This is a genomic window from Micromonospora sp. NPDC003197 (assembly GCF_053590565.1).
In genome coordinates this window covers 1-55,107 of the sequence record NZ_JBSFTE010000022.1, presented here as the reverse complement: position 1 = coordinate 55,107, position 55,107 = coordinate 1, and the positions used below count along the sequence as shown (strand labels likewise).

General features: G+C 67.5%; 57 protein-coding genes (1 of these 57 only partly in view). 29 read left to right on the top strand and 28 right to left on the bottom strand.

Annotation, left to right across the window (positions count from 1 at the left end; all coding sequences use genetic code 11):
- From ACWDV4_RS22365 to ACWDV4_RS22345, 5 genes are all read right to left on the bottom strand, one after another.
- Window positions 1-104, bottom strand: partial view of a DivIVA domain-containing protein gene (locus ACWDV4_RS22365; protein WP_449981833.1) — the beginning only. The gene continues 247 nt to the left of window position 1, outside the view; 104 of the gene's 351 nt are visible here — the first part of the coding sequence; the start codon lies at window positions 102-104; the stop codon falls past the left edge of the window.
- Window positions 105-135: 31 nt separating this feature from the next.
- Window positions 136-2,130 (bottom strand): hypothetical protein, encoded by a 1,995-nt coding sequence (locus ACWDV4_RS22360; protein WP_449981831.1) that lies wholly within the window; start codon window positions 2,128-2,130, stop codon window positions 136-138.
- Between the two features lie 101 nt (window positions 2,131-2,231).
- Window positions 2,232-2,519, bottom strand: coding sequence for a hypothetical protein (locus ACWDV4_RS22355; protein ID WP_449981829.1), 288 nt, complete (start codon window positions 2,517-2,519; stop codon window positions 2,232-2,234).
- Between the two features lie 254 nt (window positions 2,520-2,773).
- Window positions 2,774-2,971 (bottom strand): DUF397 domain-containing protein, encoded by a 198-nt coding sequence (locus tag ACWDV4_RS22350; RefSeq protein ID WP_449981827.1) that lies wholly within the window; start codon window positions 2,969-2,971, stop codon window positions 2,774-2,776.
- A gap of 16 nt (window positions 2,972-2,987) precedes the next feature.
- Window positions 2,988-3,896 (bottom strand): helix-turn-helix domain-containing protein, encoded by a 909-nt coding sequence (locus tag ACWDV4_RS22345; protein ID WP_449981825.1) that lies wholly within the window; start codon window positions 3,894-3,896, stop codon window positions 2,988-2,990.
- Between the two features lie 199 nt (window positions 3,897-4,095).
- Here ACWDV4_RS22345 and ACWDV4_RS22340 point away from each other — a divergent pair, with 199 nt between their 5' ends.
- The 7 genes from ACWDV4_RS22340 to ACWDV4_RS22310 all read left to right on the top strand — a co-directional run bounded on the left by ACWDV4_RS22340 (window position 4,096) and on the right by ACWDV4_RS22310 (window position 6,897).
- Complete coding sequence (locus ACWDV4_RS22340; protein ID WP_449981823.1) at window positions 4,096-4,320, top strand: winged helix-turn-helix domain-containing protein; 225 nt, start codon at window positions 4,096-4,098, stop codon at window positions 4,318-4,320.
- Between the two features lie 346 nt (window positions 4,321-4,666).
- Window positions 4,667-4,885 carry a winged helix-turn-helix domain-containing protein gene (locus ACWDV4_RS22335; RefSeq protein ID WP_449981821.1) on the top strand — a complete coding sequence of 73 codons (219 nt, stop codon included), beginning with the start codon at window positions 4,667-4,669 and terminating at the stop codon, window positions 4,883-4,885.
- 34 nt (window positions 4,886-4,919) lie between these two features.
- A complete protein-coding gene (locus tag ACWDV4_RS22330) occupies window positions 4,920-5,141 on the top strand; it encodes a winged helix-turn-helix domain-containing protein (protein WP_449981819.1) in 222 nt (73 codons plus the stop codon).
- Between the two features lie 155 nt (window positions 5,142-5,296).
- Window positions 5,297-5,560 (top strand): hypothetical protein, encoded by a 264-nt coding sequence (locus ACWDV4_RS22325; RefSeq protein ID WP_449981817.1) that lies wholly within the window; start codon window positions 5,297-5,299, stop codon window positions 5,558-5,560.
- An 8-nt stretch (window positions 5,561-5,568) separates the two neighbouring features.
- A complete protein-coding gene (locus ACWDV4_RS22320) occupies window positions 5,569-5,829 on the top strand; it encodes a hypothetical protein (protein ID WP_449981815.1) in 261 nt (86 codons plus the stop codon).
- The gene (locus ACWDV4_RS22315) at window positions 5,826-6,494 is read left to right on the top strand and encodes a hypothetical protein (protein WP_449981813.1); all 669 of its coding nucleotides are present in this window, start codon (window positions 5,826-5,828) and stop codon (window positions 6,492-6,494) included. Before ACWDV4_RS22320 ends, ACWDV4_RS22315 begins: the two co-directional genes overlap by 4 nt.
- Window positions 6,466-6,897 (top strand): hypothetical protein, encoded by a 432-nt coding sequence (locus ACWDV4_RS22310; protein WP_449981811.1) that lies wholly within the window; start codon window positions 6,466-6,468, stop codon window positions 6,895-6,897. The genes ACWDV4_RS22315 and ACWDV4_RS22310 overlap by 29 nt, the downstream gene beginning before the upstream one ends.
- Before the next feature lie 21 nt (window positions 6,898-6,918).
- On the opposite strand, the gene ACWDV4_RS22305 is transcribed toward ACWDV4_RS22310, so the two are convergent.
- Complete coding sequence (locus ACWDV4_RS22305) at window positions 6,919-7,344, bottom strand: MerR family transcriptional regulator (protein WP_449981809.1); 426 nt, start codon at window positions 7,342-7,344, stop codon at window positions 6,919-6,921.
- Between the two features lie 68 nt (window positions 7,345-7,412).
- Between ACWDV4_RS22305 and ACWDV4_RS22300 the strand changes: the two genes are divergently transcribed.
- A complete protein-coding gene (locus ACWDV4_RS22300; RefSeq protein ID WP_449981807.1) occupies window positions 7,413-8,507 on the top strand; it encodes an alkene reductase in 1,095 nt (364 codons plus the stop codon).
- A gap of 259 nt (window positions 8,508-8,766) precedes the next feature.
- Here ACWDV4_RS22300 and ACWDV4_RS22295 read toward each other — a convergent pair whose 3' ends face one another.
- Window positions 8,767-9,867 (bottom strand): ricin-type beta-trefoil lectin domain protein, encoded by a 1,101-nt coding sequence (locus ACWDV4_RS22295; RefSeq protein WP_449981805.1) that lies wholly within the window; start codon window positions 9,865-9,867, stop codon window positions 8,767-8,769.
- 373 nt (window positions 9,868-10,240) lie between these two features.
- Here ACWDV4_RS22295 and ACWDV4_RS22290 point away from each other — a divergent pair, with 373 nt between their 5' ends.
- Both ACWDV4_RS22290 and ACWDV4_RS22285 read left to right on the top strand, forming a co-directional pair.
- Window positions 10,241-13,456: a UvrD-helicase domain-containing protein gene (locus tag ACWDV4_RS22290; RefSeq protein ID WP_449981803.1), complete on the top strand. Its 3,216-nt coding sequence runs from the start codon at window positions 10,241-10,243 to the stop codon at window positions 13,454-13,456.
- 734 nt (window positions 13,457-14,190) lie between these two features.
- Window positions 14,191-14,604: an LppU/SCO3897 family protein gene (locus tag ACWDV4_RS22285; protein WP_449981945.1), complete on the top strand. Its 414-nt coding sequence runs from the start codon at window positions 14,191-14,193 to the stop codon at window positions 14,602-14,604.
- A 29-nt stretch (window positions 14,605-14,633) separates the two neighbouring features.
- On the opposite strand, the gene ACWDV4_RS22280 is transcribed toward ACWDV4_RS22285, so the two are convergent.
- On the bottom strand, window positions 14,634-15,155 hold the full coding sequence (locus ACWDV4_RS22280) for a hypothetical protein (protein ID WP_449981801.1): 522 nt from the start codon (window positions 15,153-15,155) through the stop codon (window positions 14,634-14,636).
- Between the two features lie 63 nt (window positions 15,156-15,218).
- On the opposite strand from ACWDV4_RS22280, the gene ACWDV4_RS22275 reads away from it, so the two are divergent.
- On the top strand, window positions 15,219-15,629 hold the full coding sequence (locus ACWDV4_RS22275) for an LppU/SCO3897 family protein (protein ID WP_449981799.1): 411 nt from the start codon (window positions 15,219-15,221) through the stop codon (window positions 15,627-15,629).
- 147 nt (window positions 15,630-15,776) lie between these two features.
- On the top strand, window positions 15,777-17,024 hold the full coding sequence (locus ACWDV4_RS22270) for an AAA family ATPase (protein ID WP_449981797.1): 1,248 nt from the start codon (window positions 15,777-15,779) through the stop codon (window positions 17,022-17,024).
- A gap of 12 nt (window positions 17,025-17,036) precedes the next feature.
- Here the strand turns inward: ACWDV4_RS22270 and ACWDV4_RS22265 are convergent, their stop codons facing one another.
- Complete coding sequence (locus tag ACWDV4_RS22265; protein WP_449981795.1) at window positions 17,037-17,576, bottom strand: GNAT family N-acetyltransferase; 540 nt, start codon at window positions 17,574-17,576, stop codon at window positions 17,037-17,039.
- Between the two features lie 125 nt (window positions 17,577-17,701).
- On the opposite strand from ACWDV4_RS22265, the gene ACWDV4_RS22260 reads away from it, so the two are divergent.
- Together ACWDV4_RS22260 and ACWDV4_RS22255 are read left to right on the top strand one after the other, a co-directional pair.
- Window positions 17,702-18,247, top strand: coding sequence for a DoxX family membrane protein (locus ACWDV4_RS22260; RefSeq protein ID WP_449981793.1), 546 nt, complete (start codon window positions 17,702-17,704; stop codon window positions 18,245-18,247).
- A gap of 356 nt (window positions 18,248-18,603) precedes the next feature.
- Window positions 18,604-20,043, top strand: coding sequence for a glycosyltransferase 87 family protein (locus ACWDV4_RS22255; RefSeq protein WP_449981791.1), 1,440 nt, complete (start codon window positions 18,604-18,606; stop codon window positions 20,041-20,043).
- 24 nt (window positions 20,044-20,067) lie between these two features.
- Here ACWDV4_RS22255 and ACWDV4_RS22250 read toward each other — a convergent pair whose 3' ends face one another.
- Genes ACWDV4_RS22250 through moaC form a run of 4 tightly spaced genes read right to left on the bottom strand, consistent with a single transcriptional unit; the run spans window position 20,068 to window position 22,776 of the window.
- Window positions 20,068-20,505 carry a molybdenum cofactor biosynthesis protein MoaE gene (locus ACWDV4_RS22250; RefSeq protein ID WP_449981789.1) on the bottom strand — a complete coding sequence of 146 codons (438 nt, stop codon included), beginning with the start codon at window positions 20,503-20,505 and terminating at the stop codon, window positions 20,068-20,070.
- The gene (locus ACWDV4_RS22245) at window positions 20,502-21,746 is read right to left on the bottom strand and encodes a molybdopterin molybdotransferase MoeA (protein WP_449981787.1); all 1,245 of its coding nucleotides are present in this window, start codon (window positions 21,744-21,746) and stop codon (window positions 20,502-20,504) included. Before ACWDV4_RS22245 ends, ACWDV4_RS22250 begins: the two co-directional genes overlap by 4 nt.
- The gene (locus ACWDV4_RS22240) at window positions 21,743-22,288 is read right to left on the bottom strand and encodes a MogA/MoaB family molybdenum cofactor biosynthesis protein (protein ID WP_449981785.1); all 546 of its coding nucleotides are present in this window, start codon (window positions 22,286-22,288) and stop codon (window positions 21,743-21,745) included. Before ACWDV4_RS22240 ends, ACWDV4_RS22245 begins: the two co-directional genes overlap by 4 nt.
- The gene (gene moaC, locus ACWDV4_RS22235; protein ID WP_449981783.1) at window positions 22,285-22,776 is read right to left on the bottom strand and encodes a cyclic pyranopterin monophosphate synthase MoaC; all 492 of its coding nucleotides are present in this window, start codon (window positions 22,774-22,776) and stop codon (window positions 22,285-22,287) included. Before moaC ends, ACWDV4_RS22240 begins: the two co-directional genes overlap by 4 nt.
- A 535-nt stretch (window positions 22,777-23,311) precedes the next feature.
- Between moaC and ACWDV4_RS22230 the strand changes: the two genes are divergently transcribed.
- The 6 genes from ACWDV4_RS22230 (at window position 23,312) to ACWDV4_RS22205 (ending at window position 29,341) form a co-directional block, all read left to right on the top strand.
- Window positions 23,312-25,849 (top strand): putative bifunctional diguanylate cyclase/phosphodiesterase, encoded by a 2,538-nt coding sequence (locus ACWDV4_RS22230; RefSeq protein ID WP_449981781.1) that lies wholly within the window; start codon window positions 23,312-23,314, stop codon window positions 25,847-25,849.
- A complete protein-coding gene (locus ACWDV4_RS22225; RefSeq protein WP_449981779.1) occupies window positions 25,846-27,267 on the top strand; it encodes a glycosyltransferase 87 family protein in 1,422 nt (473 codons plus the stop codon). The genes ACWDV4_RS22230 and ACWDV4_RS22225 overlap by 4 nt, the downstream gene beginning before the upstream one ends.
- A gap of 65 nt (window positions 27,268-27,332) precedes the next feature.
- Entirely contained in the window at window positions 27,333-27,812 is a 480-nt protein-coding gene (gene crcB / locus ACWDV4_RS22220) for a fluoride efflux transporter CrcB (protein WP_449981778.1), read from the top strand.
- Between the two features lie 25 nt (window positions 27,813-27,837).
- Window positions 27,838-28,206 carry a fluoride efflux transporter CrcB gene (crcB, locus tag ACWDV4_RS22215; RefSeq protein ID WP_449981776.1) on the top strand — a complete coding sequence of 123 codons (369 nt, stop codon included), beginning with the start codon at window positions 27,838-27,840 and terminating at the stop codon, window positions 28,204-28,206.
- An 81-nt stretch (window positions 28,207-28,287) separates the two neighbouring features.
- Window positions 28,288-28,923: a phosphoribosyltransferase gene (locus tag ACWDV4_RS22210; RefSeq protein WP_449981774.1), complete on the top strand. Its 636-nt coding sequence runs from the start codon at window positions 28,288-28,290 to the stop codon at window positions 28,921-28,923.
- 22 nt (window positions 28,924-28,945) lie between these two features.
- Window positions 28,946-29,341, top strand: a complete 396-nt coding sequence (locus ACWDV4_RS22205) for a TFIIB-type zinc ribbon-containing protein (protein WP_449981772.1) — start codon at window positions 28,946-28,948, stop codon at window positions 29,339-29,341.
- 373 nt (window positions 29,342-29,714) lie between these two features.
- Here the strand turns inward: ACWDV4_RS22205 and dnaB are convergent, their stop codons facing one another.
- The 5 genes from dnaB to rpsF all read right to left on the bottom strand — a co-directional run bounded on the left by dnaB (window position 29,715) and on the right by rpsF (window position 33,406).
- On the bottom strand, window positions 29,715-31,151 hold the full coding sequence (dnaB, locus tag ACWDV4_RS22200) for a replicative DNA helicase (RefSeq protein ID WP_449981770.1): 1,437 nt from the start codon (window positions 31,149-31,151) through the stop codon (window positions 29,715-29,717).
- Between the two features lie 580 nt (window positions 31,152-31,731).
- The gene (gene rplI / locus ACWDV4_RS22195) at window positions 31,732-32,181 is read right to left on the bottom strand and encodes a 50S ribosomal protein L9 (protein ID WP_449981768.1); all 450 of its coding nucleotides are present in this window, start codon (window positions 32,179-32,181) and stop codon (window positions 31,732-31,734) included.
- A 14-nt stretch (window positions 32,182-32,195) separates the two neighbouring features.
- Window positions 32,196-32,435 carry a 30S ribosomal protein S18 gene (rpsR, locus tag ACWDV4_RS22190; RefSeq protein WP_091551811.1) on the bottom strand — a complete coding sequence of 80 codons (240 nt, stop codon included), beginning with the start codon at window positions 32,433-32,435 and terminating at the stop codon, window positions 32,196-32,198.
- 41 nt (window positions 32,436-32,476) lie between these two features.
- A complete protein-coding gene (locus tag ACWDV4_RS22185; protein WP_449981765.1) occupies window positions 32,477-32,998 on the bottom strand; it encodes a single-stranded DNA-binding protein in 522 nt (173 codons plus the stop codon).
- Between the two features lie 114 nt (window positions 32,999-33,112).
- On the bottom strand, window positions 33,113-33,406 hold the full coding sequence (gene rpsF / locus ACWDV4_RS22180) for a 30S ribosomal protein S6 (protein ID WP_184535084.1): 294 nt from the start codon (window positions 33,404-33,406) through the stop codon (window positions 33,113-33,115).
- Window positions 33,407-34,285: 879 nt separating this feature from the next.
- Between rpsF and ACWDV4_RS22175 the strand changes: the two genes are divergently transcribed.
- Together ACWDV4_RS22175 and ACWDV4_RS22170 are read left to right on the top strand one after the other, a co-directional pair.
- On the top strand, window positions 34,286-35,062 hold the full coding sequence (locus ACWDV4_RS22175) for a deoxyribonuclease IV (protein WP_449981763.1): 777 nt from the start codon (window positions 34,286-34,288) through the stop codon (window positions 35,060-35,062).
- A gap of 11 nt (window positions 35,063-35,073) precedes the next feature.
- Window positions 35,074-37,185 carry a hypothetical protein gene (locus ACWDV4_RS22170; protein WP_449981761.1) on the top strand — a complete coding sequence of 704 codons (2,112 nt, stop codon included), beginning with the start codon at window positions 35,074-35,076 and terminating at the stop codon, window positions 37,183-37,185.
- Between the two features lie 117 nt (window positions 37,186-37,302).
- On the opposite strand, the gene ACWDV4_RS22165 is transcribed toward ACWDV4_RS22170, so the two are convergent.
- From ACWDV4_RS22165 to ACWDV4_RS22150, 4 genes are all read right to left on the bottom strand, one after another.
- Window positions 37,303-38,823, bottom strand: coding sequence for a glycosyltransferase family 87 protein (locus ACWDV4_RS22165; protein ID WP_449981759.1), 1,521 nt, complete (start codon window positions 38,821-38,823; stop codon window positions 37,303-37,305).
- Between the two features lie 44 nt (window positions 38,824-38,867).
- Window positions 38,868-39,014 carry a hypothetical protein gene (locus ACWDV4_RS22160; protein WP_449981757.1) on the bottom strand — a complete coding sequence of 49 codons (147 nt, stop codon included), beginning with the start codon at window positions 39,012-39,014 and terminating at the stop codon, window positions 38,868-38,870.
- A 4-nt stretch (window positions 39,015-39,018) separates the two neighbouring features.
- Entirely contained in the window at window positions 39,019-41,904 is a 2,886-nt protein-coding gene (locus ACWDV4_RS22155; RefSeq protein WP_449981755.1) for a transglycosylase domain-containing protein, read from the bottom strand.
- Window positions 41,905-42,095: 191 nt separating this feature from the next.
- Complete coding sequence (locus tag ACWDV4_RS22150; protein WP_449981753.1) at window positions 42,096-42,563, bottom strand: DUF5318 domain-containing protein; 468 nt, start codon at window positions 42,561-42,563, stop codon at window positions 42,096-42,098.
- 176 nt (window positions 42,564-42,739) lie between these two features.
- On the opposite strand from ACWDV4_RS22150, the gene ACWDV4_RS22145 reads away from it, so the two are divergent.
- The gene (locus tag ACWDV4_RS22145) at window positions 42,740-43,417 is read left to right on the top strand and encodes a PadR family transcriptional regulator (RefSeq protein WP_449981751.1); all 678 of its coding nucleotides are present in this window, start codon (window positions 42,740-42,742) and stop codon (window positions 43,415-43,417) included.
- A 101-nt stretch (window positions 43,418-43,518) separates the two neighbouring features.
- Window positions 43,519-44,598 carry an inositol-3-phosphate synthase gene (locus ACWDV4_RS22140; protein ID WP_449981943.1) on the top strand — a complete coding sequence of 360 codons (1,080 nt, stop codon included), beginning with the start codon at window positions 43,519-43,521 and terminating at the stop codon, window positions 44,596-44,598.
- Window positions 44,599-44,696: 98 nt separating this feature from the next.
- On the opposite strand, the gene ACWDV4_RS22135 is transcribed toward ACWDV4_RS22140, so the two are convergent.
- Both ACWDV4_RS22135 and ACWDV4_RS22130 read right to left on the bottom strand, forming a co-directional pair.
- Window positions 44,697-45,176: a methylated-DNA--[protein]-cysteine S-methyltransferase gene (locus tag ACWDV4_RS22135; RefSeq protein WP_449981750.1), complete on the bottom strand. Its 480-nt coding sequence runs from the start codon at window positions 45,174-45,176 to the stop codon at window positions 44,697-44,699.
- On the bottom strand, window positions 45,142-46,116 hold the full coding sequence (locus ACWDV4_RS22130) for an AraC family transcriptional regulator (RefSeq protein WP_449981748.1): 975 nt from the start codon (window positions 46,114-46,116) through the stop codon (window positions 45,142-45,144). Before ACWDV4_RS22130 ends, ACWDV4_RS22135 begins: the two co-directional genes overlap by 35 nt.
- 88 nt (window positions 46,117-46,204) lie before the next feature.
- Here ACWDV4_RS22130 and ACWDV4_RS22125 point away from each other — a divergent pair, with 88 nt between their 5' ends.
- The gene (locus ACWDV4_RS22125; RefSeq protein ID WP_449981746.1) at window positions 46,205-47,035 is read left to right on the top strand and encodes an NAD(P)H-binding protein; all 831 of its coding nucleotides are present in this window, start codon (window positions 46,205-46,207) and stop codon (window positions 47,033-47,035) included.
- A gap of 14 nt (window positions 47,036-47,049) precedes the next feature.
- Here ACWDV4_RS22125 and ACWDV4_RS22120 read toward each other — a convergent pair whose 3' ends face one another.
- Both ACWDV4_RS22120 and ACWDV4_RS22115 read right to left on the bottom strand, forming a co-directional pair.
- A complete protein-coding gene (locus ACWDV4_RS22120) occupies window positions 47,050-47,301 on the bottom strand; it encodes a hypothetical protein (RefSeq protein WP_449981744.1) in 252 nt (83 codons plus the stop codon).
- Complete coding sequence (locus ACWDV4_RS22115; protein ID WP_449981742.1) at window positions 47,301-47,606, bottom strand: hypothetical protein; 306 nt, start codon at window positions 47,604-47,606, stop codon at window positions 47,301-47,303. The genes ACWDV4_RS22120 and ACWDV4_RS22115 overlap by 1 nt, the downstream gene beginning before the upstream one ends.
- A 297-nt stretch (window positions 47,607-47,903) precedes the next feature.
- On the opposite strand from ACWDV4_RS22115, the gene ACWDV4_RS22110 reads away from it, so the two are divergent.
- Together ACWDV4_RS22110 and ACWDV4_RS22105 are read left to right on the top strand one after the other, a co-directional pair.
- Window positions 47,904-48,758: a helix-turn-helix domain-containing protein gene (locus tag ACWDV4_RS22110; protein WP_449981740.1), complete on the top strand. Its 855-nt coding sequence runs from the start codon at window positions 47,904-47,906 to the stop codon at window positions 48,756-48,758.
- Between the two features lie 5 nt (window positions 48,759-48,763).
- Window positions 48,764-49,003 carry a DUF397 domain-containing protein gene (locus ACWDV4_RS22105; RefSeq protein WP_449981738.1) on the top strand — a complete coding sequence of 80 codons (240 nt, stop codon included), beginning with the start codon at window positions 48,764-48,766 and terminating at the stop codon, window positions 49,001-49,003.
- 97 nt (window positions 49,004-49,100) lie between these two features.
- On the opposite strand, the gene ACWDV4_RS22100 is transcribed toward ACWDV4_RS22105, so the two are convergent.
- Complete coding sequence (locus ACWDV4_RS22100) at window positions 49,101-49,643, bottom strand: hypothetical protein (protein WP_449981736.1); 543 nt, start codon at window positions 49,641-49,643, stop codon at window positions 49,101-49,103.
- A 148-nt stretch (window positions 49,644-49,791) separates the two neighbouring features.
- Here ACWDV4_RS22100 and ACWDV4_RS22095 point away from each other — a divergent pair, with 148 nt between their 5' ends.
- Window positions 49,792-52,584: a BTAD domain-containing putative transcriptional regulator gene (locus ACWDV4_RS22095; protein WP_449981735.1), complete on the top strand. Its 2,793-nt coding sequence runs from the start codon at window positions 49,792-49,794 to the stop codon at window positions 52,582-52,584.
- 6 nt (window positions 52,585-52,590) lie between these two features.
- Here the strand turns inward: ACWDV4_RS22095 and ACWDV4_RS22090 are convergent, their stop codons facing one another.
- Complete coding sequence (locus ACWDV4_RS22090; protein WP_449981733.1) at window positions 52,591-53,907, bottom strand: hypothetical protein; 1,317 nt, start codon at window positions 53,905-53,907, stop codon at window positions 52,591-52,593.
- 74 nt (window positions 53,908-53,981) lie between these two features.
- Here ACWDV4_RS22090 and ACWDV4_RS22085 point away from each other — a divergent pair, with 74 nt between their 5' ends.
- A complete protein-coding gene (locus ACWDV4_RS22085) occupies window positions 53,982-54,968 on the top strand; it encodes a DUF6528 family protein (protein ID WP_449981731.1) in 987 nt (328 codons plus the stop codon).
- Window positions 54,969-55,107: the final 139 nt, after the last annotated feature.

Here is a 55,107-nt window from a genome sequence, read left to right as displayed (position 1 = left end):
CGGCCCGCCTGGTGCCTCGGCCCACGCCTAGCAGACTGGTCTCGCCTAGCGGGCCGATCAGGCCGGACCGGTCGGCCGAAAAGGCGTCGAAGTGAAGCCCACACGATTGGTTCGTCCTCTCTTCGAGGCAAGTAGTCAGGGCTTACCGAGTCCGAGCCCGAGTGCAGTCAGGGCGATGGTGGCGGTACGGGCGCTGACCAGGTGTCGTAGCCCGTCGGACTCGTGGACGTACAGCTGGCAGCCGGTGTGGTGGTAGCGGATGCTGACCGGGTTGCCGGCGTGGTGCTGGGCGAGGCGTCGAATCAGCGGCACCGGGTCTTCGACGGGTGGGGCGGGCTGCGGGGTCTGCGGGACGGGGATGCCCTGCCGGGGGTCGGCGGGTACGGCGTTGTAGACGGTGTTTTCCAGGTATTCGAGGAAGTACGCGGCGGCGGCTTCGACCGTTGGCTGGCAGGGCCACAGGTTCGAGTCGACCGCCCGCTCAGGGGCGATCATCTCGATGTTCCAGCCTTCGCCGTGGATCCAGCGGGCATCCGACTCGTTTTGGCTGTGGTCTTCGAGGGTGAGTAGCAGGGTCAGGTGCAGCCCGAGGGCCAGCCGGATCAGCTCCAACACGGGCACGGTCGCTGGTGGGGCGGCGTTGATCAGCAGCCGGCCGGCGGGCTGACCACGGTTGGCGTCGGCTATGTACTGGGCGAGCGGCGTGCCTCGGTTGGGGTCTACGGTGACGACACCTTCGCGGAGGTCCTGCCCGACGTGGTGCCCACCGTCGAGGTAGGAGAGGTCGGCGGGTCGGGCTCCGATGAACTGCGCCCAGTGCCGAAGTTGATAGCCGACGGGTAGTTGGCAGACCGGTTTGCCGCCAGGCTGGGTGGCGACCTGGGGCGCGTCGACCGGCTGGTCCGTGGCGTACCAGTTGAGGTGCATGGTGCTCTGGTCCAGGTCGGTGAGGGTGACGACCGTGCCGTGGTAGACCCGGTGGGTGTCCCGGCAGGTGCTACAGCGCCCAGCGGTGGGGGCGGCACCGGCACCCGAGCAGCCGGGGCAGTTCGGGTCGGGCGGCTGGTTGCCGAGGGTGCAGAGGCAGGGGCGGAGCCGATGCGCGGGGTCGCAGTCGGGGCACGGGCCGTACGGGATGGGGTCGCCCAGCCAGCCGGGGGCCGGCGGTTCCCAGGCGCGATCCAGCAGTGTCACGGTGTGGCGTACGACCTGGCCGGTGCTTTGCGTGGCCAATACCTCGATGGTCTCGGCAGGCTGGAGGCGGGTGTGCTGCCATTTCCCGTCCCGCCAGATCGCCTGCGCGCCGGGTGCCTGCCCGCCGAGGCCGTCCAGATCGGCGTAGATGCGCCGTTCCAGCTGGTCAAGATCTACGACGAGCGAGTCGGACGGCTCGGCACAGTACGGCGACCGTAGATAGTGGGCGGGGGCGGTTGCCGACCGTTTCACCAGGTCGAACATCGCGTCGTCGACACTGCTGACGGCGACGGCCTTCGACAGATCATCGGGCCAGCCACGATTCTCGGCGGGCACCTCACTGCCGGGAATCTCGTACCGGATGTCCCAACGCAGGCCGCCACGGTCACCGCGTCGCGCCTCCACCACCAGGTCCAGGCAGAGCAGATCGGCCAGGTGGCAGAGGCTGGCCAGCTCGGCGGCCAGATCCCGGGTGGGCGCAAGCATAGGCGTGCTGTGCGCGTAGTAGAGCCGCCACGGGTGCCAGCAGTGTCGGGCGATCGCCTCACCTTCCAGGCGCTGCCGCTCGGCCGCAGGCAGGTCGGGCGACCATGCGGTGGGGAGCAAAATCGAGAAGTTACCGACGTTGTCCGTACCGTAGGCGGCTCGACATTCGACGGCCCCGACCTCGCCAGCGAGGGCGGCGAGGATCGGCGACAGGGCCAGCTCCCACCGCCCGCCGACGTTGCGGCGTGGTTCCACCCCGCCGGGTACGACGTTCGCCGAGCGTACGACCCCGGTGTCCCGGTTGACCACGGTGAGCACCAGCTGCGCTCGACGTTTGCCGGTACGTCGGCACTGCCCACAGTCGTAGCCGACGTAGCCGCTGCCCAGGCACATCTCACAGTCACGGTAGACCTGCCCGTCCCCAGGCTGGTCCTCGTCCGCGTCAATCAAAAACCGGTCGCCCCACCGTACGCATCGACACAGGTGAAGGGCGCGACCCTGCCCTTCGCAGTGGTCACACACCATTACCGGCGGCGTGAAGGTCTCCAGAGTCACGACCGCTGCCCGCCCCGGGGCTGGCACGACCCGTCATGACCGACCCGCCGCTCACAGTGTCGCCCGTTGGCGACCGGCAGGTCGCAGAAGACCCGCTGCTGGTCGCCCTGCTCGTCGGCGTTCGAGACGGTGGCCTCACCACCGTTCAGCTCGTCCAGGAATGCCAACGACCGCACCAACGTACGCGTGAAGATCAGCGCCGAACTCATGTCGCTCGCCGTAAACGGCAGATGCGCCACGTACCGCGCCGACTCAACCGGCGCGACCCTACGAACCTCACTCACGAGACAACCCAGCCCTTCCGGAAGCCACGCTGTTGAATGGGGACGCAGCCGCGACCTGGGTCCGGTGCTGACGAGTTCGTCTCACGCTGCGCCCTGCACACCAACACCGCATCATCTGACACTGTGTCGGCGAACACCGTGTCAGGTTGCCACTGCGTCCATCAATGTCACAAGAGGTACAGGGAGATTTGCAGATCGTGAACACAACAAAGGCCGGCACCATGCTGGTGCCGGCCTCGTTGAAGCAGTCGGAATCAGGCCTTGAAGGTCTTCACCGCCCCGATGAACGCGGCCCACTGGTGAGCGTCGAATGCCAGGAACGGCCCGGCCGAGTCCTTGCTGTCGCGAACTCGAGCAGCGGCGCCGTCAGCGGCGGTGGCGACCTCGACGCAGTTCTGCCCGCCGTCAGATCGGCGGGACTTCCGGAACGGGTTGAAGGCTGGCTCAACCATGCGGGCGACCTCCCGGTCAGATGTCGGCGGCGAGCTTCTTCACCGCCTGCTGGATGAGTTCCGCACTCTCCTCGGGGGACAGTGCAGCGTTACGCAGTTCGCAGTACATCTGCGCGTAGCCGGCCGTGTCACCCGGCGTGGTCAGCACCAGATCGGTGGACACCGTGTCGACGGCGACCAGCGTCAGGTCGTCGTCGGCGTAGTCGTACACGGCGAACGGGTTGCGGGGCACCCAGCCATCTCCGAGTTGGGCGTCGACGGGCAAGATCCGAACGGTGATGTTCGCCGCGTCGGTCGCGAGCTTGTACAGGTGTTGCAACTGTTCGTGCATCACATCTGGAGGCACCGGTCGCCGCCAGATAGCCTGTGGCTCCAGCACTACGTCATAGCTCGTCGCGGTTGGGCCGAGGACCTGTTGCTGCCGGCGCATCCGGCCGCGCGTGGTCGCGTCCAGGTTGAAGTCCGCCCCCTTGGCAAGTACTACCAGGCCGCGATGCCGGGTGTACGTCTCGGTCTGGAGCAGCCCAGGCAGCATGCTTGTCTGGTACTCGCGAATCGTTGCTCCGCACTCCAGGTCGGCAGTGCGGGCCTGCCGGTCGCCCATCCGCTCGTACTTGGCGTCCTGCCACCAGCCACGTTCCAAGCCGTCACGGGCGACGGCAAGCAATTCCTGATACTCGCGGCCGCCGCGTTGGATGGGCAGGGCATCGAGGATGCGAAGGATGGTGTCGAGGCTGGCTCGCCGTTCGCCGGATTCCACCTTGGAGATGACAGTGCGGTCCAGCCGCGCCTTGCGTGCGATCTCGGTGGAGGTGCTCTCGCCGCGCAACGCTCTGATCTCGGCACCGAGGCGGATGCGGCGGGCAAGTGGGCTGACCACCGCATAGGAGCTGGGCACGACGCCGACACCTCCATATGTCGTCACAGTGTCAGAGTGACACGGGTAACCTCGATCAGCGTACGCGGAGCCGACGACAGTCGATAGATCCGGCCAGCGCGAGGCTGCACTCTCTTCGCAAACCGGACACAATGCAGGCCCAGTCAACGGGCTAGTAGCACAATGCGCTTGATGAACAGCACCACGGCGCGATCAAATCGATGGGCCGCCAAGCAGGGAGTTCGCCATGCCCATCGAGCCCATTTACACCCGAATTGTCGCTGATATTCGAGCGAAGGTCACCTCTGGCGAGCTCAAGCCCGGCGACAAGCTGCCCTCCATGACTCAGCTACGCACCCAATACAACGCCAGCAACACCGCCATCCGGAACGCGATGTTGGTGTTGCGCGAGGCTGGCTTGGTCGAGGGCCACCAAGGTAAGGGTGTCTACGTACGCGCGCCTGAGGCATGAGTGAGCCTGACCCGGTTTGACAGACAAAGACTTCGAACTTGCTGGAGCTGCGGTACCGGGATGGGTCAAGCAGGCCGAAGCAGCTCGGAGCAGGCCTTGTACCCGGGCACGACAGCGGCCGCAGTGACGCGAGCAGGACTCGGGCTCCGATGCCGGCACACCACCACAACTGTGATCGCAGCGGCTGCAGGAGCAACGATCCCCGCTTCGAAGTGCGAGACTCCCGAGGGGCGCCGCGTCCGGTCGACCTACGACCACGTCAACGCTCAATCATCTTTTGGACACCGACCACTTGCTGCCGAGGATCGAACGTGACCTCATGAATGACGAAGGCTGAGGAGCTCAGATGCCTGCGCCGAAGTGGGAGAGGCTCGCTGAGCACATCCGCAACCAAATCAAGTCCGGAGAGTTGAAGCCCGGCGACAAGCTGCCGTCTAGCGCGCAGCTCAAGGCAAAACACAACATCTCAGACTCGGTCGTCCGCTACGCCATGCACGCCCTCCGCACGGAAGGACTCGTCGAGAGCACCCAGGGCCTCGGGGTGTTCGTCGCGGAGCCGAAGTAGCGCGTCGGAGACGCGAGCGACTACCACTACAAACATGAGGCGAATCTCAGACCGTCAACGCATCGCCCAAGACATCCGCGATCGGATCGCCTCCGGCGAGTACCCGCCCGGAGCAAAGCTGCCCTCTCTCCGGGAGTTGATCGAGCACTACGGCGTGTCCGCCGAGCCCGTGCGTTCAGCACTGCTAATCCTTCAAGCCGAGGGGCTTGTAGAGGGACACCAAGGCAAGGGTGTCTACGTGCTGGAACAGAGCTGAGCCACTACTAGCGAGCCCTTTAGGTTCGTCGTGGTCTATGACGGCACGATCGATTCCGTTAGTGTTTGGCTGACCACGCAGAGATGGCGATGAGCGTGTCGCCGTTCCTTCGCACGCCGCCCGTCCCTCTCGAGGGGCAATGAGCAGGGGATCGCATGGCCAGCATCGAGGAAGTCAAAGCCGCGCTCGCCCAGGCCGCCGAACAGGGCAACGCCACTCTCAGGCAAATCCAGGCCGCTGCCGACAACGCTGAGCAGGTGCTGACCCGTTTGCACGCGGTGTCGGCTGGCACAGGTCATCCGAAGATCGCCGAGGCCATCGCACGCGCCGGCCAGTCCAAGCAACAGTTGGCTGAGGCAGCCGCCTTGATTCAGGGCAGCTCACATGCCACCCGCGAGTACATCGGCCTCCTTGGCTGACCTGACCCATGAGCGTCAACGACGTCAAGGCGACATTCCGCGAAGGCAATCGACTAGCTAGCCAAGGCATGGAAACCCTTATCAGGGCTGCTGACCAGGCAGTCGAAGCGGCAACCCTTGTCCAGCACACCATTCACGACAGTCGGGACCGGGACGCAGAGGCAGTCGCCGAGAAGCTCAGGGATGTCGCCAGGGAGGTTGAGGTCGCCATAAGACGCTTCGACGCGGCTGTGGAAAATGTTGAAGATTACATAAAGGCGCTCGGATGACCGGCCTACTAGAAGAGGTTGTCGCCAAGCTGCTAGCCGCCCATGACCAAATCGCCGAATCAGCAGTTACCGCAATGCGAGCCGAGACTGACGCCGTCGCCGCGAAAGCTCTTTACGAGAAGGCAGCGAAGGGTTCCGAACATCCGAAGATTTGCGCAGCCATCACGGATATCCGGACTGCGAGTGAAAAGTCGGCCAAAATTGGTCGCCTACTAGAAGAAGCAAGAAGTGACCTTGCAGCCTACGTCAACCGGATCGCTCCCGGTTCGATTACGGAGCAGCAACCCGATCAGGCAGGGCTGCCAACCGGCGAGAAAATCCTTGACGAAGCAAGTCGCCGGGCCAGAAGAGCCGATATGGCCTGGCGTAAACAATTAGAGAAAGCCGGCGACTATCAAGACTCTCTGAAGCAGGCGGAGAAGGGAGCCAAGGCCACATTTGACTTTTTCAAAAGCTCACCACCTCCGGGTTCTACAAGCATCAGACGAGAGCCCTCACAGCCAGCGTTCGAGCAAAGCCGGCCATCGCAGCTAGACAGCCCGATCACCGCAGCGATAATGACAACCGGAGCTCTTGCACTAGTTGCGAAGGCTACATGGGATAGTATCAGAGCGCGACGAGAGAGAAAGCAGGACGATGACAAAAATCAGCCCTCACCTTCCTGACTATATTCGCACACTGGTCCGTGGCGAAAACGAAGCCAACGAGAGGGTTCAGGCCCAGCTCGACTCGGAGGGATGGGACGGATTTCCTAAATTCTTGGCAACGGTATTCTTCCTAGCCGTCGATAGACGCTTTGGAGAGGAAGCGACAAGGGCAGAAGTCATTCGGTTTGTAGCCGAACTGCGCGCCGACCTAAGCCACGGCGGCCCGGAACTCAGTGCCGAGGCAGCCGAGTCGCTAATAGCGGCCACGATCGACCCTGCGCTCGACTACGACATCGAACCAAACATGATCGGCAGAATTCAGGCCTCGACTGTCTACAAGATTCTTTCGGAGGAAAATATGACAGACGAAGACCTTAACGCACTTCTTGCCGAGTCAATGCAGCTAGCAAGTCGCCCCTAGACAAAACCAGCAGCGAGGGCGTCAGCAATCCTGCGCGCCTGCACACAGTACGGGCCTCGGTGTGGGCCCTGGCTGGTCTTGGACGGTGCCGGTAGTGGTACGGCTCGTACGGTTGACAGCAATCAACTCGTCGAGGGAGTCCCGGGTCTGGGCAAGGTGAGCGATATAGGCGGTGAGCTTGTCGCGTTCCTCGGCCATGCGGACGAATGCGGCTTCGCTGGTTTCGTCGCTCGGTGCATCCATGCAGGGAAGCAGCGCGTGGATGGTCTTGCTCGACAGTCCTGCCGTGTACAGCCGCTGTAAGGATCCGACCCGCTCGACTTCGTGTTCGGTGTAGTGGCGCTGACCACCAGCGCTGCGAGTGCTGGCCAGCAGCCCCTGCTCCTCGTAGTAACGCAGCGAGCGGATGCTCACGCCGGTTCGCGCCGACAGTTCTCCGATCCGCATCAACGCCTCCTATGCCGTACGTCACGAGACTTGCAGCTCACATGCATGTCAGGTTTTAGCGTACCGCCATGACAACTCCGACCGAGTCAACAAGCCTGTTCACGCCCTTCAAGCTGGGCGAACTGACCCTGCCCAATCGGATCGTGATGGCACCGATGACCCGGGTACGGGCGGCGGCCGGTGGCCTGGCCACCCCGTCGATGGCGGCCTACTACGCGCAGCGGGCCAGCGCCGGGCTGATCATCACCGAGGGGGTGCAACCGAGCCTGATCGGCCAGTCCAACCCTGGCACGCCGGGCCTGCACACCGACGCGCAGACCGAGTCGTGGCGGCAGGTCACCGGCGCGGTACACGCCAACGGTGGGCGAATCTTCGCGCAGCTGATGCACGGCGGTCGTGTCTCCCACCCGGAGACCACCGGGCACCGGCCGGTCGGCCCTTCCGAGGTCGCCGCGCCGGGCGAGGTCTTCACCCCGAGTGGTCCGCAGCCGGCCCCGCTGCCGTACGCCCTGAACACCGCCGAAGTGCCGGAGCATGCGCAGTCCTACGCGGACGCGGCATGGCGGGCGATTGCGGCCGGCTTCGACGGTGTCGAACTGCACGGGGCGAACGGTTACCTGATATCCCAGTTCCTCTCCAGCAACGCCAACCTACGCACCGATCGCTACGGAGGCTCGATCCTGGGCCGGATCCGCTTCGCGGTCGAGGCGGTCACCGCGACCGTCGACGCGATCGGCGCATCCCGGGTCGGGATCCGCCTCTCCCCGAACTCCGGCATTTGGGGTGTCGAGGAGACTGATGCTCCCGAGCTGTACGCGGCACTGCTGGCCGAGCTGGCACCGCTCGGGCTCGCCTACGTCCACTTCGAGGCGACGGTCGGCGACGATGTCCTACTGCCGCTGCGTAAGGCCTGGCCAGGCGCAATGATCGTCAACCCGGCACACCCATCTGGGCCACAGTGGAGCGACCGGGCGGCGGCCGCGCACTGGCTGGGCCTGGGCGCGGATCTGATCAGCTTCGGTCGGGCGTACATCAGCAACCCTGACCTGGTCGAGCGGCTCCGCCAGAATCTGCCGCTCGCCGGCCACGACAAGGCCATCTGGTACGCCGGCGGCGACTCCGGCTACCTCACCTTCACCACCTACCAGCACGAGGCGGCCTGATACCTCCCGAGACGCGGAGAGCAGGCCATCACCAGCGCACCGCCAGGGCCTCGGCATGTCGTGGGGTGGCTATGCGGGGACCGATCATGGACAGACGCACGCTGCCGACAAAGGTGATCAGAACGCCAGGGGCGTTACGAGGCCGCTGTAACGCCCCTGGCGTTCTGATCACCAAGGCACCGGGAACACCGACAACCTAGCGGGACACCCGCTCTCGGAAACATGAAGCCGGCCCGCCGAATGTCGGGCCGGCGGGGCGTCACCGCCGCTGGCGGAAGTACTGGTTGCCCTGGTTCAGGCAGGGATGCATCAGAACGGTATTTTGCCCATTGATGATATGGATGTTGATGCACTTGTTCGCGTACGGGCTGTAGACCTGCTTCTTGCTGTTGATCCGGAACTGCTGCGCCGGATTGCCACTGCACCAGGCCACCTGGACCGGAGTCCACGTGTCTGTCGAAGCGTTCGCGACGTCCATGCACAAGCCCACCGATCGGATCGTGCCGTCGGATCGCGTTTCCCAGCGCTGAACTGCGGAGCCGTCGCACTTCACCACCCGCAGGTGGGTGCCATCCAACGCCCGAACCGCGCTCACGCAGCCGTTGTACTCGTCGTTGACCAAGTCAAAACCCGGCCGCGGCGGCGTGGTCGACTTGGTGGGGGTGGGCACAGTCCGCGGGGGCGATGCGGTGGTCTGGGTCGGCTTCACGGCCGGACGCGTGGTGGGTGCCTGCGGCGACGGCGTGGCCGAAGCTGTGGGCGTGGGTGTGGGTGTAGGCGTAGGTGCGGTGGTGGCGGGCGCGCTACTGCTGCCACCGTCCGGGGTGGCAGGCACACCGTCGAAGTACGGCTGTAGTTCGTACCACGCCGCATAACGGGCAACGCGGTTCACGTAGTTGTCCGCAGCCTTCGGCATGCCCCTTGCGGCCTTCACCGCCGCCCTCCCGGAGTGATGTCCGGCCAAGGCCAGCCGCCACGGCTCTCCCTTGTCCTGGGCGACGCGAGCCTGACCGACCATGTCGCAGAGGTAGTGGGCCAGCGCAGTGATGTTGGCCTTTGGATCCAGTCGCTCAGCACCCGGCCAGGGATGCCAGGCATTCCACTCCTCGTCGCTCAATCCAGCCAGTCCTCGACCGTCCCCGCTGGTGGCGCCTCCGAGACCGAACCGCGACTCTTCCATGAGCTGGGCAGCCAGCCGCGCGGGGCTCAATGCCAGGCAGGATCCGGCGGCCTTGACGATCGTTTGGCGGTACTCCGCCGGCACGACCACGCCAGCTAGCGGCCCCGAGTCGTCTCCGTCCGAAGTGGTCGCGGCTACGGCTGTCGTGGTGCCAGCGATGACGACGAGTACGGCCGCCACCGATGTGACCCGCCAGCGTACGGGCCACGAGCGCACTTTCGACAGATTCACGTTGCACCCCTTTAGTCGTTGCGGCTGACTCACATGACGAGCGGGAGGCCACTGTCGTTCGATTCGCATTATGGTCGATTCACTGCTGGCGTGCCCAAGCGGAGTACCGGCGGCGAATCCGGACGGAGTGCCAGCGGCGTACCCGGGCGGAGTGCGTCGGTGTAGCAAGGCGAAGTGCGCGGCAAGGTCACGGCATCTAAGCCCCGCAACGGGTACGAATCAGCCGACAACCGGCCCAGCGATCATCGATGGGTGGGATAGCGCAGGTCACGTCTGAGCGTGGCGCGGTGTGCGGGCGTACCTGAGCATGGAAGGATGCGGCGTGCTTCCGTTCAGCGCCGCGCCCCCCGGCGGCTCCTCCGTGGGCACCCGTCCGTTCGTCGCGGACCTGCACATTCACTCGAAATACTCACGCGCCTGTAGCCGTGACCTCAGCATGCCCAACCTCGCCTGGTGGGCCCGGCGCAAGGGCATCAGCCTGCTCGGCACCGGTGACTTCACCCACCCGGCGTGGTACGAGCACCTGCGCGAGACCCTGCAACCAGCCGAGCCGGGCCTCTACCGGCTCAGCCCGGAGCAGGAGCGGGACATCGCGCGCCGGTTGCCGCCCCGGCTGTCCAGCGTCGCCGAGGCCAACCCGGTCCGGTTCCAGCTCAGCGTCGAGATTTCCACGATCTACAAGCGGGACGACCGGACCCGTAAGGTGCACCACCTGATCTACCTGCCGGATCTGGACGCGGTCGCCCGGTTCAACACCGCGCTCGGGCGGATCGGCAACCTGGGCTCCGACGGGCGGCCGATCCTCGGACTCGACTCGCGGGACCTGCTGGAGATCACGCTGGAGGCGAGCCCGGACGGTTACCTCGTCCCGGCGCACATCTGGACCCCCTGGTTCTCGGCGCTCGGCTCGAAGTCCGGCTTCGACGCCATCGCCGACTGCTACGCCGATCTTGCCGAGCACATCTTCGCCGTCGAGACCGGCCTCTCCTCCGACCCGGAGATGAACTGGCGGGTCTCCAGCCTCGATCGCTACCGGTTGGTCTCCAACTCCGACGCGCACTCGCCGCCAGCACTGGCCCGCGAGGCCACCGTCTTCGACACCGAGCTGGACTACTTCGCGGTCCGGTCGGCAATGCGTACCGGCGACGGGCTGCACGGCACGATCGAGTTCTTCCCGGAGGAGGGCAAGTACCACGCCGACGGGCACCGGCTCTGCGGCGTGAACTGGCAACCCGAGCAGACCCGCCAAGTGAACGGGCAGTGCCCGGAGTGCGGCAAGGGACTCACAGTCGGCGTACTCAGCCGGGTCGAGGATCTCGCCGACCGCCCCGAGGGGCACCAGCCGGCGAACCCGCCCAAGGTCACCCACCTGATCCAGTTGGCCGAGATCGTCGGCGAGATCAACAACGTCGGGCCGAAGTCGAAGACCGTGCAGGGGCAGCTCAACGACCTGGTCGCCAACCTTGGCGCGGAGTTGGACATCCTCACCACCACCCCGCTCGACGACATCTCGACGGCCGGCGGCGAACTGCTCGCCGAAGCCATCGGCCGGGTCCGCCGTGGCCAGGTCCGCCGAATTCCCGGGTACGACGGCGAGTACGGCGTGATCACCGTCTTCGAGCCGGGCGAGCTGGACCGGTCCGCACCCGGGATGCAGGCAGACGCGCTCTTCGACGTACCCGTGCCAGCGCAGCGCAAGCCCACGGAGCCGGCGGCGAAGCCTCGCACCCGGACCCCGGCGAAGGCCGAGCCGAAGCGGCGGGCGACCCGGGCCGCAGCGAGCGTGCCACCGCCCCCGCCGATCGCCCCGCCGCCCTCGCCGCACGAACCGTTCGAGCCGATGCTGGCCGGCATGGAGGAGGTCGGCACCGGCCTACTCGACCGGCTGGACGCGATGCAGCGGGTCGCCGCCTCGGCACCCGGTGGGCCACTGCTGATCGTGGCCGGTCCGGGTACCGGCAAGACGCGCACGTTGACCCACCGGATCGCGTACCTCTGCGCGGAGCTGAACGTCTTCCCCGAGCACTGCCTGGCGATCACCTTCACCCGGCGGGCCGCCGAGGAACTGCGGCACCGGCTGGACGGGCTGCTCGGGCCGGTCGCCGAGGCCGTCACCGTGGGCACCTTCCACTCGCTGGGCCTGTCGATCCTGCGGGAGAACGCCCGCGCTGCCGGCCTGCCGGAGGACTTCCGCATCGCCGACGACGCCGAACGGGCCGCCGCCCGGACCGAGGCCGGCACCGACGACGCGGCGTACGTCAAGCTGCTGCGCGCCCAGGACCTGGTCGACCTGGACGAGCTGGTCACCCTGCCGGTGAGCCTGCTGCGCGACGACCCCGAGCTGGTCGAACGCTACCGGGACCGGTGGCGGTGGATCTTCGTCGACGAGTACCAGGACGTCGACGCGGTGCAGTACGAGTTGCTGCGGCTGCTCAGCCCGGCCGACGGAAACCTGTGCGCGATCGGCGACCCCGACCAGGCGATCTACTCGTTCCGGGGGGCCGACGTCACCTACTTCCTGCGCTTCTCGCAGGACTTCACCGACGCGCGGCTGGTCCGGCTGACCCGCAACTACCGTTCGTCCGCCCCGATCCTGGCCGCGGCGGTGCAGGCCATCGCACCCACGTCCCTGGTACGCGGGCGGCGGCTGGACCCGGCCCGACTGGACCCGGAGGCTCCCCTGGTCGGGCGCTACCCGGCCCGGTCGGTTGCCGACGAGGCCGACTTCGTGGTCCGTACCGTCGACGATCTGGTCGGCGGCCTCTCCCACCGGTCGCTGGACTCGGGACGAATCGACGGCCGCTCGTCGAACGTGTCGTTCTCCGACATCGCGGTCCTCTACCGTACGGACGCTCAGGCAGCGCCGATCGTCGAGGCGCTGAGCAGGGCAAATGTGCCAGTGCAGAAGCGGTCGCACAACCGGCTACGGGACCGGCCCGGGGTCGCGTTGATCGCCCGCGAGCTGCGGCACGCCGACGGACTCGGTGGGTCGCTGGCCGCCCGGGTACGCCTCGCCGGGCAGATACTCGCCCAGCGGTTCGCCGCCCCGACGCTGGACGCGCCGACCGGGGTAGGGCCGGAGGACATCTGGAGCGCGGTGGAGGTGCTCACCCCACTCGCCCTGCGCTGCGGCGACGACCTGCCGTCGTTCCTGGCTCAGATCGCCACCGGGGCCGAGGTCGACGCGCTCGACCCGCGCGCCGAGGCGGTCACGCTGCTCACCCTGCATGCCGCGAAGGGGTTGGAGTTCCCGGTCGTCTTCCTGGTCGGCTGTGAGGACGGGCTGCTGCCGTTCCGGTTCCCGGGCAACGATCCCACCGAGGACGAGGTGGCCGAGGAGCGGCGGCTCTTCTTCGTTGGGCTGACCCGGGCGCAGGACCGGCTCTACGTCAGCCACGCCCAACGTCGGCACCGGCACGGACGCGAGCATGACTGCCGTCCGACACCCTTCCTGGACGCGATCGACGCGGGACTCTTCGAGCGGTTCGGTGACGCCGAGCCGCGCCGGCCGAAGGACCGCCAACTCCGGCTGCTGTAAGGCAGGGGTTTCGTGTTAGGAAGGGCCCCTTCCTATCGCTTTTTGCATAGGAAGGGGCCCTTCCTAACCACGCTGCGGGACGGCGAGCAGGGCGGCGAGCGGGACGGCGAGCAGTACGACGGCGGCGGCGATCGTGACGGACACGCAACCGGACGATATCGACATTCGCCAAGAAAATGGCGGCCCGACAATAGTGCGGATTATCCCTTCAGCGGGCGACATCACACGCGCGACAGATGCTGACTAATTCCACCACAGAGGACAAATTGGGGCACGACCTGGCGGGGTTGGCGCGATTCCGGTATAGGGCCTGTCGCAGTCGCACGCTACGGTGACCAGAGCCGGCGCACTCCCAATGCTGGTCGGTGTTTCTGCCGAAGCCGCTCGAAGGAAGATCGATGTCTCAGCACGGACCACCCGGTGGGCCGTACTTCTCCCAGCCGTCGAGCCCATCGTCGGACCAACCGAACGAATACACCCCACCGTCCGATCCATGGAGCGCTGAGGATCCCTGGCACAGCAGCGCATCCAGCGCGCCCGTGAGCACCGCGCCGCAGTCGGGTCACCAACCGCCCGGTCAGGCGTACGCTTCGACTCCACCGCCCGGCTTCGCTGGGTTCCCGCCGGCCGTACGCGACCCCTGGCAATCCCCGCACCCCTGGCACCCCTCTGACCCGCCGCCACAGGGAACACGCCGCAGGAACATCCTCACCGTCACCGTCGCGGTATTGGCGGTGCTGATCTGCGGTGCCGGTGGAACCGCGAGCTACCTCTTCGGCGAATCCCAGGGCGCAAGGAACAACCAGGCGGTGGACACGCCGACCAGCAAGATCGAGCGGAACACACCGGTCGCGTCCAGCAACTCCGGCGCGACAGCTCTGGCCACCGTCGGACCATCCCTAATAGACGTACGATTCGTCAAGGTTGGCGAGTGTGTGAAGTCTGGAGACGACAACGAAACACTGATGTTCAGAATCACAGAGTGCGGGCCAGATACGTATCAGGTGTTGCAACGCTTCGAAGGATCTGTCAACGACGATACCGACGCCGAAGTCAAATGCTCGGGAGTGCCGGGTTACACCGATTGGTATTTCTACAAGAGCGGATTTGACGCGCTCGACTTCGTGCTCTGCCTCAAACTGCGCTAACCATCACTGACTTTCCTGGGGAAATCATGTCAACCTACGGACCGCCCGGCCCGAACCAGCCCGAAGACCCGTACGGCGAGAAGACCACGGCGATGCCTGGCGGCTACCCGCCGCCGCCGCAGGGCCAATACCCACCACCGCCGCCCGGCGGTTACCCACCCCCGCCACCCGGTCAGCCGCAGTGGGGCGCGCCGCAGCAGCCGCAGCAGCCAGAGTGGGGGCAGCCGGCGCAGCCCGAGCAGCCACAGTGGGGACAGCAGCCACAGTCGGTCCCGCCCGCACAGCCACAGTGGGGGCAGCCGGCGCAGCCCGAGCAACCGCAGTGGGGACAGCCGGCGCAGCCCGAGCAACCACAGTGGGGACAGCAGCCGCAGCCCGAGCAACCACAGTGGGGACAGCAGCCGCAGTCGGTCCCGCCAGCACCCTCGGAATGGGGACAGCCGCAGCAGTCGGTCCCGCCCGCACAGCCGCAGTGGGGGCCGGCGCCGCAGTCGGTGCCACCCGCGCCCTCGGAATGGGGACAGCCCCAGCAGCCCGGCCAGTTTGGTCAACCGCCAGCTCCGAAGAAGGGCGGCGGCGGAAAGATCGCCCTGATCATCGGCGGAATTCTCGCGGTGGTGCTGCTCTGCGTCTGCGGCGGCGTCGGAATCTGGGCCTTCACCTCTGACGACGACGATGAGAAGGACCCAATCGCGCAACCGACCGCGACGTCGACCGCCCGGCCGACGTCGGAGCCGTCGACCGATCCCACCCCCTCCGCGTCGTCCACGGACGACGATGACGACGACACGTCGTACCGGAAGGGTGACTGCCTGAAGAACGAAGGCACCAACTCGTCGCCGAAGTTGCGCAAGGTGCCGTGCGGTCCGGGCACCTACGAGGTGCTGTCGCGGATTCCGTTCACCACCGACGTGGAGAAGTGCAAGACCGACCCGATCTTCGGGGCCAAGGAGGCCGACGCCAACTACTACTACGACTCCAGCATGAACAGCGCCGACTACGTGCTCTGCCTGAAGAAGCGCTGACCAAGCACCGATAGCTAAAACTAGGCCCGTCTAGCAATCTTGCTAGACGGGCCTAGTTTTAGCTCGACAATCTGATACGGCGACACGCCGTAGCGACATCTACGTACATCTAGCCTGTGGGCTAGATGTGCAGATACGGTGCGATACGTGGATCCGGTCCGCAACCCGTACGCGCCCGGTGCCGGCCAGCGCCCGCCTGAACTCGCTGGCCGGGGTCGCGAGTTGGAAGTCTTCGACATCGTCCTCGAACGTGTGGCCCGGGGACGACCCGAGCGCAGCCTGATGCTCACCGGCCTACGCGGGGTCGGCAAGACCGTCCTGCTCAACACGCTGCGCTCCCAGGCCATCGGCCGGCTCTGGGGCACCGGAAAGATCGAGGCCCGCCCGGACCAGTCGCTACGCCGCCCGGTCGCCGCCGCGCTGCACATGGCGGTACGCGAACTCGCCCCGCACCACCGCGCCCCCGACCGGATCGACACCTTCCTCGGCGTACTCAAGGCCTTCGCCCTGCGCGGCGAGCCGAACTCGGGCGGTCGGGGCGCAGCCCGGCCCCGGCTGCGCGACCGCTGGCAGCCCGGGATCGACGTACCCGCCGCCACCGGTCGGGCCGACTCCGGGGACATCGAGATAGACCTGGTGGAGTTGTTGACCGATGCGGCCGACGTGGCCGCCGACGTGGGAACCGGCATCGCGGTCTTCATCGACGAGATGCAGGACCTCGGCGCGGAGGACGTCTCCGGGCTCTGCGCCGCCTGTCACGAGCTGTCCCAGATCGGTGCCCCGCTGATCGTCGTCGGTGCCGGGCTGCCGCACCTGCCGGCCGTACTGTCAGCTGCCAAGTCGTACTCCGAACGGCTCTTCCGCTATCAGCGCATCGACCGGCTGGACCGGCTCGCCGCCGACCGGGCACTCTGCGCCCCCGCCGCCCGGGAAGACGTCGAGTACGAGCCAAAGGCGCTCGACCTGCTCTATGAGAAGTCCGGCGGCTACCCCTACTTCGTGCAGGCGTACGGCAAGGCCACCTGGGACCACGCGCCCCGATCACCGGTCACTGCCGCTGACGTACGGGTGGCCGCGCCGGAGGCGGAGGCGGAACTGGCGGTCGGCTTCTTCGGCTCACGGTTCGAACGGGCCACCCCGGCCGAACGCGAGTACATGCGGGCGATGGCCACGCTCTCTCTGGTGGCGGGTGAGGAAGAGAACGAGCACCGGGACGACATGGATGCCGCAGTCCCAACCGCCGACATCGCCCGGTCGTTGGGGCGCAAGCCGGCCAGCCTGTCACCGGCCCGCGATGCTCTGATCAAGAAGGGGCTCATCTACTCCGGCGAGCGGGGGACAGTGGCGTTCACCGTGCCGCACTTCGGCCGCTACCTGCGCACCCAGCCGAACTGACCGACCTGGCACTCAGACCTGGGCCCAGGCGTGCGGAAAGCTCACGTCGCCGCTGGGCGGCGGTTCGGCCCCACTGACGGCAGCCGGTAGGACCAGTGCCTGCCATGGATCGCCAAGCCCGGACCAGGGACTGGTCAGCGCGAACCGCGCGGCCGGCTCGAACCCGAACCGACGGTAGAAGGCCGGATTACCCAGTACGACGACCAGCCGTTCGCCCAACTCGGCAGCGGCGTCGAGGACGGCCTGCACCACCGAGGTGCCGTAGCCGAGACCTTGCCGGTCGGGGCGTACCGCCACCGGGCCGAGCGCCAGGGCCGGCAGGATCCCAGGATCAACTCGGACCCGGCTCAACAGTGCGTAGCCAACGATCTCGCCACCGACCTCGGCCACCATCGACAGTTCGGGAATCCACGCCTCGCTGGCCCGTAGCGCCTCCACCAGGCCCACCTCAGCGGGTACCGGGGCGTCCAGACGGGCGAACGCCTCGGTCACCACCTGTCGTACCGCTGTAATGTCGGCCGGCCCCTCGGGTCGCAGCCGCACAATAGTCACGCTTGGCGACGCTACCGGTACGGCCCCGCTTTCGGAGGGGCGAATTGCCAGAGTCGGCAAAGGATGACCGATCAGTCCAGCGGTTGGCGGGGTAATCAATGGGCCAGCAGGGTATGAAGTTATCCATGAGACCCCTACGTGGCGCCGCGCGGGTACTGCTGAGTGGGATCTTCGTGGCCAGCGGAGTCCGGGCTGTCGCGAACCCCGAGCCTTTCGTGGAGAGCGCCAAACCGATCACCGACCGGATAGCCCCGCTACTGGCGAAGGCGAGCCCTCGCCTCCCGACCGACCCGCAGACGCTGGTCCGGGTCAACGGTGTGGTGCAACTCGTCGGTGGTCTCCTGCTCGCGACCGGTCGACTACCCCGGCCAGCCGCCGCCGCACTGGCGGGCAGCCTCGTGCCCACCACCCTGGCTGGGCATTCCTTCTGGAACACGGACGACCCGGCGGACCGAGCCGCCAACAAGATCCACTTCATGAAGAACCTCGGTCTGCTCGGCGGTCTCCTGCTCGCCGCCGCCGACACTCAGGGGCGCCCTGGCCTACGGTGGCGGGCCAGTCACGCCATGGATGACGGACGGCGTTCGATGCGCCGGACACTTCGTACCGCCCGCCGGGACGCTCGGATCGCCAAGCTGTCGGCCACGACCGCGCGCCGCCTACCGGGCTAGCACCGAGGCCGCCAACCCGGCCAAGCACCGCGCCGCCAACCCAGCCGAGTGCCGCGCCGCCAACCCAGCCGAGCGTCGAGCGAGGCTGAGTGTCGAGCGAGCCACCGCCGGCGGGGCGCTCTAAGATGACGGCAGCAGTTGAACCCGTCGATACTGTCTAAAAGATGACGGGAGCCGAAGAGCGGGAGCGAATCACCTGAAGCGCCCGCGCCGCGTTAACGCGGTAGAAATGTCGCGAACTCATGTGGGATCGGACACGGTCGCATAACGCGGGAGGCGAACAAGTGATGCGCCGTTCTAGGCTCCTTGGTGGACCTGGACGGGAACCACAACATCGGTACGGGGGTGGCCACGCCATGCCGGCGACCGTCGAAAGACGGCTGGGCCGCCTCGCCCTGGTCCGCCGTGTCGCTCGTGGAATCGATCGTCGAGCAATCGTACGGATCGGCATCGTCGCCGTAGCCTTCTATGCCGCATGGCTCGCCATCGGCGCATTCGGCCGCCCGTACAACTTCTTCGACATGAAGATCTATCACGGCGCGGTGGTCTGGTGGGCGGGCGGTAACGAGCTCTACGACTTCATCGCGCCGAAAACCACCCTGGGGTTCACCTACCCACCCTTCGCCGGGCTGGTCATGCTCCCGATGGCGAAGCTTCCCGTCGCCGTGGCTGGGTGGATCAACGCACTGGGCAGCATCGCGGTGCTGGCGGTCATTCTGGCCGCGCTACTCCGTCCACTCGCGCACCGCCGAGGCTGGCCACTCTGGTTCACCGTGGGGCTCGCGGTACCGGCCGCCATCGCGATCGAGCCGGTCCGGGAGACCCTGGGCTACGGGCAGGTCAATCTGCTGCTCTTCGCGCTCGTCATGGCCGACCTGGTCGCTCTGCGGTGGCGGGCCCGGCGCGGGCCACGGGTCCGGCCCACTGACGGTCCACTACGGCGGTTGTGGTTCAGCGGCGCCTGGGCCGGGGTCGGCATCGGTCTCGCCACCTCGATCAAACTCACCCCCGGGCTGTTCATCCTCTACCTGGTGCTCACCCGGCAGTGGCGGGCAGTAGGGACCGCGATCGGCACCCTGATCGGGGTCACGGCAGCGGGCTTCGTCTTCGCCGGCCCGGAATCGTCGCGCTACTTCACCTCGGTCCTGTGGAACACCGAGCGGGTCGGCGCGGCGGACATGACCCCCAACCAGTCGCTGGCCGGACTGCTGGCCCGGCTCTACGACTCGATCGAGACCCCCGGACTGCTCTGGCTGGCATTCTCGGTGCTGATGCTCGCAGTCGGCCTGTCCCGCGCCTCCAGCGCGCACGCCGACGGTGACGAGCTGACCGCGTTCACGCTGGTCGGGCTCACCGCCAACGTGATCAGCCCGATCTCCTGGTCGCACCACCTCGTCTTCGTGATCCCGGCGATCGTCGTACTGGCCGACGCGGCGGTACGTCGGCGCGAGGCGAGCCGAGGTCTCAACCTGCGGGCCGGGACGAATGCCTACCCGGCACCGCCCGGCGTCGCACTACGGCCACCGATCTGGTTCCCGACGCTGACCGGATTCCGGCATGCGGCCGCCGCACTCGGGCTCTACCTGCTCTTCCTGATCTCACCGATTTGGCCGTACGAGCACCAACTGCCCGAGGTGTCGCACTACCAGGACGGACTCTTCGGGGCCCTGATGGAGAACTCCCTGGCAATCGCCTTGATCGCGCTGGTGGCCGCGCTGCCGTGGCGACCCGGGGCCGAGCCGGTCTTCTACCCCGAACACCTGCGGACCGCTCAGCGGAGCCTGATCAACCGCTGAGCGGGTGCTGCCGCCGTACCGAGGTCAGGGGCAGTTGACCCATTCCTCGGTGCCGTCAGCGAAGACCTGGTGCTTCCACACGGGCAGGCGTTCCTTGACCTCGTCGACCAGCCGGGCACACGCCGCAAAGGCGGCGGCGCGGTGGGCCGTACTCACCGAGGCAACCAGGGCAGACTCGCCGATCTCCAGCGGCCCGAGCCGATGGGAGACGGCAATGGCGTACACCGCCGGGTCGGCGGCGATCTCCGCCGCCACTTCCCGAAGCACGTCGGTGGCGCTGGGGTGGCCCTCGTACTCCAGGCGGGTCACCACCCGCCCGTGGTCGTGGTCGCGAACCACGCCCTGGAAGGAGACCACCGCCCCGGCCCGGGGGTCGGCGACCGCAGCCTCGTGCGCGGCGAGGTCGAGTGGTTCGTCGGTGACCGCCACGTGCGCCGTACGCCCGGTGGTCGACGTGCTCATGGTCGCTCTCCAAAAATCAACGGCAACGGTACGACGGAGACCCGCTCGCCGGGTTCGCCCTGCCGGCCTGGCGGGATGACGGCGAAGCCGTCGGCCTGGGCCAGTCCGCGCAGCATCGCCGAGCCGACGTGCTGGACCGGATGGGCGGTGCCGCGCGTCGAGTCGATCCGGACCAGCGCCAGGTGGGTGTAGTTGCCCCGACCCCGGATCGGCTCGGCGAGGTCCACCTGGGGCAGCGTCGGCATCGGCCGCCCCTGTAGCCCGGCCAGCAGGGGAGCGACCAGGGAGACCAGCGCCACGATCGCGGACTGTGGGTTGCCGGGCAGGCCGGCGACGAACCGGACACGCCCGTCGGCTCCGACGACTCGGGCCACCATCATCGGGAACCCGGGACGGACGGCAACGGTGTTCACCACGTACTCCGCACCCACCTCGGCCAGCGCGGGATGCAGGTGGTCGACCGGGCCGTGCATCGTGCCCCCGGTGGTGCAGACCAGGTCGGCGCGGTCGAGGGCGGCGCGCAGCGCAGCCACATGCGCCGGCAGGGTGTCCGCTACCGGGCCGGTCACGTCAGCCGGGTCGACGGTGCAGCCGTAGCGCCGCAGCCAGGCCGGTACGGCCGGGCCGAGCGCGTCCCGTACCCGCCCGGCACCGGGTAGGCCGCCGATGAGCAGCTCGTCACCGAAGACGAGCAGCGCCGCCCGGGGAGCCTGCCGTACGGGCAGCGAGTCGTAACCGCAGGAGGCGGCCAGCCCGATCAGGCCGGGGTCCACCGGCACACCGGCCGGGAGCAGTTGCTCGCCCGCCTGGGCCTCCTCGCCCGGTGCCCGCCATTCGGGGGCGGGACGCAGGGTGCCGGTGACCCGACCGTCCTCGGTACGGGTCGACTCCTCCACCCGCAGTACGCCATCGGCACCGTCCGGCACCATCGCCCCGGTCGCGATCTCCACCGTCGTACCGTCCTCGGTCAACGATGTCGGCACGCTGCCGGCCAGCGCCTGGCCGACGATCCGCCACGGCGGCGCACCGCGTACCGCCCAGCCATCCACGCTGGAGGTCGGGAACGCGGGCAGGTCGGTCAGGGTGGTCAGCGGTTCGGCAAGGGTCTGCCCGTCGGCCTCAGCCAACGGAACCGCGACGGCCGGCGGCGCGGCGGCCAGCCCGGCCGCGTGCACCTGGGCGCGGGCCTGCGCCCAGTCGATGGGCTGGGCGGCGGCAGCCGCCGGAACGGCAGCACTCATCGAGCTGGCCTTTCATCGGCGTCGGCGTCGGAGTTGGCTTCAGAGTCGGAGTTGGCTTCGGAGTCGGTCCGGGGATGGTCGCCACCGCGCAGCTGATCGACGGTGTGGGCGAGAATCGGGCCGAGTACAGCGAGCCCGTCTCGCGCACCGCCGGTCGACCCGGGCAGGTTGACCACCAGCATCCGGCCAGCCGTACCGGCCAGCCCTCGGGACAGCGCCGCGGCCGGCACCTTGGCGCGGCTGTGTGCCCGGATCGCCTCGGCGATGCCGGGGATCTCCCGGTCGATGATGGTCCGGGTGACCTCGGGCGTACGGTCGGTCGGGCTGACCCCGGTGCCCCCGCTGGTGAGCACCACGTCCATCCCGTCGGCGAGTGCCTGACGCAGCGCCTCTCCGACCGGCTCGCCGTCCGGCACCACCACCGGTTCGTCCACCTCGCAGCCCAGTTCCCGCAGGCCGGTGACGAGCAGGGGGCCGCTGGTGTCGGTGTAGACGCCGGCGGCGGCCCGGTTGGAGGCGACCACGACCCGGGCCCGGATCACGGCCGGTCCTGGGGTCGGGTCCAGTCGCCGGTCTTGCCGCCCTCCTTGCGCAGCACCCGTACCCCCTCGATGGAGGCTGCCGGGTCCACCGCCTTGACCATGTCGATCAGGGCGAGTCCGGCGGTGGCCACCGCGGTCAACGCTTCCATCTCGACCCCGGTCCGGTCGGCGGTCCGGACCGTCGCGGTGATCTCCACCGTGGTCTCGGTCAGGGTCAGGTCGACGGTGACGCCATGCAGGGCGATCGGGTGGCAGAGGGGGATCAGGTCCGGGGTTCGTTTGGCGCCCATGATGCCGGCCAGCCGCCCCACCGCGAGCGCGTCCCCCTTGGGCAAGCCGTCCCGGCGAAGCAGTTCGACGACCTCGGCGGTGGTGTGCAACCGTCCGGCGGCGACCGCCCGCCGGCCGGTCACCGCCTTCTCCGACACGTCCACCATCCGGGCTGCCCCGGCGGAGTCGACATGCGTCAGGTTTTGGGGAACCGTCACCAGATGAGCCTATCGGGGCAGGATGCGAGCCTGATCGGGCCCAGGATGCCAGCGTGATCGGGCCAGGATGCCAGCGTGATCAGGCCTGATCAGGCCCAGAATGAGCGGGAACGACGCCGCGACCTGCGACTCAGCTCCTCGGCTGCTATACAAACCCTCCTGGTTGGGCCCACCCTTGGTGGCACCGGTGTGACGAGATACCTACCGGGAATATGAATAAGTACCTCTTTCTCCACCCGACCCACTGCGCTCAGCTTCCATATGCGGACACAACGTAGCAAGACACCGCGAGATTAGCGGAATAAGCATATAGCGACATTTAAGGATGCAAATTTCCGAGCCAGCCGACTAAGGTTCCCTTCATCGCCAACAACGGCCCCGAGATTTAGCTCCGGCCAAGGAAACGACGGAAGGGTGAATACGATGCGCGCACACGAGTGGTACTGAGTAGAGGTGTCATTCACCTGCACCGGGTCGTACGCTACAGAACCACCAAAGCCAGTCGGTTCGGATGCACGGCGACCAGAGGACAGGTGTGACCGAAACCCAGCAACGCGACATTGGGACCGATCGGCGGCTGATGCTGCTTGTCGGTCTCGTCGTCGTTTCTGCGGTAGCAGCAGTGGGCCTGAGCATCCACGTCATCGCGGCCCGCGGCGGACCATCATTTGATGATCTTTATACGGCGGCCAAACTGACTTTTCTGGTGGTGGTCGGTTCCACCGCGAGAGTCGGCATTCGGATCCGCTCGACACGGCACGGCATCTCCTGGACCGAGGTCGCCTACATCATCGGATTGGCGATCGCCCCGACGCCCTGGGTCGTCCTCTGCACCGGGCTCGGCGTGGCCATTTCCCGAGCGATCCTTCGCCCCGCACCGCTCAAGATCGCCTTCGCCATCGCGAAGGACACGCTGGTAGCTGGTGCCGCCGGTCTCGTCCTGATGACGCTCGACTGGGAGTGGTCCACCAACGACCCCATCCCGCACCTGATCGGCCCCATCGCCGTCGCCTACCTCGTCGCGGTGGCACTCGACGAGGTGCTCACCCTGCCGGTCATCGCCCTCGCCACCCGGGTCCGACTCGGCAACCTCTTCCGCACCGACTGGGACCTTCGGGCAGCCAGCGTGGTCGCCCGGTTCCTCATCATCATCTGCACCCTGCTCATTCTGCGGGTCGACACCAATCTCCTGCTGGTCGTGCCGCCCATGGTGTTGAGTCTTCACCTCGCCTACTCCAGTCGAGTCCGCAGTCGTTCCGAACAGGCCGCCTGGCAACGCCTCGCCGCCGCGACCGACGCCCTCAACGACGTGGACCTCGACGCCGTTCTGACCACCGCCATCAGCAACGCGACAGAATTGTTTTCAGTCGACGAGGTAGAGATCGAATTGGGCGTCGGTCAATCCCGGCGAATCGTCCGAGGAAAATCGACCGGAATAACCTTCGACGGACCTCCCAGCGATGCCCCGACCGCTTCCGAAGACTTCATCCCGGTACGTCTCGAAGGCCACGACGGCGGCCCCGACGTCGGCACGTTACGCCTACGATTCCGCGGGCCGGTAAAACTGTCCGAACGCGAGCAGTACACCCTCCAGACGTTCGCCGCCGCACTCTGCACCGCGATCCGCAACGCCTCGGCCTACGCCGAACTGGTCCGGGTAGCCGACGCCAACGCCCACGCCGCGACCCACGACGCACTCACCGGCCTGGGCAACCGGCGGCACCTCGTCGAGTGCGGTACGCGATACCTCAACCTGGACCACGCCGAAGGGGTCACCGCCCTCCTTCTGATCGACCTCAACCACTTCAAGGAGGTGAACGACACCCTCGGCCACTCCGCCGGGGACCGGGTGTTGATCCAGGTCGCTGACCGGCTCCGCGCCACCGCCCAGGCCGATGACCTGGTGGTCCGGCTCGGCGGCGACGAGTTCGCCGTCCTGGTTCGCGGGTTGCCAGCCCCGGCGGTGGCAACGCACCGGGCCGAGGCCATCCTCGCCTCGCTACACGCTCCGATCGACGTCGACGGAATGCGGCTCAGCATCGAGGCCAGCGGCGGACTCGCCGTCGCGCCGAGCAGCGGCGGCATGACCGAGTTGCTGCGGCGTGCCGATGTGGCGATGTACCAGGCCAAACGGGGCGCACAGCGGATCGCCATCTACGTACCGGCGCGGGACACCGCCGACGTCACCCGACTCGCTCTCGGCGGTGACCTGCCCCGGGCCATGGTCGACCACGAATTCACGGTCAACTTCCAACCGATCGTCGACCTCAACACCGGCGAGGTGCTGGCCGCCGAGGCGCTGACCCGCTGGCAACATCCCACCCACGGAATCATCGACCCGATCCAGTTCCTGGAGACGGTGGAACGGTCCGGCCTGCTACCAATGTTCGCCGACGCCGTACTCGACCAGTCCCTGATCGCGATCAAGAGCTGGCAGGAAGCCGGCTTCGACCTGTCGGTGGCGGTCAACGTCTCTCCCCGCAGCCTCCTCGACGACCGTTTCCCCGACTCGGTACTGGCCCAACTCGAAGCCCATGGCCTGGCCCCGGACCATCTCATCCTGGAGCTGACCGAGACCCTGACCATCAGCCAACTGGAAGTGGTTGACCAGGTACTCGGGCAACTCCGCAACGCCGGGATACGCCTCGCGCTCGACGACTTCGGCACCGGCTACTCGTCACTGTCGGTGCTCTCCCGAATCCCCGTACACGAATTGAAGATCGATAAGGCGTTCGTGATGGCAATGGAGACCTCGGCCGAGGCCACCGCGGTGATCCGCTCCACCCTCGATCTTGGTCGCAGCCTGGACCTGGTGGTCGTCGCCGAAGGGGTGGAAAGCGAACCTCAGCGCCGGGCCCTGTGGGACCTCGGCTGCTCCGTCGGACAGGGGCACCTCTTCGCCCGGCCACTGTCCAACAACCAACTGCTGGCCGCCCTGCGTCGAGGTACCGGCGGTCGCCCTGGCGCCCTCGCACCACCACTACACGAGGAGGGCGAGGTGATCCGGCTCCCCTCTGGTCGACGAGCGAGCGGCCGGGGCCGAACCGACCGTCTGCCACACTTGCCTGCGTGAAGACCGCCGAGCCACCATCCCGTACCCGTCGGTTCTGGACTGCGCTGAACCGGGCAGCTGGTGGACTCGCCGGAGACCTCACCCTCTATTCGCTCTCCGCCATCTTCGCCGCGATCACCGCGATGACCTCCACCCTGCTCCCACACCGGGCCTGGGGAGCGGTGGCCACGGCCGGGTACCTCTTCGCCACGGTCGCAGTCCTCGGCCAACTGGTCGCCCGCCGCCGGCTGGTCGCCAGCCGTCGGTCCGGGAATTCACCGCTGACCGGCACCACCGCCCGGGCGGTGCTGACCGCAGTCACCTGGGCGAGCACTGCCCTGCTGCCGATGGTGTGGCAGAGCGTGCAGCGCGCAAGCGGACGGACCGACCGGGCGCAGGAAGAGGTGGTCGTCATCGAGCAGTCCGGCGCCCGGCTGCTCGAACACGGCACCCCGTTCCTCGGGCGGGACGCGATCGCCGCCCTACCGCCGGACGAGCAACTGCTCGGCTACACGCCGTACCAACCTGGAATGGCAATCTTCGGCCTGCCCCGGGCGGTGGCCGGCACCGCCTGGTGGACCGACGCTCGAATCTGGTTCGCCCTGATGACGGCCGCCGCCCTGATCCTCGCCGTGGTGGCGCTGCGGCGGTACGCCGGAACAGCCGTCGCGTCCCGGGACGGTGTGGGCCGGGACGGTGTGGGCCGGGACGCCGTGGGCCGGGACGCCGCAGGTCAGGACGGTGTGGTTCGGGACGCCGCGCTCGTTCGGGCGATCCAACTCGCCACCGTTCTGCCGATCTGTGCCCTCACCCTCGCCACCGGCGGCGACGACATCCCCGTACTCGCCCTGTGTCTGCTCGCACTCGCCCTCTGCGCCGTACGCCGGGAAGGTGCCGCCGGGTTGGCGGTCGGCCTCGCCGCCGCGTTCAAGCTCTTCGCCTGGCCGGTGGTGCTGGTCCTGCTGGTGTTCACCCTGACCCGAGGCTGGCGCACAATGGCCCGGTTCGCGGCCGGGGCGGTCGGCCTGCCGATCCTCGCCCTGATCCCCGCCCAACTGGTCGACTCGGCGGCGCTGGTCGAGAACGTGCTGCGCTTCCCGCTCGGCGACGGCCTGGTCACCAGCCCGGCCCAGTCGCCATTCCCCGGCTACCTGATCGCCTCGGCCCTACCCGGGGGACGGCTGATCGCCGCCGGATTGCTCGTCGCGGCCGGGCTGGTAATCGCCGTCCGGCTCGCCCGCCGCCCGCCCCGCACCGCCGCGACGGTCGCCCTGATCTGCGGGTACGGCCTACTGGCCGCGATCCTGCTGATGCCCTCCACCCGGTTCGGCTACCTGCTGTACCCGATCGCCTTCCTGGCCTGGGCACCCGCCCTCCGGTACGCGGCCCCCAGCCTGGTCACCGAGTCCGCCGACCCGCTCGTCACCGCTAAGTCATGAGCCCGACCACCGCCACGTCATGAGCCCGACCACCGCCACGTCATGAGCCCGACCACCGCCACGTCATGAGCCCGACCAGCCGACTCGCCCGACCCGCCGGTCGTCTGGATCGGGGCGTACTGGTCGCCGTGGCAGCCGGGGGTGCCCTCGGCTCGGCCGCCCGCTACGGACTGGCGGTACTCTGGCCGACCGCTGGAGGCTTTCCGTGGGCCACGCTCACCACCAACCTGGTCGGCTGTGCCCTACTCGGGGCACTGATGCAGGCTGTCGCCCGCCGGGTCACGGCACATCGGCTACTACGGCCATTCCTCGGCACCGGCGTCCTCGGGGGTTTCACGACCTTCTCCACGTACGCCGTGGAGACCCGGCAACTGATCGCCTCGGGGCGGCCGGGACTGGCACTGGCGTACGTGTTGGGCACCCTGGTCGGGGCGCTGCTCGCCGTGCGCCTCGGGATGTGGGTGTTAGGAAGGGCCCCTTCCTATCGCTTTTTGCATAGGAAGGGGCCCTTCCTAACTCGGCGTCGGCCGGGGGACTCGACGTGACCGGGCACGCGATCGGTGGCCGCCGGTGAGCCTGCTGCTGGTACTGGTCGGTGGAGCCCTCGGCGCGACCATCCGGTTCCTGGTCGATCGGTGGGTCACCGCGTGGATCGGTGCGGCCCTGCCCTGGGGGACGCTCGTCGTCAACGTCTCCGGCTCACTACTGCTGGGGCTGCTTGCCGGGGCGGGCAGCGCGCTACCGGGGTGGCTGGGTTACCTACTCGGTACGGGTCTCTGCGGGGCACTGACCACCTACTCGACGTTCAGCCACGAAACCGTACGGCTGGCCGACAGCGGCCCGGGTGGTCGCGTGAGGGCTCTGCTGAACGTCGTCGCCACGCTGACCCTCGGCTTGGGTGCCGCCGTGCTGGGCTGGGCGATCACTCAGCCCGGCTGAATCCGTACCGGTTTTCTGCTTTCGCCGGGTTTCTGCGCCGACTGTCGGGCGGGCCTGGCTGTCGAGGCGTAAACCTTAGGCATGGCCACGATCTACCGGGACCGCGCGGACGCGGGAGCCGCGCTCGCCGAACGGCTCACCGCACTCGTCGGTCGAACCGACGTCATCGTGCTCGCCCTGGTCCGGGGCGGCGTGGAGGTGGCGGCCGTGGTGGCGGAACGGATCGGTGCGCCGCTGGACATCCTGGTCGTCCGCAAACTCGGCGTGCCCTGGGCCCCCGAGGTCGCCTTCGGTGCGATCGGACCGGGCGGTGTGCAGGTGCTCACCGACGGTCCGGCCGGACGACTGGACCAGGAGCAGATCGACATGGTCGTACAGCGGGAGAAAGCTGAACTGGCGCGACGGGAGGAGCTCTATCGGGCCGCGCGGCCACCGCTCAACCTGGACGGTTGCACCGCCGTCATCGTCGACGACGGACTCGCCACCGGGGCTACCGCCCGCGCCGCCGTGGCGGTGGCCCGGCAACTGGGCGCGCAGCGGGTCGTGGTCGCGGTGCCGGTCGGCTCCGAAGAGGCGTACGAGCTGCTGGTCGCAGCGGCCGACGAGGTGGTCTGCCTGCAACGACCGCCGGACTTCGGTGCGGTTGGCTTCTACTACGAAGACTTTCATGAGGTTTCGGATGCGGAAGTGAAGGCGACGCTGGCGGCAGAAGGGTGACGGGAGCCGGTACCTTCGAGGGATGCAACTGACCTGTCCCAAGTGTCATGGCGGCATGCGCCAGTACGAGCGCAGTGGCGTCACCATCGACCAGTGCGGCGAGTGCCGCGGAATCTTCCTCGACCGGGGCGAACTCGAGAAGCTCTTCGAGGCCGAGGCTCAGTGGAACCGGCAGCAGGGCGCCCCACAGGCACCCGGCGTTCCCCCGGCACCCGGTGGCGCGTACGCCCCTCCGCCTCCGCCGGCCCCGGCGCAGCACCAGCCGGGCTACGCCGCCGCTCCTGGGCATGTCCCGCCGCCCCCGCCGCCGGCGCACGGTTACCCGCCGGCACCCGCGTACGGTGGTCAGCACCACGGCTACCACGGGCACTACCGGCACAAGCGGCGCAAGGGCTTCCTCGGCGAACTCTTCGACTGATCTGTTCCGCCCGATCCATGTGATCACCCGATCTGCCTGGTCGGCTAGATCCTCGTGGTCGGTTGGAGCATCGTGATCACCTGGTCCTCGTGATCGGGGCCAGGTCGCGCATGTCGGTGGCGACGTGGCGGCCAGTCCCTGGTCACGGGGACCTTCTGTGTGCTACACCGGCCCCCTGTCCCTATGCCTGCGCAAGCGCCTGCCGGCGGATGATCGACCGATCTGTGTGGATGATCGAGGACGGGGTTCGGCTCGAAATCCAGGACGGCCCACGACGGTTCGAGTCGAGTTCGGGCCTAGTTCGACTCCCAGGCCAAGGCCAAGGCCGGGTACGGGTACGGGTACGGGTACGGGTGCGGGTGGGACGATCGGATCAGACGATCGCCATGTCAACGAAGCGGGACAGGTGCAGCTGCGCAGCCACCGTCACCGTGTCGGTAGGACCGTTTCGATGCTTGGCAACTATGAAGTCGGCCTCGCCGGCCCGCGGAGATTCCTTGTCGTAGTAGTCATCTCGATGCAGAAGAATAACTACGTCAGCATCCTGCTCAATTGATCCAGATTCCCGCAGGTCGGACAATTGAGGTCGCTTGTCGGTACGTTGCTCCGGACCACGGTTCAGCTGACTCACCGCGATGACCGGGCACTCGACTTCCTTGGCCAGCAGCTTCAGGCCACGGGACAGCTCGGCCACCTCCTGCTGACGACTCTCGGTACGCTTCGGCGAGCTCATCAGCTGGAGATAGTCGACGACGATCATCTTCAGGTCGTGCCGCTGCTTGAGCCGGCGGGCCTTGGCCCGGATCTCCATCAGGTTCATGTTCGGGGTGTCGTCGACGAAGAGCGGGGCTTCGCTGATCTCCCCCATGCATCGGGCCAGCTTGGTCCAGTCGTCGTCGGAAAGTTGGCCGCTGCGCAGCACATGCAGCGGCACCCGCGCCTCGGCCGAGAGCAGTCGCATGACGATCTCGACCTTGCTCATTTCCAGGGAGAAGATGGCACTAGCATTATTTGCCCGGATTGCAGCATTTCGAGCGAAATCCATAGAAGCGGTCGATTTACCCAAACCAGGTCGACCCGCGACAATGATCAGCTGGCCGGGGTGCAGTCCGTTGAGCAACCGGTCCAAGTCGCTGAAGCCGGTCGGCACCCCGGTCATCACACCGCCCTGGGCACCCACCGCCTCAATCTCGTCGAGGGTCGGCTGGAGCATGTCGGCGAGCACCGCGAAGTCCTCGCTCACCCGCCGTTCGGTGACCTCGTAGACCGCCTGCTGCGCCAGGTCCACGACGTCGTCCACGTCGCGTCCGCCACCGGCCGCCGAGCCGTAGCCGAGCTGCACGATCCGGGTGCCCGCCTCCACCAGCCGGCGCAGTACCGCACGTTCCCCGACGATGCGGGCGTAGTAGGAGGCGTTGGCCGCCGTTGGCACGCTGGCGATCAGGGTGTGCAGGTAGGGGGCACCGCCGATCCGCCCCAGATCCCCCGAATCGGCAAGTGCGGCGGCGACGGTGATCGCGTCCGCCGGCTCGCCCCGACCGTACAGGTCGAGGATCGCGTCGAAGACGGTCGCGTGGATGGGCCGATAGAAGTCGTTCGACTTCAGGATCTCCACGACGTCTGCGATGGCGTCCTTGGAGAGGAGCATGCCGCCGAGCACACACTGCTCCGCAGCGATGTCCTGCGGTGGCGTCTTGTCGAACTGGGTGTCCCGCTGGGCCGGTGCCCCCTGCTGCGAAGCGTGGGCCGGTCCGCCCTGAGGTGGAGCGGCAGATCGAAAATCTGTCCGTACGTCGTCGCTGATCGACACCGGATCCCCCTCCGCAGCCTCAGCTGTCTCCTGCGATACCACCGGAGTACGACTCGTTCGCTCGACCTGGCCGGACAACTCGACCGGGGGATATCGCTTCCTCCGCGCCGAAGGTCGAGCGGTAACCATACGAAAGAGCAGGTCAGCACCTCAACCGCAGCGGTGGACCAGTCTTGGGACAACCTGTGGACAGTGGCCTGGTTAGTGTGTGGAAACCTGTGGATACCTGTGCACAGCCTGTGGACAACTATTGGGGAAGCCTGGGGAAAAGCACCCTGACCTGCACTTCCTCAACTCACAGGCTGTGGATAAAGAAAACCTTGGGGATAATCTGAGGCTGGCCGAGGAACGTCCGATCATCGTTGACGAATCTGCCGGTACGGCCGATTGCCCTGCGGGCATCCCACCCGTCTCACTGGCCGAGCCACCCGCCACCCGCCACCCGCCACCGAGCAGCCGCTGCCGAGTGACGCGTGGCCGCGTCGGGGTACGACGAACGGGGTGCCACACCCAGTGGTGTGGCACCCCGTTCGTTGGGTCTACCGACGGCCTACGACCGTCAGCGCTCAGCCTTACCCGATTACTTGGCCGCTACCACGTTCAGGTCGAACTTGGCGGTGACCTCCGGGTGGAGCTTGATGCGTACCGGGTAGGTGCCGACCGCCTTCACGGTGTTGGCCAGTTCCAGGCGACGCCGGTCGAGAGCGGGACCACCAGCAGCCTTGACCGCTTCCACGATCTCGGCCGGGGTGACCGAACCGAACAGGCGGCCACCCTCACCGGCCCGAGCCCGCAGGCTGACCTTGAGGCCCTCAAGCTGGCCCTTGACCTCGTTGGCGTGGCCCAGGTCGCGGATCTCGCGCGCCGAACGGGCCCGCTTGATGACCGTGACCTGCTTCTCCGCACCCTTGGTCCAGGCGATGGCGAAGCCCTGCGGGAGCAGGTAGTTACGGCCGTAGCCGTCCTTCACCTCGATGATGTCGCCCGGGGCACCGAGGCCGGACACCTCCTGAGTCAGGATGATCTTCATGTCGGTGCCTCCTCTCAGCGGGCCGTGGTGGTGTACGGCAGGAGCGCCATCTCGCGGGCGTTCTTGACCGCGCGGGCGATCTGACGCTGCTGCTGCGAGGTAACGCCGGTCACCCGCCGAGCGCGGATCTTGCCGCGGTCGGAGATGAACTTGCGCAGCAGCGCGGTGTCCTTGTAGTCGATGTAGGTGATCCCGTCCTTGTCGAGCGGGTTCACCTTCTTCTTCGGCTTGCGCAGTGCCGCAGCCTTTGCCATTGCTCTTGCTCCTGGTTTGCGATCGCGGGCGCTCGGCGCCATCAGAACGGGGGCTCGTCGTCGAAGTTTCCGCCGCCGCCCGAACCGGAACGCGAGGAGGATGATGCCGGGGCCGCCGTGGCCCAGGGGTCGTCGAAGTTGCCTCCGCCGCCCTGGTTACCGCCACCACCACCGGAGGAGCCGAAGCCGCCGCCGGAACGCGACATCTTCTGCACCTTCGCCGTGGCGTACCGCAGCGACGGGCCGATCTCGTCGACCTCGAGCTCGATGACGGTACGCTTCTCGCCCTCGCGGGTCTCGTACGACCGCTGACGCAGCCGGCCCGAGATGATCACGCGGGCGCCCCGCTGCAGCGACTCGGCGACGTGTTCGGCCGCCTGACGCCAGACAGTGCACGAAAGGAACAGCGGTTCGCCGTCCTTCCACTCACCGGATGCCTTGTCCAAGGTCCGGGGCGTCGAGGCGACCCGGAACTTGGCGACTGCGGCGCCGGACGGGGTGAATCGCAACTCGGGGTCATCGGTCAGATTGCCGACGACCGTGATGGTGGTTTCTCCTGCCATGACCAACTCCTCGCGCGCTCATCAGTCTCTGTCGTCAGGCTGCCAGAGCTGTACGACAGAGTTGACGAGGCTGATCCGGGCGTGCCGGGAACGGGGACGTGCCGGGGGATGCGGTTAGCGCATCTCCGGCCGGATGACCTTGGTGCGCAGCACGGACTCGTTGAGCCGCAGCTGACGGTCCAGCTCAGCCACCGCCTCAGGCGTCGCCTGCAGGTCGATGACGGCGTAGATGCCCTCGGCCTTCTTGTTGATCTCGTACGAGAGGCGCCGGCGGCCCCACACGTCGAGCTTCTCCACCGAGCCACCCGAGCTGCGAATCACGTTGTTGAGGTACGTGTCGAGCGACGGGGCGACGGTGCGCTCCTCGAGGCTGGAATCGAGGATGACCATGATCTCGTAATGACGCAAGACTTGCTCACCTCCTATGGGCTAGCGGCCACGGTCCTTCCGTGGCAGGAGGTCGTGCGTCGTGCCCGCGTGGTTGGTGGGCGGATCCCACGGTCACACGGACAACCCGGCAAGGATACCCGGAGCAACCTAACCCGGCTTCGCCGGTCCCGCCTCGCTGAACTGCCCCGGCGCTGGGGCGTTAGGAAGGGCCCCTTCCTATGCAAAAAGCGATAAGAAGGGGCCCTTCCTTACAACAAAGCCGCGGGGCGCCTCGTCCGCATTCTTTGGGTGGGACCTGGGGAGGAACGACCACACCGATGAGGTTGGACGGGAGGCGCCCCGCGGAGCCTATCCTGTTGTCATCTTACGCAACAAGAGTCCGTGTTGTGCCTTAATCAGCAAAAGAGGCTTTCACCCGGATTGCTACGTCAGATCGCCTGCCACTCGGGGTGGTGCCCTTCGCCACGCCGGGCCGCACGGCGAAGGGCACCCGCAGGGCGTGGACAAGGTCAGCACGTCCCGCATCGACAGGTCCGGCGGTACGGGATCCCCCTGCCTTGGTCACCATCGACGTGGCAGTTTTGCCCGCCAGCGTCGCGAAGCCGCCGAAAATATCGACGACAACCACCCGAAGGCGGTGTTGTCGAGGTAGCGACCGCACGGCTTCTCCAAGTGCGACAGGAAGGTCAACCGTCGGGGTTCGGTAGCCGCATGGCCCTGAACCTCCACCTGGCCCAACGAGTCGCGCACGCCCCGGTGACGCGCCCGCCGTTCCCGGGCCCGCTTGCCTCGCCCGCCGTTCCCGGGCCCGCTTGCCTCGCCCGCCGTTCCCGGGCCTGCTTGCCTCGCCCGCCCGCATACCCCAGCTGGTCGGTAGCTCGACGTAGGCTCGCCCTCATGCGTATCGGAGCCCACGTCGACCCGACCGACCCGCTGGACGCAGCAGCCACCCGAAAGGCGGATACAGTCCAGTTCTTCCTGGCCGATCCGCAGGACTGGAAGGCCCCGGAACCGCGTACGGACGCCGACCAACTACGGGCTGCCGACATCGACATCTACATTCACGCCCCGTACGTCGTCAACGTGGCGACGCTGAACAACCGGATCCGAATCCCCAGCCGCAAGCTGCTGCTCAGCCACGCTACGGCCGCCGCGACGGTGGACGCCAAGGGGCTGATCGTCCATGGCGGCCACGTGAGCAAGGGCGACGACATCGCGGTTGGCTTCGACAACTGGCGAAAGACCTTCGCCTACGCCGCCGAGCACGGCGGGTTCGCCACCCCGGTGCTGATCGAGAACACGGCGGGCGGCGACTACGCCTGTGCCCGACGGTTGGACGCGCTGGCCCGGCTCTGGGACGCGGTGGGCGAGTACAACGTCGGCTTCTGCCTCGATACCTGCCACGCCCATGCGGGTGGCGAGGACCTGCTCGACATCGTCGACCGGATCAAGGCGATTACCGGGCGGATCGACCTGATCCACGCGAACGACTCCAAGGACGGTTTCGGCTCTGGGCGGGATCGACACGACAACTTCGGACACGGAATGATCGATCCTGAGCTTTTGATCGCAGTGGTCCGAGCCGCAGACGCACCGGTAATCGTCGAAACGCCGGGCGGTGCCGCCGGGCAGACCGCGGACATCGCATTCCTGCGCGACCGCGTGGGCGGATAGGAACGGACGTCATGACCACCGATCAGTCGAACGTCACAGGCTCCTCTTCCACAGCGAAGCCTGGCGCGGCCACCAGCGGCACAGCCAGCAGCAGCGCGCCCACCAACGACACGGTCAGCGGTACTACCGAAATCGGCGAACCCGTCGGCGTGGACTCACCCCCCGAGAAGGCACCTCCCGAGAAGGCACCCGCTGAGGGGAAGGCGCCTGCCGAGGGGACGGGCAAGACCGAGCCAAACACGGCCGACGACAAGAAGAAAGACGACGGAAACAAGGACGACGAAAAGGCCAACAGCGAGAAGGCCAGCGACGAGAAGAAGGACGGCGACGACGCCGAGCAGGGCGCGGGCGATCGGTGGTCCGCCTTCGCGCCGGCACCCGAGCCGGTGGCCGGACGGGTACGGCGGATCGCCCGGTCGATCGGTCGGGTACTGATCCACGAGTGGACTCTGGCCAGCCTGGCAAGTCTGGTGCTGGCGGTCCTGATGACCTGGCCGACACTGCGCTATCCACTGCACACGATTCCCCAGGACGCCATGGATCCGACCCTGCAGGCCTGGCAGATGGCCTGGTCCGGGCACATCCTGCGGACGGATCCGCTGCAGTTGTGGCACTCCAACACGTTCTTTCCCGAGCAGTGGAGCTTCGCCTTCTCCGACACCCTGCTCGGCTACGCGCCAGCCGGCATGATCGGTGAGGGCCCGGTCGCTGCCGTACTGCGCTACAACATCATCTTCGTACTGGCCCACGCGTTGGCGGTCCTCGGGGCGTACGTGTTGGTGCGGCAACTCGGTTCGGGCCGGATCGGCGCGGCGGTGGCCGGGGTGGCCTACGCGTACGCCCCGTGGCTGCTGGCCCAGGCCGGTCACCTGCACGTCATCTCCCACGGTGGTATTCCGTTGGCGCTGGCGATGCTGGCCCGGGGACACGGCTACTCGCTGCGCCACGGCTACCGGCCGGAACACCGGCACGCCGGCTGGGCGTTCGCCGGCTGGCTGGTGGCGGCCTGGCAGATCAGCCTCGGCTTCGGCATCGGGCTGCCCTTCGCGTACGCCCTCGCGGTGATCGCGCTGGTCGCGCTGGTGATCTGGACGTTCAAGCGCTGGGTGCGGAAGATCCGTCGCCCGTTCGGCTTCAAGCTGCTCTTCGCCGACGTGGTCGGCGGCCTGGTCTTCGCGGCCACCGGCGCGCTGCTGGCGATCCCGTACTTCACCGTCGCCGAAGCCCACCCCGGTGCGGAACGCACCCTCGACCAGGCGAAGGCGTACTCTCCCCCGCCGACCGGTTTCCTCACCGCACCGCAGGAGTCCCTCATCTGGGGAGACCTGCACGAGCAGGCCCGGGCCGGACTGCCCTGGGCACCGGAGATGGCCCTGTTGCCCGGCTATGCGCTGTACGCGCTCGCCCTCGGCGGCCTGTTCTTCTCGATCTGGACGGTACGTCAACGACTGTTCCTGCTCGCCGGGGTGCTGGTCACCGGCATCCTGGCGATGGGGCCACGGTTCTTCGGCGGTACCTACACCTTCAACCCGCTCTTCGAGTACCTGCCCGGCTGGAACGGAATCCGTACCCCCGGGCGGCTGATGATCTGGACGACCCTGCTGCTCGGCATCCTGGCGGCTGGCGCGGTCAGCGCGTTGGCGGCTCGGGCCTACGCGGTGGCCGCCGAACGGATCCCGCCCTGGCCGGGTCCGTGGCTGCGGCTGGTCACCCTGCTGCCGCTGGTGCTGGTGCTGGCCGAAGGGCTCAACGTCACGCCGCACCCGATCGTGCCGGCCCAGCCGGAGGCGATGCGTACCGCCGAGGGGCCGATCCTGGTGCTGCCCAGCAACCAGAACATCGACCAGAACGTCATGCTCTGGTCCACCACCCGGTTCCAGGACGTGGTCAACGGGGGTAGTGGGTTCACGCCTCAGCGGCTGGACGAAGTCCGGCAGGCCAGCGCGAGCTTCCCCGACTCGACCAGCGTCGGCTACCTACGGAACTTCGGCGTGCGGACGGTCATCATGATGCGTGAGCAGGTGGCGGGCACGCCGTGGCAGGCCACCATCGACCTGCCGGTCGATCACCTCGGTATCGAGCGCGAGGAAGTCGGCGAGACGGTGGTCTTCCGACTGTCGTAGCCCACGCGAATCGCACGTTCGTCAATCAAACAAGCCGGCCGGCGAGATCATCGCCGGCCGGCTTGGTCGTTGAACGGGTGCCGTCATTACGCGGATGCCATCATTGAACGGGTGCCGTCATTGAGCGGTTACCGTCAGGTCTGGCCGCTGGGATACCGCCTCGTCGGGCTTCCCGTTCCGTCGCCATTGCCAGACCCAGGGCGCGTCCGGCGCGCCGTCGAGGACACCGCCGTCCGGGTCGTCGGGGTAGGTGGCCCGGACCACGTCCCGCTCCGGATGAAGGACGTCGCGTACGACCAGCCAGCAGAGTACGGCCACTGTGATCAATCGGAGGGTGGCGGCGAGCACGAAGACCCCTTCGGGGATGACCGGCTTGCCGGAGGCACCGAGCAACTCGCCGTAGAAGGCGAGGAAGTAGCCGACCTCGGCGAACTGCCAGGCCAGGAACGCACCCCAGCGCGGCCGGGCCAGCACCGCGAGCGGCAGCAGCCAGAGCACGAACTGCTGCGACCACACCTTGCTGAAGATCAGGAACGCGGCGACGACCAGGAAGGCGAGCTGGGCCAGCCGGGGACGACGCGGTGCGCGTACCGCCAGCACGGCAATGGCGAGGCAGGCCAGGCCAAAGAGGAAGTACGACAGGTAGTTGAGCGTCGGGATATTGTTGCTCAGCCACTGGAACGGCCCCTGGTCACCGACGGCGCCGGAGTTCCACTTGCTGTCCAGGTACCGCCCGATGTACCAGAGGGTGCCCCAGTCGATCGGCCGTTCGGTGTTGAGGTCGAAGAACCTGCCCCAGTTCTCCCGGTACGGCAGTGCGACCGGCAGGTTGACCAGGACCACGGATGCGGCGGCTGCGCCGATCGTCACCAGGGCCTGTTTGACCCGGTTGGCGCGGAGGGCGAGCACGAACAGCGGCCCGAGGAGGAAGATCGGCCACAGCTTCGCCGCCCCGGCGAGGCCGAGCAGGATGCCTGCCGCAGTGGGGCGGCTCTTCGCCCAGGCGTAAAGCCCGAACGCGGCCAGTCCGATGGCGAGAAAGTCCCAGTTGACGGTCGCGGTGACCAGCAGCGCCGGGGAGAGGGCGAACATCGCCGCGTCCCAGGGTCGTCGGCGGCGTAGCGAGAGGATCACCGCGACGGTGGCCACCGCCAGCACGCTGAGCACCAAGGCGTTGAGGTTGTAAAACCACATGCCCTGGTTGATTTCGGGGTTCGACTCACCGAGGCTGTGCACCGGCAATCCCAGCGCCCCCATGAAGTATCCGGTCATCACCGGGTATTCCACCGGGTGGTCCCGGTAGGGCACCTTTCCCTCGTTGAGCCCTTCGGCGTAGTACAGGGCGAGTACGTCGGTGTAGCAGAACCGGGTGTACTGGATGTTGTTCTGCCAGGCACCGTCCTGGCAGGGCGACTTCTGCACCCAGTGCAGGGCGAGGGTCAGGCAGACCAGGGCCAGCACGATCCGAGCGGCGGTCCAGAACCGGTTTTCGCGGCCGGGCGGGCTGTCGATGCTGACGGCGTGCTCACCGAGCGGTCCACCGATCGCCTGGGAGAGTCCCCGGACGAATCCGTCCGACCGGGACGGGTGGTCCGGCTGCTCGGGTCCGTCGATGCCGGCCGTCGGTTGCACGCTCATGCTCAGGCATCCTGCCGTACCAGGCTGGGTTTCGTCTGGCCGGCTCAGGCCGTGTCGGCTGATCCCCGAAGCACCCGGTCGACCGGTATGCAGAAGGGCCCCGCGCTGTCGAGCCAGCCGGCGGCGGCTGCGGGATGCCGAAAAGCGTAGAGGGCGGCCGGGTCGCCCCGGCCGCCCTCTACGACGGTCATCCGATCATTCTCGGGTTCTCGGTGTTGGTGATGGCAGCAGTCCGCCGCCATTACCCCCTCGGTTGTTGTCGTCGTCCGGGTTCCCCGGGTTGGTGGTGGCCCCCGGCCCACCCGGGATCATGTTGCAGAAGGCGTTGTTCGGGTCCGGGACTGGGCAGTTGGGGTTCGTCGGCTGGCCGCCACCCGGCGTGCTCGGCGGCGGTGGCGAGGCCCCGTTGCCGGAGTTCGGGTCGCCGATTCCCGTGGCCGGGGAGAAGCGCTTGACTTCCGCCCCCTTCAGGGCGTCGTTCATGAACCGCTGCCAGATCTCACCTGGCAGACCGGCACCGCCGACACTCCGACCGTTCTTGTCCTTGATCATTGGTTTCTTCGAGTCCTTGCTACCGACCCAGACGGCAGTAGCGAGTTGCGGGGTGTAGCCGACCATCCAGGCGTCCGCGTTGAACGCCGTGTCGGCGTACTCCCAGGTGCCCGTCTTACCGGCGGAGGGCCGGCCACCGGAGAGGGCGAGTCCGCTGTTGCCCGGGATCTTGGTCAGCGCCGAGGTGACCTCGTCGGCCACCGGCTGCTCGATGCGCTGCTGCGGCTTCAACTGCTCGCCGCCGACCTTCTCCCACTTTCCGGTCGCCTCGTTCTGCTGCTCGATGGAGACCACGAAGTGGGCCTTGTTGTACTTCCCCCGGTTGGCCAGCGTCGCCACCCCGTTGGCGTGGTCGAGCACGGTCACCGGGTACTGCCCGTAGGCCACCATGTCCCAGATCGGGTCTGGGGAGACATCGCTGCCCTTCTTCTTGGTGAGGTCCAGCGCCGCGTTGTCCTTGGTGCTCCACATGGTGGTGATGCCGGCGGCCTTGGCCATGTCGACGACCTTGTCGGCGCCGATCTCCTTGGTCAGGTGATAGAACGGCACGTTGTACGACTCGACCGTTGACCACTCCAGGCTGCACCAGTCCTTGCAGGAGGCGGTACGACCGGCGTTCACGACCGTGATGTCGGTCTGCGGGATCTTGTAGTTTGCCGTCTTCCAGTGCGACTGGAGGCTCTTGCCCGCCTGGAGACCCGCCGCCAGTGTGTAGATCTTGAAGGAGGAGCCTGGCGGGTGGCCGCCGGTCAACGCTCCGTTGAGGGTGTTCTTGCCGGCGAAGTCGATACCGGTGCCGTCATCCCCGCCGTAGTAGGCGAGCACGTGGCCGTTTGTCGGGTTGATCGCCACCATCGCGGCCATCAGGTTGGCCGGCTGGTCGGCAAGCACCGAGTTCTTCTTGGCCCGCTGGGCCGCAGCTTCGGCGGCAGTCTGCATCTTCGCGTTGATGGTGGTCTTGATCTTGTAACCACCCTCCCTGACCGCAGTGACACAGTTGGGCAGCTTGCTCGCCGGGTCGTTCCCCAGCGTGCACAGCTTCATCGCGGCCATCTCTTCGTAGACGTAGTTGACCACGTTGCCTACGGGCGTCTTGACCCCGTTACCCAGGCCGTTACCCTCCTTGAGCGGAAGGACCTTCGGGTATTCCGCGTCGGTCGGCCGGGCCTGGCCTGCCGGGAACCAGCCCTTTTCCTGCATGCCGTTCAGGACGTAGTTCCACCGCTCCTTCGCGACCTCCGGGTTCACTGCGGGGTCGTAGCCCTTGTGCCCACTGACGCTGTCGGCGTACGGCTGCTTGATCAGCGCGGCCAGCACAGCTGCCTGAGCGACAGTCAACTTCTGGGCCGACACGCCGAAGTACGTCTGCGCCGCCGCCTCGATGCCGTACGCCCCCCGGCCGAAGGGGATGATGTTGAGGTAGTGCTGCATGATCGTCGGCTTGTCGAACTCTTCGGTCAGTTTGGAAGCAAAGATCGCCTCCTTCACCTTCCGGGCATAGGAGTCGTCGTTCAGGCTTTCGTAGGCGTTGCGGGCGTACTGCTGGGTGATCGTGGAGGCACCCTGCCGACTGCCGCCGGTGAGGTTGTTCCACGCGGCCCGCACGATGCCCTTGTAGTCGACACCCGAGTGGTCATAGAAGTTGCGGTCCTCGGCCGAGGCGACCGCTTTCTGCACCCAGTCGGGGATCTGGTCCTTGGTGACGAATGTGCGATTCTGCTCGCCGAGCTTGACCAGTTCCTTCTTGCCGTCGTTGGCATAGACGGTGGTCGCCAAGGGCATATCGATCTTGTCGGGGAGCACCAAGCTCGTGGAGTAGTAGGTGAAGCTCACCACCCCGATGCCGGCGAGCATGATGAAGACCGCGAACGAGGCGATGGCCCAGTTGAGCCGCTTGCGCCGTTTCGCCTTCCGGGCCGCATCCGGCGGGAGCTTGTCGCTCGGTCGAGCCCGACGCCCGGCGCGGCCACCATAGGTACCCGGCCCAGTGGAGTCCGAGCCGCCGGGTCCGGCCGGTGAGACCGGACGCACCATGGCCCGCCCGACGGTGGCTCGACCACCTACCGAGGCGGCCCCGACGGCAGCCGAGCCGACCGAGGCACGTCCGGCGGAGCGCCGGCCCGTCGGGGGAGCACCATCCCCACCACCATCCGGGCTCGCGGCCGGGCCAGGAACCGACGCGCGGCCGACCCGGGCCCGACCCGCGGAGGCGGAGCCGCCGGAGGCCGAGCCGCCCGAGGCGCTGCCCACGCCCGCCGAGCCAACCGAAGCTGACCCAACCGAAGCTGAGCCGACCGAGGCACGTCCGCTCGATCCGGATGCCGGTCGGCCCGGACCGGAGGTGGCAGGCCGATCACCACCGCCACTCCGTCCAGCGCCGGGGCCGTTCTCCGGTGACTGCCACTGCGGCCCTGGGCCATCGGGGCCGCGACGTTGATAGGAGTCGTCCGCCGTTGGCCCCTGATCACCGTTGGGGCCCGGTATCCGGGCCCGCCCCCGCGGGGAACTGGGATCGCCGTTCGAGTTCATTTGTCACACCCTGCCGGTCGCGGTGGGATACGCCTTCGATACCACCGGGTTGCCGTGAGTTAGGCCACGCGCTGAGCCAGATCCATCGAACCAAGGCTGCCACATCGAAGTCGTCAAATTGATCCGATCGATGGCCTGGCGCGTGCCCTTTGCTGAACGGGAGGCCGCAAGGTCCACCGGAGGTGCCGGGATCACCGTTGAGCCTCACGCCTTCGTCTAGTAGCGGATCCACCGGTGACGGCTTCGGACGAGGCGGCCTCGAAGCCGTCCTGCGTCTCACCAGCGTCGCCGGTCAACCCGTCCCGCCCGAGCAGGAACTGCTCGACCAGATGATTCCAGTTACAACTGCGGCACACCTCCACCACAAAGACCTGGAACTCACGCAGGGTCATCGCCAGCAGCGACAATTCGGCAATCGCGCGGGCCTGACCAGCTGACTGCTTGAGCTCATCCCCATAGATGTAATGGACGTGGGTGAGATTATCCTGACGACAGACAGGGCATCTCTCCTCGGTCGGCTCGCCATGGAATCGAGCAGCATTCTTCAGGTACGGAGAGGCGTCGCACACTTCATAGGTGCCGACTCGGCCAGAGAAAACCTCACGCAGCAGCGCTCGCTTCTGAAGCGAGTAATCGACCACCTGTCGCTGCGTGCGCATGCGCGCAAGGGTACGCGCTCAGAACCGGCGAGGCGACCGCCGTCACGTTCCGTAACAGAATTTGCGCGGAGTGGCGGTTTGCCCTCGGCCGCCTTCCGGTCTAGCGTGCGATGTATCGGTCCGATACATCGCGGCGGTTGCACCGCCCCGGCAGTGGGTACAGGGAGGGGAGTTCAGTGCTCGAACTTGCCATCCTCGGCCTCCTGCAAGAGTCTCCGATGCACGGCTACGAACTACGCAAGGAACTCGCCGCGAAACTGGGCGCGATCCGGGCAGCGATCAGCTACGGCTCGCTCTATCCGACCCTGCGCCGGCTGCAGGCAGCCGGGTGGATCGCCGAGGCCGCCGAGACGCCGGCCGACGCCGATGAGGTGCCGGCGCTCACCAGCCGACGTGGCCGGGTGGTCTACAAGATCACCGCGGAGGGCAAGGAACGGTTCGCCGAGCTGATCGCCCAGACCGGCCCAGAGACGTACGACGACACCGGCTTCGGGGTGCACTTCGCGTTCTTCTCCCGTACCGACCAGGCGACCCGGCTGCGGATCCTGGAGGGTCGCCGCCGCACGATCGAGGAGCGCCGGGAAGGGCTCCGGGACGTGTTGGGTCGCGCGGCCGAGCGTCTCGACGCGTACACCCTCGAACTGCAACGTCATGGGCTGGATGCCTGTGAGCGGGAAGTCCGTTGGCTGGAGGAACTCATCGCCAACGAGCGCTCCGGCCGCGCCCCCAACACCGGCTTCGGCGGCGCGCGACTTGCCGCGACCGGGCCCACCGGGGAGCACGGTCTGCGGGCTGGGGAGCACACCACGCCAACCGGCGACCTCGGCACACCGCAGGAGCCGCAGGAGAAGTAAGCCGCGCAAACCGCAAAAAAAGTAGTAAGCAGTCCGCATCCGCCTGGACGGTCCAGGAACCAACCGGAGCGGCCGTGATGAACAAGAAGGAGGCAAACGCGATGGGCTCCGTCCGCGTCGCCATCGTCGGTGTCGGGAACTGCGCCTCGTCCCTGGTCCAGGGCGTGGAGTACTACCGCAATGCCGACCCCCACGACCGCGTTCCGGGTCTCATGCACGTTACCTTCGGCGACTACCACGTCTCGGACGTGGAGTTTGTCGCGGCGTTCGATGTGGACGCCAAGAAGGTGGGCATGGACCTCGCTGAGGCGATCGTTGCCAGCGAGAACAACACCATCAAGCTCTGCGACGTACCGCCGACCGGCGTGACCGTGCAGCGCGGGCCGACCTTCGACGGGCTCGGCAAGTACTACCTCCAGACCATCCAGGAGTCCGACCAGAAGCCGGTGGACGTCGTCCAGGCGCTCAAGGACGCCCAGGTCGACGTACTCGTCTCCTACCTGCCGGTGGGCTCCGAGGAGGCCGACAAGTTCTACGCGCAGTGCGCCATCGACGCGAAGGTCGCCTTCGTGAACGCGCTGCCGGTCTTCATCGCCTCCGACCCGGAGTGGGCACAGAAGTTCACCGACGCCGGGGTGCCGATCGTCGGTGACGACATCAAGTCCCAGGTGGGCGCGACCATCACCCACCGGGTGCTGGCCAAGCTCTTCGAGGACCGGGGCGTTCAGCTGGACCGCACCTACCAGCTCAACGTCGGCGGCAACATGGACTTCAAGAACATGCTCGAACGGGAGCGGCTGGAGTCGAAGAAGATCTCGAAGACCCAGGCGGTCACCAGCAACATCGAGACCGAGCTGAGCAGCCGGAACGTTCACATCGGGCCGTCCGACTACGTGCAGTGGCTCGACGACCGCAAGTGGGCGTACGTCCGGCTGGAGGGGCGCGCCTTCGGTGACGTGCCGCTGAACCTGGAATACAAGCTTGAGGTGTGGGACTCGCCGAACTCGGCCGGCATCATCATCGACGCCGTTCGCGCCGCGAAGATCGCCAAGGACCGGGGCATCGGTGGCCCGATCCTCTCCGCCGCGTCGTACTTCATGAAGTCGCCGCCGGAGCAGCGGGCCGACGACGCCGCCCGGCAGTCCGTGGAGGACTTCATCGCCGGCACCGTCGAGCGCTGATCCCAGACGCATCGTCGCCGAGGGCCGGGTCCGTACGGACCCGGCCCTCGCGTCGTTTCAGCCCAGCATCTTCAGGTACGGCGACGGTGTGGTTGCCGTCAACCCAACCACGCACGTCGTAGGGCCACCCCGGCTTCGAGTTCGAGCAGCTTGCGCTTGCGGGGCAAGCCGCCCCCAAAACCGACGAGCTTGCCGCCCGCACCGACGATCCGATGGCACGGCACGATCACCGGGATCGGGTTGCGGTTACAGGCGACGCCGACCGCCCGAGCTGCTCCGGGATCGCCGAGCGCCTTCGCCACCTCCCCGTAGGTGCGCGTCTCGCCGTACGGGATCTTGGTCATCTCGCCCCAGACGGCCCGCTCGAAATCCGACCCGCGCCGCACCGACAGCGGCACGGTGAACTCGGTCAGCTCACCAGCGAAGTACGCCCGCAGTTGCGCGACGGCCGTCGCCAGCCGCTCGTCGGGCACCTCCGTGACCGTCTCGACCGGCCCGAAGTTCGCTCCGCACACCCCGGTCTCATCGGTGGCTATCGAGAATTCACCGATCAGCGAGTCGATCACGGCCCAGTGCATCCGACCATTGTTCCTGAGACACCGTGCCGGCCTGGCGATGCTCGCTGGGGCTCGTCCCGTAGGTCCGCTTGAAGGCCGCGCTGAAGCCGAAGGCATCCGCGTACCCGAGCCGACGTGCGACGGCGGCGACCGTCGCGGTGGACTCGGCCAGCATGTCGGCGGCCAGCGTCATCCGCCACCTGGTCAGGTAGGTCAGCGGCGGCTCGCCCACCAACTCGGTGAACCGCTTGGCCAGCGTCGTACGGGACACCCCGGCCCTGATCGCCAGGGAGGCGAGCGTCCACGGCTCACCCGGCGCGTCGTGCATGGCGCGAAGCACCGGCCCCACCGTGTCGTCGCTCAACGCCCGATACCAGCGGGGAGCCTCGGCGCCCGGCTGGTCGAACCAGTCCCGGATCGTGCAGACCAGCAGCCAGTCCAGCAGACGATCCAGCACGATCTGCCGACCGGGGCGGCACCCGCCGAGTTGGAAGTCCAGGTAGGCACGGAGTGAGGAACAGTCGTGCGCATCCGGTACGACCAGCAGCGGCGGAAGCACCCGAAGTAGCCACTGCGGCGCTTGGCCCTGGACGTGGTACGCCCCCGCCAACAGCACCATCTGCTCGGCCGGGTCCGGGTCCGGGTCCAAGGGCTGAGGCTGGGCCACCAGCGACTGGCCGCAGCTGACATCCCGCAGTTCGTCGGCACGAAAGCTCGACCGGGGCTCGGCGGCGAAGACGAACGGTTCTGGTCCCCGCACCACGACCGCCTCGCCGACCCCCACCAGAAGGGGTTTTTCGCGTTCCGGGTGGACGATCCACCCCTCACCCCGCATCGGCACACAGAGCGTCAGGGGTGCCCCATCGGTGAACCGCAGCGCCGATGACGGCGACAGCACCGACCGGCCGAAGGCAGCCCCCTCCGCGCGTACGTTGCGTAGCAGACTGTCGAACAGGTCCATGGCAGCACAGTAGGTCGCGGACGATCACACATGCTCCGCGTACGACCAGCCATGTGCGGTCAGCAGTCGGGCCGGTTGACTCGTGATCATGACAAACGATGCGAACGAGATCCTCGTTCTTGGTGGAACTGGCAAGACCGGGCGTCGGCTGGTGCGCACGCTGCGGGCGATGGGCAGGTCCGTACGGCCGGCGTCACGCTCGGGTGAAATGCGATTCGACTGGAAGCAGCCGAGCACCTGGCAGTCGGCCATGGCGGGAGCTTCGGCGGTCTATCTCATCGCTCCCGAGGACCCGGCTGCGGCCAACGACTTCGTGACGCAGGCGGTGAAGCTGGGCGTCGGCCGGTTCGTGGCGCTCTCCGGACGGGGCCTCGACAAGCTCGGGGACTTCTCCCCGAGCATGGTCGCCGCAGAGCAGGCGGTGCGCGACTCCGGTGCAGACTGGACGATCATCCGCGCGAACAACTTCAACCAGAACTTCGATGAGGACGTATGGCGTCAACCGCTGCTCGATGGCCGGCTGGCCCTGCCCATCGGTGCCACGCCGGAACCGTTCATCGACACCCGGGACATTGCTGATGTCGCCGCGATGCTGTTGACCTCCGACGGCCATCAGGGGCAGGTGTACGACCTGTCCGGCCCGCATGCGCTCACCTTCGGCGCGGCGGTGGCGACAATCGCCGAGGCGACCGGGCGATCCATCCAGTACGTGGAGTTGACGCCGGAGGAGTACCACAGCGAACTACTTGCGGAGGGTTGCCCGGAGGACGTCGCCACGGCACTCAACGTCATGTTCGCGGGCATGCGCGCCGGCTATCTCGCCGAGCCGACCGACACGGTGCGGCAACTCATCGGCCGTGACCCGATCGACTTCAACAGCTACGTCACTCGGGCCACCGCAGCCGGCGCATGGTCATGATGCCTGGGCACTGGTCAACCACTACCGCGCCACGCGTCGAGCAGGTCGGTACGCGGTGACCGTACCGCCAGACCACACGCTTCGAGGAGACCGCGCCGCATCGCCCGGCGGCCGGCACAGGGATAGCGCGTCCCACACCGGCACAGGTCACCCTCGGCAAGCTGATGGGCCTGGTACAACGCGTACGACATGCGCCAGATGGTGGGCAGCAGACAGTCGGGCGGCGGTTCGGCGGGCGGGTCGTCGGGGTCGAAACTGAGCTGCATCAGTCCGCCCTCGGGCCGGGGTGACGACGCCACACCCAGGTGAGCAGCGGTGCCGGACGCAAGGTGCCCCGCCGATGTGGGGCGAGCCAGCGCCGCAGTTGGGTCAGCCGCCACCGGGACAGGACCGGCGTGAGCACTGGAAGCCCGAGGTCGACAAGCCGGTTGGCAGCCGCGTTGGCGGACGAACAGGGGGCCGGGCTCAGGCATACCTGGCAGAGCCCGGTCTCCCGGTCGGGCACATGCGCGGTGAGGATCTCGTACGCGGCCTCGGTCTCGGCTCGCGCTCTGGACCGGTGGACAGACATCTGTTGGTACCCCTCACCAGGAGGGGCGGGCGTACGGCCGCGCCGGGTTCGCCATCCGTGGGGACGTACGGACGGCGGTGCCCGTGCTGTGGCGCGACTCGTACGCCCGCCCAGTCGTACCGGTGCGCGCTCTCGGGTCAGCGCGCACCGGGGTCAGACAAGCGCAAGGAAGATCCTTACGACTACGGAGGGCAATCAGAGCTACACGCACAGCATGGGCCAACATTCGACAAGATGCAATATTGCGATCACGGTTTTCTTGGGCGATCCTGTGTGGAGTCGGAAGGGAGAACCGTCATGCCGAACGAGCAAGCAGCGACGCTGCGCGCACAGTGGATCGGGCAGCAGCTTCGGTCGATGCGCGAAGCAGCCAGGCTGACCCTCAGGGACGTCGGGGACTACATCAACCGCAACGCCGCCACGGTCAGTCGGATGGAGTCCGGGCTTGTCGCGGCCCGACTGCCCGAGGTGCTCGCCTACCTCGACATCTGCGGCATCGACGACCCGAAGCGTCGCGACGACCTGAAGACGATGGCCCAGGACGTCTGGCAGAAGGGCTGGTGGGACGGGTTCAACGGCAACGTCGCTGGCTCGCTGATCGACTGGATCTGGCTGGAGAGCCGGGCAACCCAGATCAGCTCGTTCCAGGTCAGCGTGATCCCCGGCCTGCTACAAACCCGGGAGTACGCCGAAGCGGTTATCCGCGCCGCACACGAGGACGTGACCGAGGAGCAGATCGCCCGATTCGTCGAGCTGCGCGTGACCCGACAACAACTGCTGAGTCAGGATGCTCCGGTCAGGCTCTCCACTGTCATCGACGAGGGTGCGCTGCGTCGACTGGTCGGCGGTCCCAAGGTGATGAAGGAGCAACTCGCCCATTTGCGCAGCATGGCCGGCTGGCCGAACGTCGAAATCATGGTGCTGCCCGCCTCGGCCGGCGCACACGCCAGCCCTGATAGCACTTTCGACGCCTTCCGGATGCGCCGGCCCTATCCCACCGCCGGCTGCATCTCCACGGTGGCCGGCACCATCGTGGTCGAAGGCGAGAAGGCAGACAAGCTCTTCCAGACATACAATCGGCTACGCGGCGCGGCGCTGCGCAACGGTGCCGTCCAGCGCTTCTTCTTCGATCTGGAAGCACGTCTGGAGTGAGCGACATGGCGGCAGCAACCCCACCCGAGTCGACCCCACTGGGCATGGTGGCCTGGCACGTCAGCACCCGCAGCGGAAACGGCAGCGGCAACTGCGTCGAGGCCGGGTCGGTGCGCGACGGCAGTGGGCGGTACGCCGTACGCGACAGCAAGGACCGTGGCGGGCCGATCCTGGTCTTCGCCGACGGTGGCTGGGGCGCCTTCCTCGCCGGCCTCAAGCACGGCGAGTTCGATCTTCCCGCCTGACCTGCACATCACGCTGGCTGATCCGGGCCGCAGGGTAACCGCCGATGGCACGGTGGCCCGCTCCCCCCGGTAGCGGGCCACCACACCCTGGCAGTAACTAGGCGATGCCGTACATGGAGATGATGGGGGCGCTGTCGGCTTCGTCGTAGATGTACACGTAGAACTTCGCGCCTTCGGCCACGTCGTGGTCGATCACCACGTAGTCGATCGGGTTACTGGTACCCGTCGGGCTGTACGGGCCGCGTAGGCTGCCCCCCTCGACCCTGGTCCTGACGTAGATGGCGTCCCCGTCGTTGCGGGTGTCGTAGACGTACACCTTCTCGTCGTACGGGTGGAACTCCACCTTGCCGACCATGCCGTTGCTGTCGTGCAGCTCGAACTTCATCGCGATGCCGCCGGCATCCTGCTGGAAGAACGTGTTGTCGGCGCTGTCGTAGAGCATGCAGCCACCGGAGACCCGGGTGACCGGCAGCATCACCCCGTCGCCGGCCCGGCTACACCCCTCGTTGGTATAGATCCTGGCGGTCTTGATGGTGAGGTAGCCGTACGCCTGAGCGGGAGTCGGGGCGACCAGGAACGACGCGAGGACAGTAAGACCAGCTATGGCGACCCCCAGCAGGCCGCGACGTCGTCTACGCATATGTGTGCTCCTCTGGGCTGGACACGGCCGGGTAGCTTCGACCCACCGGCCGGTACGTGGGATGCGGTCACATCACGATGGATCGGACGACTTCCCTCCCACTTCGCTGCTGCTTTGTCCGGTCGTGCACGGCAAGGAACGGGGGCGGATGGACTTCGAGGTACTTGGCCCGGTCCGGGTCCGCGACGCGGACCGAACTCTGCCGGTGGCCGGCAGGTTGCAGAGCATCCTGCTCGGCGTCCTGGCGTCCCAGCCCAACGTCGAGGTGCCGGTGGACGTGCTGGTCGAAGCGTTGTGGAGCGCGCCGGACCGGCGGACCGGGCAGAAGCTCCACCAGCACGTACACAAGCTGCGCCGGGTGCTCGGCGACCCGGACCGGATCCGGTTCGGTCGGGACAGCTACCGCTTGGTCGCACTCGTGGACGAGGTGGACGCCCCACGGTTCGAGTCCCTCCTCGACGAGGCAACCCGGCTCGACGACCCACATGAGCGGGCCAAACTTCTCCACCGGGCGCTCGACCTCTGGCGGGGTACGCCCTTCGCCGGGCTGGACGTTCCGGTCCTCGCCGACGAGTCGGCCCGGCTGATCGAGCGAAGGCTGATCGCCACCGAACACCTCTACGAAGCGGAGATCGACTGCGGCCGCGCGGCTGCCGTGGTGACCGAGCTGACCGACCTGGTACGCCGGCATCCGCTGCGGGAACGGTGCCAGCAGCTACTCGTCACCGCCCTGTACGCGACCGGTCGTCGGGCCGACGCGCTGGCGGCGTACCAGAGTGCCCGGACCGCCTTCGTCGACGAGTTGGGGCTGGAGCCCGGTACGGAGTTACGCCAGTTGGAGGCGCTGATCCTCGACGGTGAGCCGCTCACGGCTACTCCCGCGTCCGGGCCGGCTGCGATCGAGGTCGGCCGGCGAACGACACCAGCGCAACTACCTCGGGACGCGCCCCACTTCGTCGGCCGTGCGGATGAGTTGTCCATGCTCGACACGCTGTGGTCGACCGCAGGCGGCGACGACCAGGTGCCAGACAACAGCGGGCCGGTGCCGGTCGTCGTGCTCGCTGGAACGGCCGGTGCAGGCAAGACCGCGCTCGCGATCCGCTGGGCGCACCACCACCGTCGGGGATTTCCCGACGGGCAGCTCTACGTCGACCTGCACGGCTACGGCCCCGGCAACCCGGTCTCGGTGGAGGACGCGTTGTCCGGGTTCCTGCGGGCGCTCGGGCTGGACGCATCGGCCATCCCGGTCGGCGTGGTCGAGCAGGCCGCCCGGTTCCGGTCCCTGGTCGACGGCCGCCGGATGCTCGTGGTGCTGGACAACGCCCAGAGCGTGGAGCAGGTACGACCGCTGCTACCCGGCAGCCGCTCCTGCTTCGTACTGGTGACGAGTCGGGACTCCCTGGCGGGGCTGGTCGTCCGGGACGGGGCGTACCGCATCGGCCTCGACCGGCTCGCCCCCGCCGAGGCGACCCAGCTGGTACGGACGCTGCTCGGCGACCGGGCCAGCCCGGAGGCGACGTACGCCCTGGTCGACCGGTGTGCCCGCCTCCCGTTGGCGCTGCGGATCGCGGCCGAGTCCATCCGGATGCGCAACGGGCTGCGCCTCGCGGACGTGGTGGACGATCTCGGCGGCCCGATCGGACGGCTCGACGTCCTCGACACCGGCGCCGATCCGCACACCGACATCCGGGCCGTCTTCTCCTGGTCGTACCGCCAACTGTCCGCCGAGGCGGCCGGGCTCTTCCGGCTGATGGGCCTGCTCTCCTTCGACGCGACAGCCGCCGTACTCGCCGCGCTGACCGGCAGTGACCAGCGGACCATCCGGCGATCGATCCAGACGTTGACCCGCGCGCATCTGATCGAGGAGGTGCACGAGGGCCGGTTCGGTATGCACGACCTGCTGCGGGCGTACGCCGCCGAACGGGTCGCCGAGGACGAGGACCCGGCGGTACGGCAGGCGGCGCTGCGGCGCGTACTCACCTGGTATCTGCACACTGCGGTGGCCGCGCGGCGCGTACTGGTCCCGCAGCTTGCCGAACTGCCGATCGGCCGGGCCGCCACCGGGCCGGAGGTCGTCTTCGCTGCAGGCGGTGACGCGTTGGCCTGGTACGACGCGGAGCGGTCCGCACTGGTGGCACTGGTCGCGACCGCGGCCGGGACCGGGGAGCACGACCTGGCCTGGCGGATCGCTGCCACGTCGCTCGCCTATTTCAACATCAGCAAACACTGGGGCGACTGGATCGCCAGCCACCGGATCGGCGTCGACTCAGCGGCACGCCTCGGCGACCGGGTGGGCGAGGCGATCGTACGCAACGGCCTCGGTGCCGCGTACGACGACATCGGGGAGTTCGACCAGGCGTTGGAGTGCCATCTGCGGGCGGCTGAGCTGTTCCTCGGCACCGAAGCCGAGCACCTGGCCGCCTGGAACCTGAACAACCTCGGGGTGACGTACGACCGCCTGGGTCGCTTCGCCGAGGCGATCGACCGGCACCTGGCGGCGCTGGCGCTGTTCCGGGTGGTGGACGACCGACGGGGGCAGGCGTACAGCCTGACCAACCTCGGTGACATCCACCGACAACGTGGGGAGTTCACCGAGGCGGCCCAGCACCTGCGGCAGGCGGTGTCGTTGCAGGAGGCGGCGGGCAACCGCGACGGGTTGCGCTTCACCCTCTGCACCCTCGGTGACCTGCACCGGGACGCCGGCCAGTCGGACGAGGCGACGAACTGCTACCGCCGAGCACTCGACACGAGTTGGGCGCTCGGCGATCGGTGGCAGGCGGCGCAGATGCTGGTCCGCCTCGGTGAGCTGCATCGGACCGCAGCCGCCGTACACCAGCTTCGCGCGGCGTATCGGCTGTTCAGTGAGATCGGTGACGCGGACGCGGTGGCCCGGGTCGGTGACCGGTTGGCGGCGCTCGGCGCGTGCCAACCGGTCACCTGACGCGGTCTAGAACGTCTGCGACAGCGGTACGGCGAAGACCACCCGCTTGTCGATCACCGCGCCGTTCGGGTCGACGTAGTGCTCGGTGGCGGTCCAGACCTTGCCGGCACTCATGGTGCTGCCCGTACCGCTGTGCTCGTGGTAGAGGTCCTCACCGCCGACGCCCCAACTCCACGTCTTCATCGACACGTCGCGTGGGCCGGTGAAGAGGAAGCTGTGCTTGTCGGCCGACGAGCGGCCCAGGTAGTAGGTGTCGTTCCAGGTCTGCACGCCCTGGATGTTCGACTTGGGGATGGTGACCGCGTCCCGGGGCACCGCCTTGCCGGAGGTGAGGGTGAGTTGCCGGGTCGAGGCGTCGACCGGGTAGCGCACCACCCGGCCACCCACCACGTCCAGGTTGGCGGTGTCGACGTTGTTGCGGTATTCGCCCACCACCAGGGTGTCCGGGGTGGTGCTGCGGTCCAGCGTCAACGACGAGAAGCAAAGCGACGAGGTCGCCGGTACGCAGGAACTCTGGATGTTGGCCTGCTTGTAGACGCCGATCTGCGGCAGGACGTACGAGTAGCCGTGTCCCTTGTAGACGCCGTTGACCAGGCCGACCTGGTTGCCGTTGGCGGCGTCCACCCAGAGGAACTTGCGCATGTCGAAAACCCGGATGCCGACGGCGGTGTCGGTGACGTAGAGGTAGTTGCCGGCCCAGGCGATGCCCCCGGCGTGGATGCCCATCGCCTTGTAGTTGGGCGTGCTGGTCTTGGTCGGCTCCACCAGCAGGACGTGGCGGTACTTGCCGGTGTTCCGGTCGACCATCGAGATCCGGGCACCCTTGTCGTACGACGTGCCAGCGATGGTGGCCGAGTAGTGCCAGGCGACGACCATCGCCTTGTCGTCACCCCAGAGGTGGTCGTCGTCAGCGTCCGAGGAGCCGGTGATGCCTTGTGGCATCCAGTGCTTGACGCTGCTGTCCTCGGCGTTCCAGCAGAACCGGTCAGACGAGCTGATGATCTGGTTGGCGGCGAGCGGGATGTCGGTCCGGGCGTAGTGCTGCGGCTGTCCCAGTAGCTGGCTGCTGTTGCAGGAGGTGACCGAGCGGTTGGCGGTGTCCAGGACGGTCGCGACGTTGTCCGCGCCGATCCGGGTGGCCAGCGCGTTCGCGTAGCTGGTCAGGCTGAAGTCCGGGGTCAGTGTGAAGGCGCTGGCGCTGCGGTCGGTCACCTGGCTCAGCCGGACGTCGGCGGCTGCCGCTGGGGTGGCCAGCACGGTGGTGGTGACCACCGTGGCCAGCACCGTCGCGGCGATGAAGGAAGGCTTCCATCTGAAATGCATACATGTAGATTATTTACCAATAGGCCACCCGCCAAGACGCTGTCCCGAACAGCGCGACACATGGGGGAACACAGATGCGCAGAACCGTACTGGCCGGATTGGTAGGGCTCGCGACGGCAGCCACCACCGTCCTGGTCGCGGCATCGCCCGCCGCTGCGGCCGACGACTACTACCTGGCCACCACCGAACAGGTCAGCAACCGGGTGATGGTCTGGAACCGGAACGTGGACTGGACCGACGCCAACCTGCACTGGCAGTTCACACCCGGCACCACCAGCGGCGCCTGGCAGAACCTCTCCGGCGTGAAGTTCCGGGGCACCGCAGCCTTCGGCACGGTCGCCCTGGTCACCGCCTCCGGCGGCAAGGCCGCCATCATCGACGTCAAGGACGGCCAGAAGAAGGCCACCACCGCCGACATCCTGTGGCAGGCCAGCCCCGGCGGCAACCCGCACTCGATCGAGCGGATCCCGGACAACGGATCCATTGTGGTCGCCAGCTCCGGCGGCTACCTGACGCTGTACTCCCCGACCGCCATCAGCAAGCCGAGCACCCTCGCCCAGGTGCAGACCATCAACCTCCCGGGTGCGCACGGAGTGCTCTACGACCCGACCAACCAGTACCTCTGGGCAATCGGCGAGGGCAAACTCGTCCGCTACCGCATCACCGGGACCTACCGCGACACCCGGCTCACCGCGATCGGCACGATCAACATCGGTACGTACACCAACTCCGACGGGGTGGTGACACCCAACATGGGCCACGACCTGTTCGCGTCGTACACCGATCCGAACACGCTCTTCATCACCCACACCACCGGGGTCTACTCGGTCGACACCACCACCTTCGCCCTGACGAAGATCTCCGGTACGACCCGGGTCAAGGCGTACGTCAACCACTCCGGTGGCGAGCGCGCCTGGGTACGCGCTGACAACACCGGTTCCCGCACCTGGGGCAGCCCGACTGTGCAGTTCTTCGACGCCAACGGTACGGCGACCGAGGCTAAGACCCGTACGGGTGCCGAGTTCTACAAGGTCCGGGTCTTCACGACCGCCTTCGAGTAACCAGATCCAGCAACATTGGGGGGAGGGGGGGGGGGCGGCGCCGCCCCCCCGCGTCTTGTGCGCCCCCACCACACACACCGGGGGGGCGCGGCGAACCGGATAGAGCTAAGCAAGAGGGGGGGTGGGAGTGGGGTGGTGG

What these genes read in the sequence shown, in the direction of transcription:
- ACWDV4_RS22300 (WP_449981807.1), top strand. Translation starts at nt 7,413, where the DNA reads ATGACAACTCCGACCGAGTCAACAAGCCTGTTCACGCCCTTCAAGCTG.
- ACWDV4_RS22185 (WP_449981765.1), bottom strand. Translation starts at nt 32,998, where the DNA reads ATGGCAGGAGAAACCACCATCACGGTCGTCGGCAATCTGACCGATGAC.
- ACWDV4_RS22325 (WP_449981817.1), top strand. Translation starts at nt 5,297, where the DNA reads ATGGCCAGCATCGAGGAAGTCAAAGCCGCGCTCGCCCAGGCCGCCGAA.
- ACWDV4_RS22205 (WP_449981772.1), top strand. Translation starts at nt 28,946, where the DNA reads ATGCAACTGACCTGTCCCAAGTGTCATGGCGGCATGCGCCAGTACGAG.
- ACWDV4_RS22130 (WP_449981748.1), bottom strand. Translation starts at nt 46,116, where the DNA reads ATGGACCTGTTCGACAGTCTGCTACGCAACGTACGCGCGGAGGGGGCT.
- ACWDV4_RS22100 (WP_449981736.1), bottom strand. Translation starts at nt 49,643, where the DNA reads ATGCGTAGACGACGTCGCGGCCTGCTGGGGGTCGCCATAGCTGGTCTT.
- crcB (WP_449981778.1), top strand. Translation starts at nt 27,333, where the DNA reads ATGAGCCCGACCAGCCGACTCGCCCGACCCGCCGGTCGTCTGGATCGG.
- ACWDV4_RS22310 (WP_449981811.1), top strand. Translation starts at nt 6,466, where the DNA reads ATGACAAAAATCAGCCCTCACCTTCCTGACTATATTCGCACACTGGTC.
- ACWDV4_RS22315 (WP_449981813.1), top strand. Translation starts at nt 5,826, where the DNA reads ATGACCGGCCTACTAGAAGAGGTTGTCGCCAAGCTGCTAGCCGCCCAT.
- ACWDV4_RS22090 (WP_449981733.1), bottom strand. Translation starts at nt 53,907, where the DNA reads ATGCATTTCAGATGGAAGCCTTCCTTCATCGCCGCGACGGTGCTGGCC.
- ACWDV4_RS22085 (WP_449981731.1), top strand. Translation starts at nt 53,982, where the DNA reads ATGCGCAGAACCGTACTGGCCGGATTGGTAGGGCTCGCGACGGCAGCC.
- ACWDV4_RS22255 (WP_449981791.1), top strand. Translation starts at nt 18,604, where the DNA reads ATGCCGGCGACCGTCGAAAGACGGCTGGGCCGCCTCGCCCTGGTCCGC.
- ACWDV4_RS22250 (WP_449981789.1), bottom strand. Translation starts at nt 20,505, where the DNA reads ATGAGCACGTCGACCACCGGGCGTACGGCGCACGTGGCGGTCACCGAC.
- ACWDV4_RS22160 (WP_449981757.1), bottom strand. Translation starts at nt 39,014, where the DNA reads ATGACCGTCGTAGAGGGCGGCCGGGGCGACCCGGCCGCCCTCTACGCT.
- ACWDV4_RS22170 (WP_449981761.1), top strand. Translation starts at nt 35,074, where the DNA reads ATGACCACCGATCAGTCGAACGTCACAGGCTCCTCTTCCACAGCGAAG.
- ACWDV4_RS22260 (WP_449981793.1), top strand. Translation starts at nt 17,702, where the DNA reads ATGAGACCCCTACGTGGCGCCGCGCGGGTACTGCTGAGTGGGATCTTC.
- ACWDV4_RS22125 (WP_449981746.1), top strand. Translation starts at nt 46,205, where the DNA reads ATGACAAACGATGCGAACGAGATCCTCGTTCTTGGTGGAACTGGCAAG.
- ACWDV4_RS22210 (WP_449981774.1), top strand. Translation starts at nt 28,288, where the DNA reads ATGGCCACGATCTACCGGGACCGCGCGGACGCGGGAGCCGCGCTCGCC.
- ACWDV4_RS22115 (WP_449981742.1), bottom strand. Translation starts at nt 47,606, where the DNA reads ATGTCTGTCCACCGGTCCAGAGCGCGAGCCGAGACCGAGGCCGCGTAC.
- rpsR (WP_091551811.1), bottom strand. Translation starts at nt 32,435, where the DNA reads ATGGCAAAGGCTGCGGCACTGCGCAAGCCGAAGAAGAAGGTGAACCCG.
- ACWDV4_RS22120 (WP_449981744.1), bottom strand. Translation starts at nt 47,301, where the DNA reads ATGCAGCTCAGTTTCGACCCCGACGACCCGCCCGCCGAACCGCCGCCC.
- ACWDV4_RS22150 (WP_449981753.1), bottom strand. Translation starts at nt 42,563, where the DNA reads ATGCGCACGCAGCGACAGGTGGTCGATTACTCGCTTCAGAAGCGAGCG.
- ACWDV4_RS22335 (WP_449981821.1), top strand. Translation starts at nt 4,667, where the DNA reads ATGCCTGCGCCGAAGTGGGAGAGGCTCGCTGAGCACATCCGCAACCAA.
- ACWDV4_RS22320 (WP_449981815.1), top strand. Translation starts at nt 5,569, where the DNA reads ATGAGCGTCAACGACGTCAAGGCGACATTCCGCGAAGGCAATCGACTA.
- ACWDV4_RS22105 (WP_449981738.1), top strand. Translation starts at nt 48,764, where the DNA reads ATGGCGGCAGCAACCCCACCCGAGTCGACCCCACTGGGCATGGTGGCC.
- ACWDV4_RS22165 (WP_449981759.1), bottom strand. Translation starts at nt 38,823, where the DNA reads ATGAGCGTGCAACCGACGGCCGGCATCGACGGACCCGAGCAGCCGGAC.
- rplI (WP_449981768.1), bottom strand. Translation starts at nt 32,181, where the DNA reads ATGAAGATCATCCTGACTCAGGAGGTGTCCGGCCTCGGTGCCCCGGGC.
- ACWDV4_RS22135 (WP_449981750.1), bottom strand. Translation starts at nt 45,176, where the DNA reads ATGCACTGGGCCGTGATCGACTCGCTGATCGGTGAATTCTCGATAGCC.
- ACWDV4_RS22175 (WP_449981763.1), top strand. Translation starts at nt 34,286, where the DNA reads ATGCGTATCGGAGCCCACGTCGACCCGACCGACCCGCTGGACGCAGCA.
- ACWDV4_RS22095 (WP_449981735.1), top strand. Translation starts at nt 49,792, where the DNA reads ATGGACTTCGAGGTACTTGGCCCGGTCCGGGTCCGCGACGCGGACCGA.
- ACWDV4_RS22110 (WP_449981740.1), top strand. Translation starts at nt 47,904, where the DNA reads ATGCCGAACGAGCAAGCAGCGACGCTGCGCGCACAGTGGATCGGGCAG.
- ACWDV4_RS22305 (WP_449981809.1), bottom strand. Translation starts at nt 7,344, where the DNA reads ATGCGGATCGGAGAACTGTCGGCGCGAACCGGCGTGAGCATCCGCTCG.
- ACWDV4_RS22340 (WP_449981823.1), top strand. Translation starts at nt 4,096, where the DNA reads ATGCCCATCGAGCCCATTTACACCCGAATTGTCGCTGATATTCGAGCG.
- ACWDV4_RS22330 (WP_449981819.1), top strand. Translation starts at nt 4,920, where the DNA reads ATGAGGCGAATCTCAGACCGTCAACGCATCGCCCAAGACATCCGCGAT.
- ACWDV4_RS22140 (WP_449981943.1), top strand. Translation starts at nt 43,519, where the DNA reads ATGGGCTCCGTCCGCGTCGCCATCGTCGGTGTCGGGAACTGCGCCTCG.
- ACWDV4_RS22350 (WP_449981827.1), bottom strand. Translation starts at nt 2,971, where the DNA reads ATGGTTGAGCCAGCCTTCAACCCGTTCCGGAAGTCCCGCCGATCTGAC.
- ACWDV4_RS22155 (WP_449981755.1), bottom strand. Translation starts at nt 41,904, where the DNA reads ATGAACTCGAACGGCGATCCCAGTTCCCCGCGGGGGCGGGCCCGGATA.
- ACWDV4_RS22245 (WP_449981787.1), bottom strand. Translation starts at nt 21,746, where the DNA reads ATGAGTGCTGCCGTTCCGGCGGCTGCCGCCGCCCAGCCCATCGACTGG.